This window comes from Nocardia sp. NPDC050717 (genome assembly GCF_040654275.1).
Taxonomy (GTDB): domain Bacteria; phylum Actinomycetota; class Actinomycetes; order Mycobacteriales; family Mycobacteriaceae; genus Nocardia.
Window position 1 is genome coordinate 171,979 of sequence record NZ_JBFAHR010000008.1, and the last position, 57,671, is coordinate 229,649.

Annotated in this window: 50 protein-coding genes (2 of these 50 only partly in view); 17 read left to right on the forward strand and 33 right to left on the reverse strand. The window is 69.1% G+C overall.

Annotation, left to right across the window (positions count from 1 at the left end):
• Positions 1-285 carry the 3' portion of a MarR family transcriptional regulator gene (locus AB0H56_RS18160; RefSeq protein WP_357164201.1) on the forward strand. Its footprint begins 114 nt before the window's first position, so 285 of the gene's 399 nt are visible here — the last part of the coding sequence; its start codon lies beyond the left edge, outside the window; it ends in the stop codon at positions 283-285.
• Here the strand turns inward: AB0H56_RS18160 and AB0H56_RS18165 are convergent, their stop codons facing one another.
• On the reverse strand, positions 286-1,131 hold the full coding sequence (locus AB0H56_RS18165; protein ID WP_357164204.1) for a helix-turn-helix transcriptional regulator: 846 nt from the start codon (positions 1,129-1,131) through the stop codon (positions 286-288).
• 157 nt (positions 1,132-1,288) lie between these two features.
• A complete protein-coding gene (locus tag AB0H56_RS18170) occupies positions 1,289-1,894 on the reverse strand; it encodes a DUF4282 domain-containing protein (protein ID WP_357164207.1) in 606 nt (201 codons plus the stop codon).
• A gap of 182 nt (positions 1,895-2,076) precedes the next feature.
• On the opposite strand from AB0H56_RS18170, the gene AB0H56_RS18175 reads away from it, so the two are divergent.
• Positions 2,077-2,568, forward strand: a complete 492-nt coding sequence (locus tag AB0H56_RS18175; protein WP_357164210.1) for a hypothetical protein — start codon at positions 2,077-2,079, stop codon at positions 2,566-2,568.
• 122 nt (positions 2,569-2,690) lie between these two features.
• Here the strand turns inward: AB0H56_RS18175 and AB0H56_RS18180 are convergent, their stop codons facing one another.
• Positions 2,691-3,098, reverse strand: coding sequence for a hypothetical protein (locus AB0H56_RS18180; RefSeq protein WP_357164213.1), 408 nt, complete (start codon positions 3,096-3,098; stop codon positions 2,691-2,693).
• Between the two features lie 77 nt (positions 3,099-3,175).
• Between AB0H56_RS18180 and AB0H56_RS18185 the strand changes: the two genes are divergently transcribed.
• Together AB0H56_RS18185 and AB0H56_RS18190 are read left to right on the forward strand one after the other, a co-directional pair.
• Positions 3,176-5,347, forward strand: coding sequence for a molybdopterin-dependent oxidoreductase (locus AB0H56_RS18185; RefSeq protein WP_357164216.1), 2,172 nt, complete (start codon positions 3,176-3,178; stop codon positions 5,345-5,347).
• A gap of 171 nt (positions 5,348-5,518) precedes the next feature.
• A complete protein-coding gene (locus tag AB0H56_RS18190) occupies positions 5,519-6,148 on the forward strand; it encodes a pyridoxamine 5'-phosphate oxidase family protein (protein WP_357164219.1) in 630 nt (209 codons plus the stop codon).
• Here the strand turns inward: AB0H56_RS18190 and AB0H56_RS18195 are convergent, their stop codons facing one another.
• The gene (locus AB0H56_RS18195) at positions 6,149-6,646 is read right to left on the reverse strand and encodes a GtrA family protein (RefSeq protein ID WP_357164222.1); all 498 of its coding nucleotides are present in this window, start codon (positions 6,644-6,646) and stop codon (positions 6,149-6,151) included.
• A gap of 15 nt (positions 6,647-6,661) precedes the next feature.
• On the opposite strand from AB0H56_RS18195, the gene AB0H56_RS18200 reads away from it, so the two are divergent.
• The 3 genes from AB0H56_RS18200 to AB0H56_RS18210 all read left to right on the forward strand — a co-directional run bounded on the left by AB0H56_RS18200 (position 6,662) and on the right by AB0H56_RS18210 (position 10,982).
• Complete coding sequence (locus tag AB0H56_RS18200; protein ID WP_110038095.1) at positions 6,662-8,086, forward strand: FAD-binding oxidoreductase; 1,425 nt, start codon at positions 6,662-6,664, stop codon at positions 8,084-8,086.
• A complete protein-coding gene (locus AB0H56_RS18205; RefSeq protein ID WP_357164225.1) occupies positions 8,083-8,862 on the forward strand; it encodes a decaprenylphospho-beta-D-erythro-pentofuranosid-2-ulose 2-reductase in 780 nt (259 codons plus the stop codon). Before AB0H56_RS18200 ends, AB0H56_RS18205 begins: the two co-directional genes overlap by 4 nt.
• 149 nt (positions 8,863-9,011) lie before the next feature.
• Positions 9,012-10,982: a galactan 5-O-arabinofuranosyltransferase gene (locus tag AB0H56_RS18210; RefSeq protein WP_357164228.1), complete on the forward strand. Its 1,971-nt coding sequence runs from the start codon at positions 9,012-9,014 to the stop codon at positions 10,980-10,982.
• Positions 10,983-11,060: 78 nt separating this feature from the next.
• Here AB0H56_RS18210 and AB0H56_RS18215 read toward each other — a convergent pair whose 3' ends face one another.
• On the reverse strand, positions 11,061-11,690 hold the full coding sequence (locus tag AB0H56_RS18215; protein ID WP_357164231.1) for a TIGR03086 family metal-binding protein: 630 nt from the start codon (positions 11,688-11,690) through the stop codon (positions 11,061-11,063).
• An 88-nt stretch (positions 11,691-11,778) separates the two neighbouring features.
• Between AB0H56_RS18215 and AB0H56_RS18220 the strand changes: the two genes are divergently transcribed.
• From AB0H56_RS18220 to AB0H56_RS18230, 3 genes are all read left to right on the forward strand, one after another.
• Entirely contained in the window at positions 11,779-12,738 is a 960-nt protein-coding gene (locus tag AB0H56_RS18220; protein WP_357164234.1) for a WYL domain-containing protein, read from the forward strand.
• A 177-nt stretch (positions 12,739-12,915) separates the two neighbouring features.
• Complete coding sequence (locus AB0H56_RS18225) at positions 12,916-13,458, forward strand: hypothetical protein (protein ID WP_357164237.1); 543 nt, start codon at positions 12,916-12,918, stop codon at positions 13,456-13,458.
• Between the two features lie 204 nt (positions 13,459-13,662).
• Positions 13,663-14,175 carry a hypothetical protein gene (locus AB0H56_RS18230; RefSeq protein ID WP_357164240.1) on the forward strand — a complete coding sequence of 171 codons (513 nt, stop codon included), beginning with the start codon at positions 13,663-13,665 and terminating at the stop codon, positions 14,173-14,175.
• On the opposite strand, the gene AB0H56_RS18235 is transcribed toward AB0H56_RS18230, so the two are convergent.
• Positions 14,172-14,435 (reverse strand): hypothetical protein, encoded by a 264-nt coding sequence (locus AB0H56_RS18235; protein ID WP_357164242.1) that lies wholly within the window; start codon positions 14,433-14,435, stop codon positions 14,172-14,174. The genes AB0H56_RS18230 and AB0H56_RS18235 overlap by 4 nt on opposite strands.
• Positions 14,422-14,967, reverse strand: a complete 546-nt coding sequence (locus AB0H56_RS18240; RefSeq protein ID WP_357164245.1) for an RNA polymerase sigma factor — start codon at positions 14,965-14,967, stop codon at positions 14,422-14,424. The genes AB0H56_RS18235 and AB0H56_RS18240 overlap by 14 nt, the downstream gene beginning before the upstream one ends.
• A 190-nt stretch (positions 14,968-15,157) precedes the next feature.
• On the opposite strand from AB0H56_RS18240, the gene AB0H56_RS18245 reads away from it, so the two are divergent.
• Both AB0H56_RS18245 and AB0H56_RS18250 read left to right on the forward strand, forming a co-directional pair.
• Complete coding sequence (locus tag AB0H56_RS18245; RefSeq protein WP_357164248.1) at positions 15,158-18,475, forward strand: arabinosyltransferase domain-containing protein; 3,318 nt, start codon at positions 15,158-15,160, stop codon at positions 18,473-18,475.
• A 152-nt stretch (positions 18,476-18,627) separates the two neighbouring features.
• Positions 18,628-18,789 (forward strand): hypothetical protein, encoded by a 162-nt coding sequence (locus tag AB0H56_RS18250; RefSeq protein WP_167456241.1) that lies wholly within the window; start codon positions 18,628-18,630, stop codon positions 18,787-18,789.
• Positions 18,790-18,862: 73 nt separating this feature from the next.
• On the opposite strand, the gene AB0H56_RS18255 is transcribed toward AB0H56_RS18250, so the two are convergent.
• Positions 18,863-22,147 (reverse strand): arabinosyltransferase domain-containing protein, encoded by a 3,285-nt coding sequence (locus AB0H56_RS18255; RefSeq protein ID WP_357164515.1) that lies wholly within the window; start codon positions 22,145-22,147, stop codon positions 18,863-18,865.
• A 466-nt stretch (positions 22,148-22,613) separates the two neighbouring features.
• Between AB0H56_RS18255 and AB0H56_RS18260 the strand changes: the two genes are divergently transcribed.
• The 3 genes from AB0H56_RS18260 to AB0H56_RS18270 all read left to right on the forward strand — a co-directional run bounded on the left by AB0H56_RS18260 (position 22,614) and on the right by AB0H56_RS18270 (position 24,681).
• A complete protein-coding gene (locus tag AB0H56_RS18260) occupies positions 22,614-23,261 on the forward strand; it encodes a hypothetical protein (protein WP_357164251.1) in 648 nt (215 codons plus the stop codon).
• A gap of 210 nt (positions 23,262-23,471) precedes the next feature.
• Positions 23,472-23,969: a peptidylprolyl isomerase gene (locus AB0H56_RS18265; protein ID WP_357164254.1), complete on the forward strand. Its 498-nt coding sequence runs from the start codon at positions 23,472-23,474 to the stop codon at positions 23,967-23,969.
• Between the two features lie 145 nt (positions 23,970-24,114).
• The gene (locus AB0H56_RS18270; RefSeq protein ID WP_357164257.1) at positions 24,115-24,681 is read left to right on the forward strand and encodes a Uma2 family endonuclease; all 567 of its coding nucleotides are present in this window, start codon (positions 24,115-24,117) and stop codon (positions 24,679-24,681) included.
• Between the two features lie 59 nt (positions 24,682-24,740).
• Here AB0H56_RS18270 and AB0H56_RS18275 read toward each other — a convergent pair whose 3' ends face one another.
• The 23 genes from AB0H56_RS18275 to AB0H56_RS18385 all read right to left on the reverse strand — a co-directional run bounded on the left by AB0H56_RS18275 (position 24,741) and on the right by AB0H56_RS18385 (position 54,908).
• Positions 24,741-26,285 carry an acyl-CoA carboxylase subunit beta gene (locus AB0H56_RS18275; RefSeq protein ID WP_110038082.1) on the reverse strand — a complete coding sequence of 515 codons (1,545 nt, stop codon included), beginning with the start codon at positions 26,283-26,285 and terminating at the stop codon, positions 24,741-24,743.
• On the reverse strand, positions 26,282-31,543 hold the full coding sequence (pks13, locus tag AB0H56_RS18280) for a polyketide synthase Pks13 (protein WP_357164260.1): 5,262 nt from the start codon (positions 31,541-31,543) through the stop codon (positions 26,282-26,284). Before pks13 ends, AB0H56_RS18275 begins: the two co-directional genes overlap by 4 nt.
• Positions 31,544-31,638: 95 nt before the next feature.
• Positions 31,639-33,555 (reverse strand): long-chain-fatty-acid--AMP ligase FadD32, encoded by a 1,917-nt coding sequence (gene fadD32, locus AB0H56_RS18285; protein WP_110038081.1) that lies wholly within the window; start codon positions 33,553-33,555, stop codon positions 31,639-31,641.
• A gap of 211 nt (positions 33,556-33,766) precedes the next feature.
• Positions 33,767-34,786 (reverse strand): LLM class F420-dependent oxidoreductase, encoded by a 1,020-nt coding sequence (locus AB0H56_RS18290; RefSeq protein ID WP_110038304.1) that lies wholly within the window; start codon positions 34,784-34,786, stop codon positions 33,767-33,769.
• 207 nt (positions 34,787-34,993) lie between these two features.
• Entirely contained in the window at positions 34,994-35,980 is a 987-nt protein-coding gene (locus tag AB0H56_RS18295; protein WP_357164264.1) for a cutinase family protein, read from the reverse strand.
• Positions 35,980-36,456 carry a DUF732 domain-containing protein gene (locus AB0H56_RS18300; protein WP_357164267.1) on the reverse strand — a complete coding sequence of 159 codons (477 nt, stop codon included), beginning with the start codon at positions 36,454-36,456 and terminating at the stop codon, positions 35,980-35,982. The genes AB0H56_RS18295 and AB0H56_RS18300 overlap by 1 nt, the downstream gene beginning before the upstream one ends.
• A 126-nt stretch (positions 36,457-36,582) precedes the next feature.
• Complete coding sequence (locus AB0H56_RS18305) at positions 36,583-38,355, reverse strand: alpha/beta hydrolase-fold protein (protein WP_357164518.1); 1,773 nt, start codon at positions 38,353-38,355, stop codon at positions 36,583-36,585.
• Positions 38,356-38,584: 229 nt separating this feature from the next.
• Positions 38,585-39,619 (reverse strand): alpha/beta hydrolase family protein, encoded by a 1,035-nt coding sequence (locus AB0H56_RS18310; RefSeq protein ID WP_244198257.1) that lies wholly within the window; start codon positions 39,617-39,619, stop codon positions 38,585-38,587.
• Between the two features lie 224 nt (positions 39,620-39,843).
• A complete protein-coding gene (locus AB0H56_RS18315) occupies positions 39,844-40,899 on the reverse strand; it encodes an alpha/beta hydrolase family protein (RefSeq protein WP_357164270.1) in 1,056 nt (351 codons plus the stop codon).
• Between the two features lie 376 nt (positions 40,900-41,275).
• The gene (locus AB0H56_RS18320) at positions 41,276-42,346 is read right to left on the reverse strand and encodes an alpha/beta hydrolase family protein (protein WP_167456265.1); all 1,071 of its coding nucleotides are present in this window, start codon (positions 42,344-42,346) and stop codon (positions 41,276-41,278) included.
• A 241-nt stretch (positions 42,347-42,587) separates the two neighbouring features.
• Positions 42,588-44,426, reverse strand: a complete 1,839-nt coding sequence (zomB, locus tag AB0H56_RS18325) for a flagellar motor control protein ZomB (RefSeq protein WP_357164274.1) — start codon at positions 44,424-44,426, stop codon at positions 42,588-42,590.
• Between the two features lie 64 nt (positions 44,427-44,490).
• Positions 44,491-45,423, reverse strand: a complete 933-nt coding sequence (locus AB0H56_RS18330; protein WP_357164277.1) for a decaprenyl-phosphate phosphoribosyltransferase — start codon at positions 45,421-45,423, stop codon at positions 44,491-44,493.
• Between the two features lie 26 nt (positions 45,424-45,449).
• Positions 45,450-45,962 carry a phosphatase PAP2 family protein gene (locus AB0H56_RS18335; RefSeq protein WP_357164521.1) on the reverse strand — a complete coding sequence of 171 codons (513 nt, stop codon included), beginning with the start codon at positions 45,960-45,962 and terminating at the stop codon, positions 45,450-45,452.
• An 89-nt stretch (positions 45,963-46,051) separates the two neighbouring features.
• Positions 46,052-47,986 carry a glycosyltransferase gene (locus tag AB0H56_RS18340; RefSeq protein ID WP_357164280.1) on the reverse strand — a complete coding sequence of 645 codons (1,935 nt, stop codon included), beginning with the start codon at positions 47,984-47,986 and terminating at the stop codon, positions 46,052-46,054.
• Positions 47,983-49,200, reverse strand: a complete 1,218-nt coding sequence (gene glf, locus AB0H56_RS18345) for a UDP-galactopyranose mutase (protein WP_357164283.1) — start codon at positions 49,198-49,200, stop codon at positions 47,983-47,985. The genes AB0H56_RS18340 and glf overlap by 4 nt, the downstream gene beginning before the upstream one ends.
• An 81-nt stretch (positions 49,201-49,281) precedes the next feature.
• The gene (locus AB0H56_RS18350; RefSeq protein ID WP_357164286.1) at positions 49,282-50,022 is read right to left on the reverse strand and encodes a hypothetical protein; all 741 of its coding nucleotides are present in this window, start codon (positions 50,020-50,022) and stop codon (positions 49,282-49,284) included.
• A 270-nt stretch (positions 50,023-50,292) separates the two neighbouring features.
• The gene (locus tag AB0H56_RS18355; protein WP_357164289.1) at positions 50,293-50,922 is read right to left on the reverse strand and encodes a hypothetical protein; all 630 of its coding nucleotides are present in this window, start codon (positions 50,920-50,922) and stop codon (positions 50,293-50,295) included.
• A 40-nt stretch (positions 50,923-50,962) separates the two neighbouring features.
• Positions 50,963-51,640, reverse strand: coding sequence for a hypothetical protein (locus AB0H56_RS18360; RefSeq protein ID WP_357164292.1), 678 nt, complete (start codon positions 51,638-51,640; stop codon positions 50,963-50,965).
• A gap of 52 nt (positions 51,641-51,692) precedes the next feature.
• Entirely contained in the window at positions 51,693-52,229 is a 537-nt protein-coding gene (locus tag AB0H56_RS18365) for a hypothetical protein (protein ID WP_357164295.1), read from the reverse strand.
• Between the two features lie 9 nt (positions 52,230-52,238).
• A complete protein-coding gene (locus AB0H56_RS18370; protein WP_357164298.1) occupies positions 52,239-52,664 on the reverse strand; it encodes a hypothetical protein in 426 nt (141 codons plus the stop codon).
• A 30-nt stretch (positions 52,665-52,694) separates the two neighbouring features.
• Positions 52,695-53,117, reverse strand: coding sequence for a hypothetical protein (locus AB0H56_RS18375; RefSeq protein WP_357164301.1), 423 nt, complete (start codon positions 53,115-53,117; stop codon positions 52,695-52,697).
• Between the two features lie 250 nt (positions 53,118-53,367).
• Positions 53,368-54,126 carry a TipAS antibiotic-recognition domain-containing protein gene (locus tag AB0H56_RS18380; protein ID WP_357164303.1) on the reverse strand — a complete coding sequence of 253 codons (759 nt, stop codon included), beginning with the start codon at positions 54,124-54,126 and terminating at the stop codon, positions 53,368-53,370.
• Between the two features lie 68 nt (positions 54,127-54,194).
• Positions 54,195-54,908 carry an SDR family oxidoreductase gene (locus tag AB0H56_RS18385; RefSeq protein WP_357164306.1) on the reverse strand — a complete coding sequence of 238 codons (714 nt, stop codon included), beginning with the start codon at positions 54,906-54,908 and terminating at the stop codon, positions 54,195-54,197.
• Positions 54,909-55,014: 106 nt separating this feature from the next.
• On the opposite strand from AB0H56_RS18385, the gene AB0H56_RS18390 reads away from it, so the two are divergent.
• A complete protein-coding gene (locus AB0H56_RS18390; RefSeq protein ID WP_357164309.1) occupies positions 55,015-55,641 on the forward strand; it encodes a helix-turn-helix domain-containing protein in 627 nt (208 codons plus the stop codon).
• Between the two features lie 12 nt (positions 55,642-55,653).
• Here AB0H56_RS18390 and AB0H56_RS18395 read toward each other — a convergent pair whose 3' ends face one another.
• Positions 55,654-56,592 (reverse strand): EamA family transporter, encoded by a 939-nt coding sequence (locus tag AB0H56_RS18395; RefSeq protein WP_357164312.1) that lies wholly within the window; start codon positions 56,590-56,592, stop codon positions 55,654-55,656.
• Positions 56,593-56,694: 102 nt separating this feature from the next.
• Here AB0H56_RS18395 and AB0H56_RS18400 point away from each other — a divergent pair, with 102 nt between their 5' ends.
• Complete coding sequence (locus AB0H56_RS18400) at positions 56,695-57,195, forward strand: MarR family transcriptional regulator (protein ID WP_357164315.1); 501 nt, start codon at positions 56,695-56,697, stop codon at positions 57,193-57,195.
• 93 nt (positions 57,196-57,288) lie between these two features.
• Here AB0H56_RS18400 and AB0H56_RS18405 read toward each other — a convergent pair whose 3' ends face one another.
• A protein-coding gene (locus AB0H56_RS18405) for a SpoIID/LytB domain-containing protein (RefSeq protein WP_357164318.1) crosses the window boundary here: on the reverse strand, positions 57,289-57,671 show its 3' end. 1,123 nt of this gene lie beyond the right edge of the window; only the last 383 of its 1,506 coding nucleotides appear in the window; its start codon lies beyond the right edge, outside the window — the gene reads right to left on this strand; it ends in the stop codon at positions 57,289-57,291.

A 57,671-nucleotide genomic window follows, 5' to 3' on the forward strand; every position in this document is an offset into this window, starting at 1 on the left:
CTTCAGCACCAGCACCGCATCGGCCTCAGCGAGTTCGAGACCCTCGATCGCCTGGTCGACGCGGACTGCGAGAAGTACCGGATGACCGAACTGGCCGGCGACATCTACCTGAGCCAGAGCGCGCTCTCCCGCGCGGTCGCCCGGCTGGAACGCGACGGGTTGGTCGAGCGCACCATGTGCACCGCCGACCGCCGCGCCATCTTCGTCCGGCTGACAGAAAAGGGCAGGGCGGTCTACGACAACGCCCTGCCCACGCACCGCTCGGTGCTCGCCGATTCCTGGTAGTTACAGCACCCCGGCCGCGGCCGCGCAGATGTCGGTGAACGCGGTGCGATACCGCTCGTGTTCGGCGGGCTTGTCCAGGTACGCCGACCCGGCGAAGGTCTCGGCGTAGACCACCGACGGCTCCGGCCGGTCGAGCGAGCCGTCGACGCCGAAGTCCAGGATCACGAACCGGCCCGACTCCAGCCCGGCGTGATAGCCGGTGTCGGCCGGCGCCACCTGGATCCGCACCGAGTCGAGATCGGCGAGTTCGCGCAGGTGGGCACGCTGGCCCGCCAGCACCCGATCGTCACCGATGCGCCTGGTCAGCACCGCCTCGGCGAGCACCACGTGCAGGCGCAGCGGCGCATCCGCGCGGGTGAGCAGCGCCTGCCTGGCCGCGCGGACCGCGAGCCTGCGGTCGAGCTCGGCCTCGGTGAGCCCGGGGACGGTCTGCTCGAGCAGTGCCCTGGCGTAGTCCTCGGTCTGCAGTAGCGCGGGGACGAGGCCGTCCTCGTAGATCGACAGCGCCGTGGCCGCCTCCTCGAGGCCGATGTAGACCTCGAAGCCCTCCGGGATCACGTCGCCGTAGCTCGTCCACCAGCCCCTGGCCTTGGTCTCGCGCGCGAGTGCGGCCAGCGGCTCGACCAGGTCGGCCGGCGCGCCGTACACCTTGCACATCGCTTCGACGTCGAGGCTGCGCAGCGAGGTCTGCCCCGTCTCGATCCGCCAGATCTTCGCTTCCGACCACTCCAGTTGCGCCGCCGCGGTCCGCGTCGTCATCCGCGCCTGATTACGCAGGTCACGTAAGTGCCTGCCCAGCTGCCTGCGCGGCATCGTCGATCCGGTGACGCCCTGTGGTGAAGCCATACTTCCCCCCTGTATCCAACTCCGGTCTCCCCCATACCTTTTCGGGAGACCGCCCTACTCAGCCGACCCACTCGTCGGATCTGCGTACGGATTGTTTCACAATGAATCGGACATTGCGCACCACATAGACACTTCCGGCACACCACGAGCTACGGCGCTACTTCTTCCGCCTGAACCGCCAGAACTGCACAGCACGAACATCTTCGGAGAGCTGGTTCACCGGTTCCGCAACATCGGACAGCGCCTGGAACAGGCCGTCGGCCAGCTCGCTGATGTGCTCGACCCGGCCCGCCAGCCTGGCCGCGTTGTCGGCGAATTCGAGCATCAGCCGCACCGAGGCGGCGATGGTGAGCCCGAGCGGGACCGCGACCAGGGCCGCCAGGACACCGAGCAGCGCGGAGGCCTTCCACATCAGCACCGTGAGCGCGACCGGGACCCCGATCCCGAAGGAGACGACGCCGAGGATGTAGGCCAGCGGCAGCAGCGTCCTGGTCGCGGGCCTGCGGAATTGCACGTCGAGCAGGGACCGCAGGACCTCGGCGGCCCACTGCTTGGCCGAACCGCTGCTGCGGAACGGGTCGTCGAATCCGGCGTCGCGCGGAATGTCTGAATAGTCCGCGTTGTTGTCCCCGTCGGCGTGCTGGTCCCCCCGTGGGGCCGGACGCTTGGCATCGGCCTCTTTCCAAGAGAGCCAGCGCGATTCGGCTTCGAACTCCTCGGGTTCCCCGTCCGGAGACGGGGTGGATCCCGGTGCTTCGCTCATGGCCCGAATCCTGCCCGGTTTCGGGCCACACGCCAACCCCGACCACATCACAGCCTGCGATAGCGAAGGTTGCGTAAATGAGACGTAGCAAACAGTCGCGATTATTTTTCGGCGACGGCGTAACGAGTCGGCCGCCCCCGGGCGATACGACCCATGAACGCAGGAACGAAGCTCTTCGGGGAATGGAGAACACAGTGCGCACGACGTTTCCGACCACAACCACGGCCGCCGAGAAGGGTGCCGCCGCGCAGGAGTACACCGCGCGGGGTTGGACGGTTGCCGAAACGGCCAACGGCCTGTGCCTGATCACCGACGACGCCGTCTCGGCCATCGAGGTCACCGGTGAGCTGGCGGGCGAGGTGCGCCGCTTCCTGCGCGCCAACAACCTCTCCGGCCCCGTGATCGAGATCCCGGGCGCGGAGCGGCGCGAGATCCACCTGGTCACCGGCGTCCGCAAGGCTGCCATGGCGATCGAGGCCATGCGTGAGGCCGGCGTCGTCGTGCACACCGACGGTGCCAGCATCCCGCTGCCGCCCACCCAGCTCGCCGCGGGCAGCGCCTCCTGGGGCGTCGCGCCCTCCGAGGCCCGCTGGGTCCCGCCGGTCGTCGCCCTCGGTGCCGCCGTGCGCGCCGCCGCGAGCCGCAAGCGCGCCGCGCTGACCCTGGCCAGCTAGGCACCAACAGCCCCGTCACCCGCGAGAGCGACGCCCCCCGACGTCGCCATCGCGGGTTTTCGGCGTTTCCGGCACCGGAGCGTCCCAGGGCCGGTCAGTCGGTGACCGACCGGCCCGCGGCGCTACTTCAGGCCGAGCGCGGCGCTGCCCGCGTCCAGCAGCTCCTGGATCGGGTTGCCCGCCGCGGCGCCGACGGTGACCTTCGTGTCCAGCAGTTCGACGGCTGGGGTGTTCACGCTGCAGCTCTCCCCCTCGCCGACGTAGAGGTGGACCCGCACCCGGTGATCGCCCGCCTCGATGTTCGCGAGCACCGCCGAGGGCTTGTCCTTGGACAAGATCGCGCCCTGCAGCTTCTCGTCCACCATCACCGTGCCGGACCAGCAGGCGTCGTCGGTGTTGGTGATCGTGACGGTGATGTCGTCGGCGCCGCCCACCGCGTCGGCGGAACGCGCGGCGGACGCGGTGCCCGCGAAGAACGTGAGCGCGACGGTGGCGAGCGCGGTGGCCCCGGTGGCGAGTTTGAGGTTCATTCCCCGATCCTATTTAGCGCGGCGAAGCTTTCGGCGTTTTTCGCCCAGCGCGCGGGCGACAGCGCGAGGATGGGGGCATGGCTCCGCGATCGCTGCTGCGCACCTGCCCGCTGTGTGAGGCCGTCTGCGGTCTCTCGCTCACCCTCGACGACGACAACCGGGTGCTCAGCGTCCGCGGCGACCGCGACGACCCGTTCAGCAAGGGCTTCCTGTGCCCGAAGGGCGCCAGCTTCGGCAAACTCGACGACGATCCCGACCTGGTCACCACCCCGCTGATCCGCGACGGCGCCGAGTTCCGGCCCGCGAGCTGGGACGAGGCCTTCGACCTGATCGCGACCAGGTTCGCCGAGGTCGCCGCGGCGCACGGCAACGGCGCCACCGCGATCTACCTGGGCAATCCCAACGCGCACACCGTCGCGGGCGCGCTCTACCTGCCCGCCCTGATCCGCGCGCTGAGCACCAAGCACATCTACTCGGCGAGCACCGCCGACCAGATGCCCAAGCAGGTCGCGGCCGGGCTCATGTTCGGCGACCCGCTGACCGTGCCGGTCCCCGACCTGGACCGCACCGACTTCCTGCTGATGCTCGGCGCCAATCCGCTCGAATCCAACGGCTCGCTGTGCACCGCGCCGGACTTCCCCGGCCGGTTGAAGGCACTGCGCGCCCGGGGCGGCAAGCTGGTCGTCGTCGACCCGCGCGCGACCAGGACCGCCGCGCTGGCCGATGAGCACCTGTTCATCCGGCCCGGCACCGATGCCTACCTGCTGTTCGCCATCGTCCACACGCTTTTCGCCGAGGAACTGACCGACGTGCGCGTCGAGGTCGACGGGCTCGACGAACTGCGCGCCGCCGCCGAGGAGTTCAGCCCGGAGGCCGTGGTCGAGCGCACCGGCATCCCCGCCGACACCGTCCGCGCCCTCGCGCGCGAGCTGGCCGCGGCCCCCACCGCCGCCGTCTACGCCCGCATCGGCACCTGCACCGCCGAGTTCGGCACGCTCACGCAGTGGCTCGTCGACGCGATCAACGCGCTGACCGGCAACCTCGACCGGCCCGGCGGCGCCATGTTCGCCACCGCCGCGGCGGGCGGCATTCCGCGGACCCGGCCCTTCCGGCCCGGCCGCTGGACCAGCCGGGTGCGTGCGCTGCCCGAGGTGATGGGCGAACTGCCCGTCGCCACGCTCGCCGACGAGATCGAGACGCCGGGGCCGGGCCAGATCAAGGCGCTGGTCACCGTCGCGGGCAATCCGGTGCTCTCCGCGCCCAGCGGCGCGCGCCTCGACGGCGGCCTGGCCGGCCTCGACTTCATGGTGAGCGTCGACCGCTATGTGAACGAGACGACGCGGCACGCGTCGGTGATCCTGCCGCCGCCGCGCTCGGTGCAGTCGCCGCACTTCGACTTCGCGCTGCTGCAGTTCGCGGTGCGCAACTACGCGCGCTACTCGCCGCCGCTGGTGCCGCTCGACGGGCGCCCGTCCGAGTCGGCCGTCATCGCGCGCTTGGCGGCCGCCGTCAGCGGGCAGCCGCACGCGGGCACCGGCGCGCAGAGCCCGATCGCGATGGTGGACGAGCTCGTGATCGCCGGCATGCTGCACAAGGCGGGGATGAGCGATCGGCGCGACGAGCTGGACGGCGCCGACACCACCGAACAGCGCATCGACCTGATGCTCAAGCTCGGGCCCTACGGCGCGTGGAACGGCGGTGAGCTGAGCCTGCGCACGCTGCTCGACAACCCGCACGGCATCGACCTAGGCCCGCTCCAGCCGCGGCTGCCGGGCAATCTGCGCACGGCGTCGAAGCATGTCGACCTCGCGCCGGAGCAGCTGCTCGCCGATGTTCCTCGGCTGCGCGCCGGTCTCGGGACGACGGCGCCGGAGCTGGTGTTGATCGGTCGCAGGCAGCTGCGGTCCAACAACAGCTGGATGCACAACATCGCAGGCCTCGTCGGCGGCTCCAACCGCTGCACGCTGCAGATCCACCCGGACGACGCGAGCAGGCTCGGCCTCGGCGAGCTGGCGAAGATCAGCTCGGCGGCCGGAACATTGACGGTGCCGATCGAACAGACGCCGACGATCATGCCCGGGGTGGTGAGCCTGCCGCACGGCTGGGGCCACGGCGCGAGCACCACCCAGACGGTTGCCAGCGCGCACGCTGGAGTGAACGCCAATGCGCTGACCGATGATTCGGTGGTCGACGCGATCTCGGGCACCGCGGTGTTCAACGGGGTGCCGGTGACGGTGGTTCCCGCCTGATCGGTCCACCCCTGGAAACCGCTGCGCAAACCGGGTTTTCATCCCATTCGCAACAATGGACACGCCCCACGACTCGTGGTTCTCCCCTAGACTGGGCGAGATCGCGGTCATAAGCGGGGGTTTCGAGCGACTGATCCGCATCACCCGGTTCGGCTAGCAGAGGGAGCCCCGATGCCCGGAAGACACGTCGGCAGCGACGGAGAACACGAACTCCAAGAGACGTTGGGCACCGAGGAAAGGGCCGAACGCTTCTACGACGACCAGGTGATCGACTACCTGAACCCCGCGATGGTCGAATTCGTCGCGCGGATGGACATGGCCTTCATCTCCACCGCCGACGCGCACGGCGAGTGCGACGCCAGCTTCCGCGCCGGCACCCCGGGGTTTCTGCACGTGATCGACGAACGCACGATTGCGTACCCCGAATATCGAGGTAACGGCGTGATGGCCAGCCTCGGCAACATCCTCGAGAATCCGCACGTCGGCATCCTGATGATCGACTTCGTGCGCGACCTGATCGGGCTGCACGTCAACGGAAAGGCACGCATGGTTGCCGACAGTGAGCTGCGCGAGACCGTCGACGATCTGCCTCCCGCCGAACGCGGCAGGAGCTCGCAGGTGTGGGTGGTCGTCGACGTGGAAGAGGCCTACATCCACTGCCGCAAGCACATTCCGCAGATGGTCCCGGTGGCAAGGGACCGCCGCGAGTGGGGCACCGACAACGTCAGGGCCAAGGGTGGCGACTACTTCGGCGTCAAGGCGGGCAAGCAGCCAGCGCCCGCCGCGGCGAAGGCCAGCTGACTACTTGATCTTGAAGATCACCGCGCGCTGGACGACGAAGTTGATGACGGTGGCGGTGCCTTGCGCGACGACGAACGCCAGCGGCTGCCGCCACCATTCTTCGGGCAGCGCGAAGTACAGCGCCGCGTTGATGCCGATCTGCACGGCGAAGGTCACCGCGTAGAGCACGACGACGGCGACGAAGCGGGCCCGGCTCGGCTCGGCCTTGAACGTCCAGCGCCGGTTGATCAGGTACGCGGTGGTGGTTCCGCAGACGAACCCGACCGCCTTGGCCAGGCTCACCGGCAGCCCGATCAGGTTCAGCAGCAGGCTGTAGATGCCGTAGTCGACGACCGCGGAAAGACCGCCGGTCAGCGTGAACCGCACGATCTGCGTCTTCAGGTCTACGTCGGTGCCACCCGGCTCGTCGACCAGGGGAATCTCGGCGGGAAGCGGCAGATGCGGTTGGGCTGACACGTGAGGAAGACTACGAGACCGGCCGCGTGTCCCGCCATGCATGTAGCCTCTTAGCCGATGTCCGAGAACATTACGACCCCCGCTGAGCAGGGCGCGTTCGCCACGCGGACCCGCACGCTCACCGGATGGGGTCGCACCGCACCCACCTCCGCCGAAGTGCTCTCGACCAGCGATCCCGAGTTGATCGTCCAGGCCGTGCGCATGGTCGCCGAGGACAACGACAGCAAGCCGGCGCACCTGCGACGCGGCGTGATCCCGCGTGGGCTCGGCCGCTCCTACGGTGACAACTCGCAGAACGCGGGCGGCCTTGTCATCGACATGCCCGCGCTGAACAAGATCCACCGGATCGACTCCGCGAGCAGGCTCGTCGACGTCGACGGCGGTGTGAACCTGGACCAGCTGATGAAGGCCGCGCTGCCGTTCGGGCTGTGGGTCCCGGTGCTGCCCGGCACCCGCCAGGTGACCATCGGCGGCGCCATCGGCTCCGATATCCACGGCAAGAACCACCACAGCGCGGGCAGCTTCGGCAACCACGTGCGCTCGATGGACCTGCTCACCGCCGACGGCGAGGTCCGCCACATCACCGCCGAGTCCGACCCCGAGCTGTTCTGGGCGACCATCGGCGGCTGCGGCCTGACCGGCATCATCCTGCGCGCCACCATCGAGATGACGCCGACCGAGACGGCGTACTTCATCGCCGACGGCGACGTCACCACGACGCTGGACGAGACCATCGCCTTCCACAGCGACGGCTCCGAGGACAAGTACGAGTACAGCTCGGCCTGGTTCGACGCCATCGCCCCGCTGCCCAAGCTGGGCCGCGCCGCCATCTCGCGCGGCAACCTGGCCAAGCTCGACCAGCTGCCCAAGAAGCTGCAGAAGGACCCACTGCGGTTCAACGGCAAGACCTTCTTCACGCTGCCGGACGTGTTCCCCAACGGCCTGGCCAACAAGTACACCTTCGGCCCGATCGGCGAGGTCTGGTACCGCAAGTCGGGCACCTACCGCGGCAAGGTCCAGAATCTGACGCAGTTCTACCACCCGCTCGACATGCTCGGCGAGTGGAACCGCGGCTACGGCTCCAACGGCTTCCTGCAGTACCAGTTCGTGGTGCCGCCGGAGTCGGTCGAGGAGTTCAAGCGGATCATCATCGACATCCAGGGCTCCGGGTTCTACTCGTTCCTGAACGTGTTCAAGCTGTTCGGCCCGGGTAATCAGGCTCCGTTGAGCTTCCCGATGGAGGGCTGGAACATCTGCGTCGATTTCCCGATCTCGCGCGGGCTCAACGAGTTCGTCACCGATCTGGACCGGCGCGTGCTCGAGTTCGGCGGGCGGCTCTACACCGCGAAGGACTCGCGCACCTCGGCCGAGACCTTCCACAAGATGTACCCGCGGATCGACGAGTGGATCAAGGTCCGCCGCAGCGTCGATCCCACCGGCGTGTTCATGTCCGATATGGCCAGGAGGCTGGAGCTCCAGTGATCAACGCAGTTGGCAACCCGCAGACCATTCTGCTGTTCGGCGGCACGTCCGAGATCGGGCTGGCGATCTGCGCCGAGTACCTGGCCAAGAGCCCGGCCCGGATCGTGATGGCGAACCTGCCCGGCGATCCGCTGCTCGAGGGCGCCGTCACCAAGCTGAAGGCCGCGGGCGCGACCCAGGTCGACGTGATCGACTTCGACGCGCTCGACACCGAGTCGCACCCGAAGGTCGTCGACGCCGCGTTCGCCGCCGGTGACATCGACGTCGCGATCGTGGCGTTCGGCGTGCTCGGCGATGCCGAAGAGCTGTGGCAGAACCAGCGCAAGGCGGTCATGACCGTCGGGATCAACTACACCGCCGGTGTGTCGGTGGGCGTGCTGGTCGGCGAGAAGTTCAAGGCGCAGGGGCACGGCCGGTTCATCGTCATGTCCTCGGTGGCCGGCGAGCGGGTGCGTCGCTCCAACTTCGTCTACGGCTCCACCAAGGCCGGGCTGGACGGGTTCTTCCTCGGCCTCGGCGAGGCGCTGCGGCCGCACGGTCCGCGCGTCACCGTGGTGCGGCCGATGCAGGTGCGCACCTCGGCGACCAAGGCGCACTGGGAGGCCACCGGTTCCAAGGAGGCCCCGCTCACGGTCGATCCCGAGGACGTGGCCCGGCTGGCCGTCGCCGCCTCCGAGAAGGGCACCGAGATCGTCTGGGCGCCCGGTGAGGCCCGCTTCCTGATGTCGGCGCTGCGGCACGTGCCGCGCCCGATCTTCCGCAAGCTGCCGATCTGATCGGCTGTCTGTCCTGAACTGCCGCATCGTCCACGGATGGTGCGGCAGTTCTCGTTCGGGTCCGGCATCGGCGGCACCGACGCGGCGGGCCGGCTCCACTAGGCTGGCCCGGACCGTGGAGCTGAGTGGAGCCGGAGGATTGCGCGCCGATGACGACCAACGATGACGTGCGGGCGGGGCGCAGGATCTGGTCGGGGGTCGCCGAGGGCGTGGCGGCGGCGCTCGTGGCGCTCGTCGTGGCCGTGGTCGGCCTGTACGCCTTTTCCGCGGTGCAGTGGCCGGCGTTCAACTCCTCCAACGTGACTCGCGCGCTGACGACCGTCGGCCAGGTCGTCGCGGTGGCCCTGCTGGTGGTCTCGGCGCTGCTGATCCGGCTGCGCAAGTGGCCGGTGGTTGCGAAACTCGCCTCCTGGGTGGGTATTTCGAGCTTCGTCACCGTCACGCTCGGGATGCCGCTGGCGGCGACGAAGCTGTATCTGTTCGGCGTCTCGGTGGACCAGGAGTTCCGCACCGAGTACCTGACCCGGCTCACCGACAGCGCCGCGCTGCGCGACATGACCTACGTGGATCTGCCGCCGTTCTATCCTGCCGGGTGGTTCTGGATCGGCGGGCGCGTCGGCGACCTGCTCGGCATGGCGGGCTGGGAAGTGTTCAAGCCCTACGCGATCGGGATGCTCGCGGTCGCCGCCGTGGTGGCGCTGGTGCTGTGGGCGCAGTTGGTGCGCGCGGATCTGGCCGTCGGCGCCGCGGCCGCGGTGACGGCGATGACGCTGGCCTACGCCTCCCCCGAGGCATACGGCGCGGTGCTCGTCGTGTTCATCCCGCCGGTGCTGGTGCTGGCCTGGGGCGCGCTGCACCGGTCGAGCGGCGGCTGGGGCGCGGTGCTCGGCACCGGGCTGTTCCTCGGCGTCGCCGCCTGCTTCTACACGCTCTACCTGGCGATCGCGGCGTTCACCGTGGTGCTGATGGCGGTGGTCGCCGCCGGTGCGGCGGTGTACCAGCGGCGCGCCGAGCAGCGGCCGCGCCTCGGCGGGGCCCGCGCGGTCGCCGGTCCAGCACCGTGGCGGGCGGCGATCTCACCGCTGGTGAAGCTGGTCGCGATCGGCGCGATCGCCGGTGTGCTCGCGCTGGTGGTGTGGGCGCCGTATGTGCTCGAGCAGCTGTCGGGGCCGAAGTTGCCCTCCGGCAACGCTTTCCACTATCTGCCGCAGTCGGGCGCCGAGCTGGCGTTCCCGATGCTGGAGTTCTCCCTGCGCGGTGCGCTGTGCCTGCTCGGCGTGATCTGGCTGGTGGTGCGGGCCGGGTCGTCGCGGCGGGCGCAGGCGCTGGGGATCGGCGTGGTCGCCATCTACCTGTGGACGCTGCTGTCGATGGCGGCCACCGCGGCGGGCACCACGCTGCTGTCGTTCCGCCTCGAACCCGTGCTGCTGGCCGTGCTCGCGGCCGCGGGCGTCTTCGGCTTCGTCGAGGGCGCGGGGATGATCTACCGCGTGCTCGACGAGTCGACGCCGGTGCGCACGGTCTCCATGGTGCTGGCCGTGCTCGGCGCGCTGGCCTTCGCCCAGCACATCCCGACGGTGCTCACCCACGAGATCGACACCGCCTACACCGACACCGTGCCCACCGAGACACCCACCGCCGACGGCACTTTCGGTGAGCGCGCCGACAAGCGCAAGCCCTCGGCGGTGGCCTACTACCACGAGGTCGACCAAGCGATCCTGGCGCAGACCGGCCGACCCCGCGACGAATCCGTCGTCCTGACCGCCGACACCAGCTTCCTGTCGTTCTACCCGTATTTCGGCTTCCAGGCGCTCACCTCGCACTACGCGAACCCGCTCTCGGACTTCAAGGCCCGCGCCGACACGATCGCGGCCTGGAGCAAGCTCGACTCCCCGAGCGCCCTGCTCGCCGCCATGGACAACTCCCCCTGGCGTGCCCCCGACGCCTTCCTCTTCCGCCGCGACACCGACACCTACACCCTGCGCCTGGCCGAGGACGTCTACCCCAACGACCCCAACGTCAAGCGCTACACCGTCGCCTTCCCCCAGTCCCTCTTCGCCGACCCCGCCTTCACCACCACCGACATCGGCCCCTTCACCCTGGTGACGGTCCGCCGCTGAGGTCAACCGCGCCGGTCGCCCGCAGGCGCGGCGCGGCTACAGGTTCCGCCTGGGCCATGCCGGCCCAGCAGACCTCGGTCAGACGGTCGTGCGGCCGAGGTAGTGCAGCAGTTCGTCGACCGGGCTCGCGGCGGTGCCGGTGACGACCGGCGCGTAGGCGCCCCACTGGCGCAGCGGCTCGACCAGCTCCGCATCGACGCCGGACCCGGGAGCCGGGTGGACGGTCCTGGCCGCGGTCAGCAGGTGGGTGGCCAACTCGTCGGTCAGCGGCGACGGCTGACCGGTGGCGACAGCGATGTCCCAAGCGTGGACGGCGGCATCGAGCGCGGCCATGCCTGCCGCGATCGGCGTGGGCAGGTCGCCGTGCGGGAGCGGGGTCGGCACGGTCGCGGTGTCGTCGGCGACGGTCGCCCATGCCGCGGCGGTCTCCGCCAACGCCCCGCCGACCAATTCGGCAGCGGAACCGTCGATGATGCCCGACGGGGCGAACGGGTTGTCCGCGGGACCGGTGCCGACACCGAGCGCGGCGGCGTAGGCGAGCTGATCGCCCGCGGCATGCTGCACGACCTGCGCGACCGTCCATTCCGAGCAGGGCGTCGCCAGTTCCCACTGATCCGCTCGCACGCCGGCGACCACGTCGGCCAGCGCCGCGTAGGAGTCGGCGACCACAGTGCGCCAGGTGTTCTGCAGGGCGGAGATGCTGTTCATGATGGTGCCTTTCGATTCGGTGATGACTCCAGCCTAGGAACCCATTAGGCTCGTTTTCTTCCTAATTGCGAACGGTCGAACACACGAGGTGACATTGGCCGCGACGACACCGCGCGTCCTGCGCCTGCTGGCCCTGCTCCAGGACCGCTCCTACACCGGCCGTGAGCTCGCCGAGCGCCTCGACGTCACCGAACGCACTGTCCGCCAGGACATCTCGCGCCTGCGCGACCTCGGCTACCCCGTGCACGCCGAGCGAGGCGCCGTGGGTGGCTATCGGCTCGGGCGGGGCGCGACGATGCCACCGCTGCTGCTCGACGACGACGAAGCGGTGGCCGTCGCCCTGTCCATCGCGGTGGCCGCCGACGGCTCGCTCGCCGTCTCCGACCTCGGCGAGCCGCTCGCCAGAGCACTGCGCAAGATCGCCCAGATCCTGCCGAAACGCCTGCAGCGCAAGGTGTCCGCCCTGCACGACACCACCGAGATCGGTCCGGCCACCACCGGCTCCCGCGAGCCGGACGCGCCCGTGCCGGTCGCCGTGCTCACCGCGCTGGCCGACGCCGTCCGCCGCACCACGGCGGTCACCGTCGACGACGGTGTCGAGCTGGAGCCCTATCGGCTGATCAATTGGCAGCGCCGCTGGTATCTGGTCGCCTACCGCATGAGTTCGCACACGTGGGAAGCCCTGCCGGTCGCCCGCATCACCCGCGCGGAACCCGGCAGCCGGGTGTTCGCGCCGCGCCGCCTGCCCGACGACGACCTGGTCGCCTTCGTCATGCGCCACATCGCCACCACCGGGTGGCGGGTACACGCGCGGGTTCGGGTGCTCGCGCCCGCCGAGACCGTGATCGCCCGGATCAACCCCGCCGTCGGCGTGGTCGAACCGGTGGACGACGCGAGCTGCGTCCTGCACACCGGCGCCGACGCCATGGAGACGATCGCGATCTACCTGAGCATGCTGATGATGGACTTCCGGGTCGACGGCCCGCCGGAGCTGGTGGCCCATCTGCGCACGCTGGCCCGCCGGTACACCGAATCGGTCGCGCGCTGAGCGCACACGGATCGTGTCCGATCCGTGGCTGATCGGGGTGTTGTGGGCGGGCGACGGCACTACACTGACGGGTGCGACATGGTCGGCGCCGGTGGGTGCGAGCTCGCGGCGGATGGCGTTGGAAACTTCGATCCCGCATGTCACGGGTCCCGGCGACCCGCTGTCGGAGGAGGACTCATGTCCGATCCGTTGCACACGAGAGTGTGTCTCACCGGCCTGCACTGCAGCTGCCCGAGCATCAGCTTCTTCGTGGTTCCCGAGCCGCTGGTGCGCGGCGGGCAGGTGCTGCATCTGCTGGAGCAGGCGCCCGTCGCCGGACGAAAACCCGAACCAGCGCCCGATGACGAGCTGATCGACCTGATCGAAGCCGTCCGCACGCCGCTGAGCACCCGCGGCCTCGCCCACCTCGAGCGCGTCCCGTTCGCGGGCCCGCGCCACGACCCGACGGCCGCGCGCGCGATCCTGCACGACCATCTGATCGAGGAGCCGGCGCCGATGGGCCTTGACGTGGACGATCCGGACGAACTGCGCAGGCTGGAAACGTTGCCGGAGCATCCCCTCGGCCCGCGCCGCATCGACGATTTCCAGGCGCATTCGGTGCGGATGGCGATGCTGGCGGTGTATCGGCACTTCGGGATCGATCAGCGCATTCCGCTCGTCTATCACGGTTTCGCCGACCCGATCGACGGCTGGTTCGCCCTGCGCGCCTCGGCCGCCTGAACAACCACGTCAGCGGGTGTTGTGTTACTCGACACCCGGTAGCTACTGGTGTGCGGGCGTGCGATGGACAACAATATGTCCGGTCAGTGTCAACAAACCGCACGGTTCGTGTCGCGGGGCGAGTACGCTGCGAAATGTTGCAAGTTCGGCCGACCGAAAGCAGTTTTGGTAAGTGCTGATCGGTACGGATGCAGAGGTATAGCTATGACGCTCAGCAGACCGGAGCGGATCGATCTCCTGCTGACACGACCCCACCGTCAGGATCGTGAACCAGCCCCCCGCGAACAGCTGAACTCGATCGGTCAGATCGAGCAGACAGTCGTCGACGCCGCCATCGCGATGCTGGCCCCCGGCCAGAAGTTCGCCCTGCTGTGGTCGCTGCAGGTCGGCGGCAACACGGTGGCCGGGGTGCAGGTGAAGGAGCGCGACGGGACCGTCACCAATCTGGTGCCGCCGACCGAGGTGCTCGAGTACCTGACCGACCACAAGCGGCTGTCCTACGACCCCGCCGTCGGCGCCTGGCTGAGCGCGGAGATCTTCATCGCCGGGCCCACCCGCTACAAGGCGACCTTCTCCACCACCACCGTGGCGGATTGGATGCCGGAGATCTCGGTCGACGAGCTGCGCGCCGAGTTCGTCGCCTACCCGCGGCCCGCCGCCGAGATCCCCGACTGGGCCAAGACCCAGCTCGACTGGACGACCAGGATGACCGGCTAGCGGCCTGCCACCGTCAACGTACAACGATCACCCTCGCAGGAGCGCTGGAGCCGCCCCCGCGAGATGGTCTGCATCAACCCGATCACCCAGCAGGTCGGGCAGCCACGCAACGCCACCAGCCCGACCGGCAACAGTGCCAGGCTGACCGGCCCGAGCGCCGGGATCAGCGCGAGCGCCCCGATCAGGGCGCCGAAGCCCACCGCGCCGCGCAGCAGATGCGCGGGCAGCGAGCTGCTCGCGAATTCGTCAGCTCCGCTCATCGTGTTCCTTTCGCAGACTCTGCCGCACCGTGGCACGGGCCCGGTGCAGCCGGGATTTCATCGCCGCGACGCTGAGGCCGAGCGCGTCGGCCACCATCGGCCCGCTGTAGCCCTGCACGTCGCGCATGATCAGCACCTGCCGCTGGTCGAGCGGCAGCGCGGCCACCGCCGCGGCGACCCGGCCCGCCTCCAGTCGCCGCAACACCTCGTCCTCGGCCGAGGCGACCACGGCCGCCTCGTCGGCGGGCCGGTCGCGCCACCGCAGCCGGGCACGGCGCAGGCACTCGTTGCGCACGATGCGGAACATCCACGAGGCCAGCGCGCCGGAGGCCCGCAGCATCCCGATCTTGCGGTACAGGATGATCATGGCCTCCTGGGCCGCGTCCTCGGCGTCCTCCGGGGTGGCGCACAGCGATCGGGCGAACCGCCGGATGTTCGGGTGCGAACCCGAGACCAGCGCGGCGATCGAGTCGAGGTCGCCGCGCTGGGCGGCCACGATCAACGGCTCGTCCGGCCAGCGCGACTCAGTCACGCCCGGCTCGTCGACGTTTCAGCACGACCAAGCAGGTACACAGGAGCATCAGGGCGACGACGATACCGATTCCGATGAGCACGACAACCTCCATATCCCGTCCCGACGTGCGCCGGGACAGGTATGAGAGGCGCGGGTCGCCGGAAAGGATTCAGCCCACGTCGGCGAATCTGCTTTAGCATCAACCCCCGTGCTGCGATCCGACCGAGCGTTCACCCGATACCGCCTGATCGCCCTCGTCTGTGGGCTGCTCGGGTTCGTGCTTGCCCTGCTGACGCCGCTGCTGCCGGTGCGCCAGGACCGCGCGAGCCTGGATTGGCCGCAGGCGGGCGCGACGAGCGTCGAGGCGCCGCTCGTGTCGTATGTGCCGCAGCAGCTCGACGCCAGGCTGCCGTGCACGATGCTGCGCGGGCTGCCCGAGACCGGGACCACCACGGTGGTCAGCACCATCCCGGTCGCCTCGGGGCAGAGCGCGAAGGGGCTCACCGTCACGGTGCGTGACGGAGTGCTCGGCGTGCAGGCCAGGGACGTGCCGATGCTGTCGGCGCCGCTGGCCGAGATCGGGACCTGCGAGGCGGTCACGATCACCTCCACCATCGGGGCGACGACCGTCGAATTCCTCGGTGTCACCCGCCAGGACGGCAGCCCGTTCCGCAACACGGTGACGGTGGACAAGCGGCCGCAGATCGTCGGCGTCTTCACCGACCTCGACGAGGCGGCGCTGGCCGGCGCGCGGGTGCACGCCGACATCGACTCGCGGTTCACCTCCACCCCGACGACGCTGAAGCTGGTCGCGATGATCGTCGCCGCGGTCGCCACCGTCATCGCGCTGATCGCGCTGCACCTGCTCGATCTCAGCGACGGCCGCCGGGCCCGCCGCTTCCTGCCGAGGCACTGGTGGCGGATCACCCCGACCGACGTGGTGGTGGTCGCGACGCTGCTGGGCTGGCACGTCATCGGCGCCAACACCTCCGACGACGGCTACATCCTGAACATGGCCCGCGCGTCGGGTCCCTCGGGCTACATGGCCAACTACTACCGCTGGTTCGGCGTGCCGGAGGCGCCGTTCGGCTGGTCCTACGAGCTGCTCGCCTGGATGACGAAGATCTCCGACGCCAGCCCCTGGATGCGCCTGCCCGCGCTGCTCGCCGGGCTCGTCTGCTGGGCGCTGATCAGCCGGGAGGTGCTGCCCCGCCTCGGCGCCCGTGTGCGCCGCGACAAGGTGGCGCTGTGGACCGGCGGCCTGGTGTTCCTCGCCTTCTGGCTCCCCTACGACAACGGCCTGCGCCCTGAACCGCTGATCGCCGCGGGCGCGCTGCTCACCTGGTGCCTGATCGAGCGCGCCATCGCCACCGCCCGGCTGCTGCCCGCGGCGCTGGCGATCCTCGTCGCCGCGTTCTCGCTGGCCGCCGGTCCGACCGGCCTGATCTGCATCGCGGCCCTGATCGCGGGCGCGCGCCCGGTGCTGGTGCTGATCATCAAGCGGGCCCAGGGCCTGCTGCCGCGCCGGATCGCCGCCGACGCGGGCGAGTCGGCGGCCCCCGCTGGCGCCTCGACCAGCGTGGCCGACGCCGCTGATCAGCGGATCTCGCTCGGCGCCAAGATCTTCCGCTACGCCGCGCTGCTCGCCCCCGGCATCGCCGCTGGCACGATCGTGCTGATCGTGGTCTTCGCCGACCAGACACTGGCCACCGTCATGGAGGCCACCCGCGTGCGCACCCTGGTCGGCCCGAACGTCGCCTGGTTCGACGAGCGCACCCGCTGGGACTCGCTGTTCATGCTCTCCCCCGACGGCTCGCTGGCGCGGCGCTTCGGCGTGCTGGTGATGCTGCTGTGCCTGCTCGTGTGCATCCTGCAGGTGCTGCGCAAGGGCCGCATCCCGGGCACCTCGCGCGGCCCCTCGGTGCGCATCCTCGGCATCGTGTTCGGCGCGCTGCTGCTGATGATGTGGACGCCGACCAAGTGGACCCACCACTTCGGCGTCTACGCCGGGCTGGCCGGATCACTGGCCGCCCTGGCCGCGGTGGCGGTGGGTGCCAACAGCATCCGCGCACCACGCAACCGCGCCCTGTTCGCGGCGGCGGTGCTGTTCCTGCTCGCGCTCACCTTCACCGGTTCCAACGGCTGGTGGTACGTCTCCAGCTTCGGCGTGCCGTTCTGGGACAAGGCGCCGCTGGTGGCGGGCAAGGGCATCTCGACGATATTCCTCGGCCTCGCCGTGCTCGCGTTGCTGGTCGCGCTGTACTTCCATCTGCGTTCGCCGTTCCGCGCGCAGCCGAGACCCTCGCGGTTCGATCGCTTCGCCACCATGCCGCTGACGATCGCGGCGGCGCTGCTCGTGCTGTTCGAGGTGGCCTCGATGGCCAAGGGCGCCCTCACCCAGTACCCCGCGTACTCCATCGCGAAGTCGAACATCGAGTCGCTGCGCGGCGACACCTGCGGCCTCGCCAATGACGTCCTGGTGGAGACGAACACGGCCGACTCGCTGCTCACCCCCTACACCGGCGCCCCCGCCGACGGGCTGAGCGCCGAATCCACCGGCTTCACCCCCAACGGGGTGGCCGCCGACCTCACCGCCGACGCCGACGAGACCGTGGTCGGCGGCGCGAACTCGGTGGACAAGGACTCCGCGAACAAGACCACCAACACCACCGGCGCGGGCACCGGCGGCGGGACGAGCGCCGAGGCCGGGCTCAACGGCAGCACCGTCGCCCTGCCCTTCGGTCTCGATCCGGCCCGCACGCCGGTGCTCGGGTCCTTCCAGGACGACGTGCAGCAGCAGGCGAAGCTCACCTCGCAGTGGTACCGCCTCGACCGCGTCGACGACCCGGCCCGCCCGGCCCTGGTGGTCACGGCGGCGGGTCGCATCCGCTACGTCGACAACGACGGTGTCGTCCACTACGGCCAGGAACTGCGCGTGGAGTACGGCAAGCGGGCCGCCGACGGCTCGATCGAGGTGACCGGGTCGGTGGCCCCGCTCGACATCGGCCCCTCGCCGTCCTGGCGCAACCTGCGCGTGCCGATGGATCAGCTCCCGGCCGACGTGAACGCGGTGCGCCTGGTCGCCACCGACAACGACATCACCCAGAAGCAGTGGCTCGCGGTGACGCCGCCGCGCCTGCCGAAGCTGGCGTCACTGCAGTCGGTGGTCGGCGAGACCGATCCGGTGCTGCTGGACTGGCACGTCGGCCTGGCGTTCCCGTGCCAGCGCCCGTTCGACCATCACGACGGCGTCGCCGAGGCGCCGCGCTGGCGAATCCTGCCCGACCGGGTCGGCTCCGACGCCTCCAACGCCTGGCAGGACGACATCGGTGGCGGCCCGCTCGGGTGGACAGGACCGCTGCTGAAGGCCGAGACTGTGCCCACCTATCTCGAGCACGATCTCGGCCGGGACTGGGGCTCGCTGGAGCGGTTCACGCCGTACCAGGCGGCGACGCCGGCGGAGATCTCGGTGCGGGTTGTGACCCAGTCCGGCCGGGCGAAGGAACCGTCGATCAGAGCACAGTAGTGACTCGGGCAGCGTAAGGGCAGCGAGCGGGCAGTTGCGCATGCACAACCCGAAAATCCTAGCGGCCGTTGGCGTTTCGCGCGCGTGAATCGCCTGTAAATGTCGTCCCAATGGCCGGACGGGGGCGGGTTTGAGCACGTACGCTGTTGGGTATGACAGGAGCCTTCGATGACATGGATCTGGGAGATCTCGTCGAGCTGCTCAGCGAAGACGAGAAAAAGGAACTACGACCGGCCGTGATGCGGGTGCTGGACAGATTGCCGTCGCAAGAGGTGTTACGCCGCGACCTCAACCGTCGCATGCTCAGCGTTTGACTCCTACCCCCATCAACGGCCGAAGGCGCGGACCACCGAAGTGGTCCGCGCCTTCTACATTCTCAGCGCCCGGTCAGAACACCCGCAGCGGACCGGGGGTCCACAGGCCGGTGCGCGTCGCCGTCCCCGTCTCCAGCTGCGCGGGCTCGGCGCGCAGGTGCTGGTCGTAGCGTTCCAGCGAACCCCAGTCGCGCGCCCAGTCGTCCTTCAGGTACGTCGGGATGGTGACCCGGTTCGCCAGCATCTGGGTGAAGCCGAGCGGGCCGCCGAACTCCTGCGCCTGCCAGGTGTCGGTCGAGGAGATCGCCAGCGGGCGGTCGGGCAGGATGCGGTAGTTCGCCACCTCGGCGACGCCGTTCTTGTGGGCGAACGGACGCTGGCACGGGAACTGCAGGCCCACGGCCCAGTCGAGCAGCACCGGCTGGTCCCGGCCGATGTAGCTGTCGAGGGTGCGCAGCTTCGGCACCCGCGGCGGGGTGAACGCCAGCCACTGGTCGCCGATCAGGATCGGGTCGTTGGCGACGATGCGGACCGCGTTCGCCTCGGCGGGCAGGTCGGCCACCGGCACGCGCAGGTTGCGCCAGGACGGGAACGGGCCGATATCGCGGGGCAGGTAGGTGCCGAGCGTGGTGACGCTGCCGTCCGGCGCCCTGGTGCCGTACTCCACGAGCAGCGACTGGCCGTACTTGTCGGCGCCGGTGTCGTCCTTGGAGGCGATGCGGCCCGCCGCGGAGATCACGACCAGCGGCGAGTCCTCGGAGCGGGCGGGCAGCCCGTACCAGGCCGACTCCAGGTGCGCGGGCTGCTGCACGCCCTCCTGGTAGGAGCCGAGGATCGGGGTCTGCGCGGGATCGAGGCCGAACGGCAGCGCGACGGTCGAGCCGTTCACGCCGCGCGCGCCCTCGCCACCGCCGGTGCCTGCGCTCTCGCCCTCGGCGAAGGCGGCGCCCACCGACTGGTTGCTGGTGTTGCCGGTGCCCGGCTTCACCTCGACCGCGTCGGCCGAGAGGTCACCCGGCACGCCGTTCGGCGTGAAGCCCACCGCGCCGGTGCCCGCGAGCGGGTCGTTCGTATCGGTGAACGGGCGGGCCGGGTCGACGATCGGTTCGAGCCTGCCGCCGTTCGGGTCGGACTCCACGAGCACGTCGTTGGCCAGGCCGCACGCGTTGCCGCCGATGGCGTCGGTGTTGGAGCGGGCCAGCGAGTACGCCGGGTACTGCTGGGTGGCGCCCTTGACCAGCGAGAGCACCTCGAACGCCACCATCAGCCCGACCACGACGGTCAGCGGGATGGCCGCGAACTTGCGGATCCGCCTGCCGCGCTCGGTCTTCGCCGACGGCACCGGCTTCACGTAGTCCTCGCGCAGCGCGTACCAGCCGACCAGCGCCAATGCCAGGCCGAACAGGATCAGCATCACGGTGTTGGAGTTGATGCCGCGCAGCGAGATGGTCTTGTCGAACCACGGCACGCCGTAGCTGGAGACGTACCAGTACCCGTTGATGCCGGAGAACGACAGCGCGAGCACGAACAGCAGTCCGGCCAGGAAGATGGCCCGGTTCTTGCGCGAGCGCAGCGCGCTCTGCGAGACGACCACGGCCGTCACCGCGGCCAGCGAACCCGCGATGCCCGCGTACGCGCCGAAGTGGTGGGTCCACTTCGTCGGGTTGAACATCATGAAGAAGATCGTCCCGAAGACGATGCCCATCAGCCGCCAGGTCGGGCCGGAGGCGACGCCGGGCACCTGGCGGCGGCGCAGCAGCACCAGCAGCGTGGTGAACAGGCACAGCAGCATCACCAGGAAGGCGAAGCGGCGGGCCAGCGAGCCGTCGACGGTCTCGACGAACATGTAGTAGTAGCGCAGGTAGTCCTCGTACCAGGCCAGGTTCGGCCCGGTCGCCTGCCGCACGCGGTTGGCCTCCTGGATCCCGGCGAAGGTCTGGTCGCCGTAGACCACCACGAGCACGAGCAGACCCGCCGAGGCGATCGGCGCCAGCAGCGGGATCGTGCCGAACTGGCGATGCCTGCGCACGACGATCCGCACGAGCGGCCGGATACCGGCCAGCAGCGCGGCCACACACATCAGTCCGGTCGGCGCCGCGGCCAGCGTGAAGGCCGCGATCAGCACCGCGATGCCCGCGGGCAGCAGTCGGCCGGTCGCGATGGCGCGCTCGATGGAGACCCAGGTGAGCAGTGCGCCGAGCGCGACGATCGGCTCCGAGCGCAGGCCGTTGTCGAACGGCAGCCAGAAGGCCAGGAAGACGAGGCCACCGGTCCACAGGGCCACCTGCGAGCGCTTGACCGCGTTGCCGAGGCGGGGCACCACCTCGCGGCTGATGACCATCCAGCACAGGATCGCGCAGATCAGCGCGGGCACGCGCACCCACGGGCTGGCCGTGGAGATCTCGGCGAACACCTGGATGACGTAGTAGTACCAGCCGAACGGCGCCTCGGGGACGCCGTACCAGCGGAAGTAGTTGGCCATGTAGCCGGCGTCCGGGGCCACGCGCACCATCGACAGGATGTAGCCGTCGTCGGAGGTGTTGGCGCCGACGAAATGCCAGGCCAGCAGGGTGCCGATGACAGCGCCGTCGGCCCAGGTGGGCTTCAGCCAGTTCTTCGGCAGGAAGCGGCGGTGCCCGCGACCGTCACTGCCGTCGAGCTTGGCCAGCGCGCCGAGGGCGATGAGGGTGCACAGCACCGCCGCGACGATCGCGATCAGCTTGCTCAGCGACGGGCTGGAGGAGAAGCGCGAGTCGATCGTCGAGGTGAGCGAAAGCCCCTGCGGGACCGCGCCCTTCAGATCGGAGAAGACGCCGACGATCTGCGGCCGCAGGTCACCGGCCAGCTGTCCCTGCACCGGGACCAGCACCGTCTCGACCGCGCCGGGCTGACCGGGGATCGGCCGCTCGATCTCCTTGGTCATGCCCTCGAACGAGGCCGTGGTGCGGTCGCGGTCGGAGCTGATGACGATCGAGGTGCACTGGTCCATCGCGGCCCGGTCGGCCGAGGCCACCACCGCGTTGCGGTCGACCACGTCGACCGAGGTGTCGGAGACCCGGACGAACAGCGCCTCCAGCGCGGCCCGGTCGCCCTGCGGCGGCGCGGTGGCCAGCAGCATGCCGCCCTGCTCGGGCAGCGTCGCGACGGCCGAGCACGGGATGGTGGCGTTCAGGTCGATGGGCACCTGCGACATCAGCGGCGCCTGGATGTTGCCGAGCTTGCCGTTCTGCGGCCAGTTCAGCTGCGCGGTCGTCTGGGTGACCGGCAGGAAGGGCGTCGCCACCGCGAACAGGGCGCCGAGAAGTCCGGCGACGAGCGCGATCCATCGCGCGATCCGGAAGTCCTTCTCGGATACCACCGGTTCGGCGGGTGGCTTGGTGAGAACAGCAGTTGCGGCGTCTGGCACGGTTCGCCATGGTATCCGCACCCAGGTCGTTGTGACGGGTCGCACGCCCTGCTGCGCGACGCGCCGCCACCCCCGATGTGAAGTTCAAGCATTTCATTAAGGATGCTTCGCGTGCGCCGGCGTTCCGGCATCATGGCCGTCGGCTATCGATCCAGGTCCGGCGCGGGCCGCGCGCAGGACACAGGAGTTTGTCGATGTTAACAGTGTGCACGATGCATATAGCTAAAAAGCGGGGTAACTGTTACAGACGGTAACAGTCCGGCATTGTAAATGCCGATCACTACCGCGGCGGCCGAAATACGAAGGTTCCCAAATGAAATGGTAGGTGCGAATTGCGCAATGCCGAAAAATGCCTTTCGTACTCTTGAACACGACATCTTCACATCTCGGAGGTGTCGTTTTCACCCAAGGAGTACGCATGTTCAACAGCAACTTCTTCGCCCGCACAGCACTGGCGACCGCCGGGTGTGCGGTCGCCGCGGCGTCGTTCGGTATCGGCCCCGCCGCGGCCCAGGCCTCGACCACGGTCAGCCCGGCCGGCGCCGCCGTGCAGGCCACCAACCAGGGCGTGGTCAAGGCCGTGGCGGGCGGTGTCACCATCACCTGCTCGACCTCGACCGCGACCGGCACCGTGCCCGCCGCACCGGGCAACACCAACCCGAGTGGGCCGGTCACGGTACCGATCAACGCGCCCAGCTTCACCGGCTGCACCACCAGCATGTGGGGCGTGAGCGCCACGGTGACCACCAGTGGCAGCTGGTCCATCACGGGCCAGAACGGGTCGCCGATCTCCGGCTCGATCAACGTGCCGACCGGCGGCATGGTCATCCAGACCAGCGGTCTGGCGTCCTGCAAGGTGGTCGTCGCCCCGACCGGGCCCGCGTCGCTGGCGGGCACCTGGACCAACGGCAACCCGTCGACGGTCCAGGCGACGAATTCCCCCGCACCCATCAAGGTGACCGGCGGATTCGGCTGCCCGACCAGCGCCACCACCGGATCGGTGACCGGCGTGTACAAGGTCACCAACACCACCACCCCGTCGGTGCCGATCACGGTCGGCCCCTGACAATTCCGAGGTGAATTCGGATGACCGGTAACGCGACGACGTCATCTCGAATTGTGTTCGCTGTGCGATGAAAAAGAACCCGCGTGCGTCTCGCACTCGCACGCGGGTTCCCTCACATCCTAGGCAATATTCGCGCCGGGTGCCGACCAGCGGCGCCCGGCCGCGGACCCCGGTCTCTTCCAGGGCACGCGCATCCCTAGACTCGACCTCATGACCAAGGTGAATCTCGTGACCAATTACGGACCGATCGTGCTGGAGTTGGACGACCAGGCCGCGCCGAACACGGTCGCCAACTTCGTCAACTACGTGAACGCGGGTCACTACAACGGGACCGTGTTCCACCGCGTCATCCCCAACTTCATGATCCAGGGCGGCGGCTTCGAGCCCGGCCTGAAGCAGAAGCCGACCCAGGCGCCCATCCAGAACGAGGCCACCAACGGCCTGAAGAACGACAAGTACACCGTCGCGATGGCCCGCACCAACGACCCGCACTCGGCCACCGCCCAGTTCTTCATCAACGTCTCGGACAACGCCTTCCTCAACCACACCGCCCCCCAGGGCCAGGGCTGGGGCTACGCCGTCTTCGGCAAGGTCTCCGAGGGCACCGAGGTCGTCGACAAGATCGCCGCCGTCTCCACCGGCAACGCGGGCCCCCACCAGGACGTCCCGGTCGACGACGTCGTCATCGAATCCGCCTCGATCGCCTGACCTTTCGACGCCACCGCCGAGCCGCCACCCGACCCGGTGGCGGCTCGTCGCATGCACGCGTCTCGCCGGCCTCCAGGCCGACAGCCCCCGAGTACACTGAATCGGCGGGATCGGACCCGCTCAGAGGCGTCCGAGAGGAGCGTGCGTGACTGCCGAGACAGCGCCCCCTGCGTGGATGCATGAGCAGATCACGGCGGAGGTCTACGACTCCTGGTCCGAGGAACAGTGCGCGGGTATCGAAATCGTCGACGGGATGGTGGTAGTGAGCCCGAGCGCCTCCAAGCGCCACCACCGGCTGGCCCGAGTTCTGGCGAACGCGCTGGACAGTGCCGGGGGCACCGACTGGAACGCCGACACCGACTTCGACATCCGGCTCCAGGATGTACCGCTGACGAACCGCCGCCCCGATGTCGTGGTGTACCGGGCGGACACGATCGATCTCTCGCCCACCAGGCCCGAGCACGTCCTGATGGTCGTCGAGGTCGTCTCCCCTGGCTCGGAAACCACCGACCGGATCGTGAAGCTGGATCAGTACGCCAAGGCGGGTATCGCGTTCTTCTGGCGGGTCGAGCAGGCCGCGACCGGTGTGCCGCTCGTCTATACCTACATCCTCGACCCCGCCACCAGGACCTACCGCACCGGCGACATGTTCACCGGCATCATCAAGGTGCCGGTCCCGTTCTCGGTAGAAGTGGACCTCGGCGAGGTATAGCCGCGAAGATGCGAGAAGGGCCGCCTCGGGGAATCGAGGCGGCCCTTCTCGTCGGGTGTCTACAGCGGCAGGACGTGGTGCTTGCGCGGGTTGCGCTGGATCTTCTTGTCCTGGAGCAGTTTCAGGGCGCGGCGGATTTCCAGGCGGGTGGTGGCCGGTTCGATGACCGCGTCGATGAAGCCGCGTTCCGCGGCCACCCAGGGGGTGGCCACGTTGGCGTTGTAGAAATCGATGAGGTTCTGGCGGACGGCCGCGCGCTGGTCTTCCGGGGCCGCGGCGATCTGGGCTGCGCCGAGCAGGCCGATGGCGCTCTCGGCGCCCATGACCGCGATGCGGGCGGTGGGCCAGGCGAGGTTGATGTCGGCGCCGAGCTGCTTGGAGCCCATCACCGCGTAGCCGCCGCCGTAGGACTTGCGGACCACCAGGGTGATCTTCGGGACCGAGGCCTCCACGTAGGAGAACAGGAAGCGGCCGCCGCGCTTGATCACGCCGACCTTCTCCTGCTCCACACCCGGCAGGAAGCCGGGGGTGTCGACGACGAAGATCAGCGGGATCTCGAACGCGTCGCACAGGCGCACGAAATGCGAGGCCTTGTCCGAGGCGCGGGCATCGAGGGCGCCTGCCGAGGCCATCGGCTGGTTCGCGACCACGCCGACGCTCTGCCCGTCGACCCGGGCGAAACCGGTGATGATGTTCGGCCCGGTGTCGCCGCTGATCTCCTTGAACTCGCCGTCGTCGAAGATGCGCAGCAGGATGTCGTACATGTCGTAGCCGGCGTTGTCCGAATCCGGCATGAACGTGTTGAGTTCCCGGTCGGAATCGGTGATCTCGGGCTCCAGGCCCGGGTTCACCACCGGCGGCAGTTCCTGGCAGCTGGTGGGCATGTAGCCGAGGTATTCGCGCACCCACTGGAACGCGGACTCCTCGTCCTTGGCCACATGGTGGATGTTGCCGTAGTCGGCCTGGGTGCGGGCGCCACCGAGCTCCTCGAGGCTCACGTCCTCGCCGGTGACCTCCTTGATCACCTTCGGCCCGGTGACGAACATGTGCGCCGACTCGGTGGCCACCACGATGTCGGTGCAGATCGGCTGGTACACCGCGCCACCGGCGCAGTTGCCCAGGATCACCGACACCAGCGGCACCATGCCCGACAGCGGCTCCATATTGGTCGCCATCCACGCGTACCAGGCCAGCGAGCTGACCGCCTCCTGCACGCGCGCGCCGCCGGAATCGTTGATGCCGACCAGCGGAATGCCGACCTTGGCGGCGTACTGCATGATGCCGCACAGCTTGCGGCCGAACGCCTCGCCGACCGAGCCGCCGTACACGGTCTGATCGTGGGAGAACACCGCCACCGGCCGGCCCTCGACCAGGCCGTGGCCGACCACGACACCATCGCCGTACAGCGCGTTCGCGTCACCGGACTTGCGGACCAGCGCGCCGATCTCGACGAACGTGCCCGGGTCCATCAGCATGTTGATCCGGTCGCGGGCACTCGGAATGCCCTTACGCGCCCGCTTCTCGATCCCCTTGGCGCCAGTCGGCTCTTTGGCGAGCTCGAGCCGCTCGTTCAGATCGGCAAGCTTTTCGGCGGTCGTGCTCACTTACGTACTTCTCCCTTTGCGGAAATCGCGGCCAGTTTGGCGGCGAGGTCGGCACCGATCTGGCCGATCCGCGGTTCGTCGACGATCTGCAGGTGGTCGCCCGGGATGTGGACGACCTCCAGGTTCTTCACGTACTCATCCCAGCCACCGTTGGGCTTGCGATGGGCGAATCGGGGTTCGAGTTCGATCGCACCGTCGTGGTACCGGTCGGCCAGGTACAGCACGACGTCGCCGTCGTACTCGCGCGGCCGAACCTGCTGGAGCGCGCGGTTCTCGATCCACGAGGTCCGCTGGTGTTCCAGCACACCGCCGGGGATCTTCGCTCCGGACAGCTTGATCAGGTCGCTGATCATGGAGAACTGCTCGGCATCGGAGGCCGCGGCCAGTTCCTCGATCTGCGAACGGTCGAGCTCGGCGGGGACGTTGTAGGTCTTCTTGGCGAAGGCCTGGTAGCGCTCGAGGCGGCGGACGCGCTCCTCGGGGCTGTTGTCCTCGTCCTCGACGGTCATCGCGAGGTCGATCAGGCCGACGTAGCGCACATCGGCCCCTTCCTCACGCAGCAGCTGACCGACCTGCATGGCCAGCACCGCGCCCAGCGACCAGCCGTACAGCACGTACGGGCCGTCACCCTGGATCTTGCGCAGCTCCGGCAGGTACTCCCTGGCACGTTCCTCGATGGAGCCGTCGACTCGCTCGATGCCGTACATCGGGGTGTCGGCGGGCAGGCGCTTGAGCAGCGGCTCGTAGACGAGGGTGTTGCCACCGGCCGGGTGGAACACGAAAACCGGAGTGGCGGTGGAGCCTTCGGCACGAGCACGCAGCGGGCGGACGAAGCCGTCCACGTCGGCCCCGCTGTCCTGCAAGGTGCGCACGACCTCGGACAGCTGCTCGATGGTCTCGCAGTCGAGCACATCGTCGACGGTGACCTCGGCCTTGACCCGTTCGGTGAGGCGCGCCGCCATCTTCTCGGCGACATCCTCTTCCAGGATCGGGAGCGTGTTGAAGATGCCGCCGGGCGACGTGCCCGTGACGACCGCCCAGGTGGCGTAGGCCAGGCGCTCGGCCGCGTCACGTGGCGGAACGTTCTCCTCGTCGCCGGCCGGCGCGGAGTAGTCGACGTCCACTGCCGCCTGCGTCGCGTCCGGTGCCGGAGCGACGGCCGGGGTCACGGCTTCAGCGGGCGGCGCGGCCTGCGGCTCGTCGGCCGAAACAGCCTCAGCCGCAGCGACATCCTGCTTGTCAGCGGCCGCGTCCGGCAGTTCCGCGCCTGCGGCCTTGGCCGCCGCCAGCGGATCATCGCCCGCCGCGATCGCCGCGCGCGCCGCCTCGACGAAGTTCGCGTCGACGCCGATCTCCACGTCCTCGCCTGCCGCCTTGGCCGCGGCCTGCTTCTCCGCCATCGCCGCGATCTCGTCGCGGTGCTCGATCGCGTAGCGCAGCACCTTCGACACCTCGTTGAGGCTGGCGTCGCGGACCGCGGAGATCTGCAGCTGCGGGATGTCGAATTCGTATTCGACGCGGTTCTTGATGCGCATGGCCATCAGCGAGTCGAGACCGAGTTCCATCAGCGGGATCTCCATGGGGAGGTCCTCGACGGCGTAACCCATCGACTCGGCGACGATCACGCACAGCCGCTGCTCGACGGTCTCGGTGCCGTTGGGATCCCAGCGATCGCTGGTGGCCACGGCGACCTCGGCGGCGGTGGGCTCGACGGCGGCCGGTTCGGCCACGGCGGCAACGGGTTCGGGCAGCGCGGCACCGGAGGTGACGACCGCGTCGAACAGCAGCGTGAAGCCGCCCGCGTTCTTGGCGTGCACCTGCACCGACGCACCACCGAGGTGCGGGGTGAGGGTGGTGGTCAGGGTGCCGGTGGTCGGCAGCGCGGCGTGCGGGTGCGAGACCGACACGGCGACATCCGAGAGCACCTGCGCGGCGGCGGCCTGCACCAGCGCGGTGAGGTCGCTGACCGCACCGGCCTGTACCTCCCAGGCGTGGCGGCCGTCGGGCATCGCGACGTGCGCGCCCGGCGCCTTGGTGTTGCCGCCACCGGCCGACATCGCGACCTTGGGCCAGTACTCCTTGCGCACGAACGCGGTTCGCGGCACGTCGGCGTAATCGCCTTCGGGCAGCAGCGAACTCAGGTTCACGGCGTGGCCGTGCACGTAGAGCTGGGCGAGCGCGCCGATGACACCGGCGGACTCGTCCTCCTTGCGCTTGAGCGTCGGGATGAGCTGCGCGTCGTGCACGCCCGCCGCGAAGGTGGTGCCCAGGACCTGCATCAGGGCAACGGAATTGGGGGCGAGCTCCAGGAAGGTGGTGTGCCCGGAGTCGACGGCTGCCTTGACCGCGTTGGTGAAGTACACGCTGCCGCGCATGTTCTTCACCCAGTAGGGCTCGTCGTGCACCGGATCGGAGCCGGGCTTGAAGTACAGGCCCTCGTGCACGGTGGAGTACAGGCCGGTCGTGAGCGAGGTGGGCTCGATGCCTGCCAGTTCCGCGGCCAGCTCGCCGAGCAGCGGGTCCATCTGCGAGGTGTGGCCCGCACCGCGGGTGGGCAGGATGCGGGCGAACTTGCCCATGCCCTCCACCTCGGCGACGATCTGCTCGACCTGCTCGCGCGGCCCGCCGATGACGGTGTTGGTCGGCGCGGCGTACACCGCGCACTCCACGTCGGGGAAGCGCTCCAGCAGCTGGGCCACGTCGTGGGCGCTGAGCTCGACGAGCGCCATGTTGCGCACGTCGTCCTCGGTGATCATCTGCTCGCCCTCGCCCATCAGGCGCGAGCGGGCGCAGATCACGCGCACCGCGTCCTCGATCGTCAGGCCGCCCGCGATGTACGCGCCGGCGACCTCACCCATCGAATGACCGACCACGGCAGCGGGTTCCGCGCCGTGCGCGCGCAGCAGCGCGGCCAGGCCGAGCTGGATGGTGAAGATGCCGACCTGGCAGGTGCCGACGTCGTAGTCCTGCTCGTCGTCGAGGAACATCTCGCGGATCGAGTAGCCCGCCTCGTCCTGCACCAGCTCGTCGACCGCGTCGACGGTCTCGCGGAAGATCCGGTTCTCGCCGTAGAGCTGCTTGGCCATCTTGCGGTGCTGCGAACCGAAACCGGACAGCACCCAGACGGGCGCGTTGGACGCGGGCGAGTCGGCGGTGAACACACCGGCGCCGGGCTTGCCCTCGGCGATGGCGCGCAGACCGGCGACGGCCTCCTCGTGGGTCTTGGCCAGCACCACGCCGCGCGAACGCTGGTGGCTGCGCTTGGCCAGCGACCGGGCCACATCGGCCAGCGGCACGTCCTTGCCCGGGCCTTCCAGCCAATCGGCCAGGTCCGCGGCGGCGCGCTTGCGGCGCGAGGGCAGGTAGGCGGACACGGCCAGGATCACCGGCAGCGGCTCGGCGCGCTCGCCGTCCCACTCCGGCAGCGGCTCGGCGGCGGCCTCGGTGATGGCGGTGGCCTCGGCGACCACATCGGTGGTCTCCTCGTCCCCGATCTCCGCGGCGGCGACCTGCTCCGGCGTCACGTCCGCGACGGCGGACGCGCCCGGCACGTACTCCTGCAGCACCACGTGCGCGTTGGTGCCACCGAAGCCGAAGCCGGAGATACCGACGGTCGCCACGCCGCTGTAGCGGGGGAACTCGGTCGGCTCGTCGACGACCTTGAGGTTGGCCTGCTCGAACGGGATGTACGGGCTCGGGCCCGCGTAGTTGATGTTCGGCGGGATCACGTTGTGCTGGAACGACATCAGCACCTTCGCCAGGCTCGGCACGCCCGCGCCGGACTCCAGGTGACCGAAGTTGGTCTTCACCGAGCCGAGCAGGGCGGGCTTGTCGGCCTCGCGACCGCGACCGACCACGCGGGCCAGCGCCTCGGCCTCGATCGGATCGCCGATCGGGGTGCCGGTGCCGTGCGCCTCGATGTAGTCGACCGTGGAGGGGGCGATGCCCGCGTCGCGGTAGGCCCGGCGCAGGACGTCGGCCTGGGCCTCCGGGTTCGGCGCGAGCAGGCCGTTGGAGCGCCCGTCGCTGTTGACCGCGGTGCCCTTGATGACGCCGTAGATGTGGTCGCCGTCGCGCTCGGCGTCGACGAGCCGCTTGAGCACGACCAGGCCGGCGCCCTCGGAGCGGACCATGCCGTCGGCGTCCTTGGAGAAGGCCTTGATGCGGCCGTCCTCGGAGGTGCCCGGGGCGAAACCGAGTGTCGTCATCGGCATCAGCAGCATGTTCACGCCGCCGGCCAGCGCCACGTCGGCCTCGCCGTCACGCAGGGCGCGCACCGCCTGGTGCACGGCGACCAGCGTGGACGAGCACGCGGTGTCGACCGTGACCGACGGGCCGCGGAAGTCGTAGAAGTAGGACACCCGGTTGGCGATGATGCCGTTGGAGCTGCCCATGATCGCGTAGCCCTCGGCCGAGGCGGGCACATTCGGATCGGCGTTGCCGAGCGCGAGCGCGGCCAGCATCTGGAAATCGCTGGTCGAGGAGCCGATGAACATGCCGACCGGCGAACCCTTGAGGTCGCTCGCCGGGATCCGGGCGTGCTCGAGCGCCTCCCAGGTGAGCTCCATCATCAGCCGCTGCTGCGGGTCGATGCGCTCGGCCTCGAGCGGCGAGGTGGCGAAGAAGTCGGCATCGAAGCCCTTGACGACGTCCTGGTCGAGGTAGCCGCCCCTGGTCTTGCCCGCGGCCACGGCGGCGGCGATGGCGGGATCGCCGAGGAACTCGTCCCAGCGCCCCTCCGGCAGCTCCCGGATCGCGTCACCGCGCCCGATGATGAACTCCCAGGTCGACTCGGGCGTGGTGCCCGCGCCGGGCAGCCGGGTCGACAGGCCGACCACGGCGATGTCGTGCGCCTCACCGGGCTGGTAGGCGGCGGCGTAGTCCTCGATCTCCTCGGCGGGCAACTCGGGCTCGCCGTTGACGATGATCTCGGCCAGCGACCCGATCGTCGGATGCTGGTAGATCACCGTCGGCGCGAGGGTGACGCCGGTGTAGTCCTCGATGTCGCCACCGAGGGCGAGGGCGTCGCGCGAGGCCAGCCCGAACTCCTCCATCGGCCGGTCGACGGTAATCGCGTCGATCGACTGGCCGGTCGCGTCGGCGACCCAGCGGCGCAGCCATTCGCGCAGCTCGGCAACCGAAAGATCACCTTCGGAAGCGGAGGTCTCGGGGGTGGGGGTGGGCGTGCCCTCGTTGTCACCAGCGGCGGCCGACTGTTGAAGGCCGTCGCTTGCCTGGGGGAGGTCGTTGTTAACCATTAATCCTCAAGCTACCTGTCTGTGTACAGGGCGCGCCGTGGAATGACGCCCGACGTGTGTGTCACGCCGGGCGTCGCTCGCTACCGGTCGGCCGATTACTCTTCCGGTGCATCGGGGAAAGCCTGCTGGGTGTAACCACCGCGCAGCGTTCCCTCGAGGTAGGCGGCCTTGCAAGCCCGCCGGGCGATCTTGCCGCTGGAGGTGCGCGGGATCGAACCCGCGGGGACCAGCAGGATGTCACGGGCCGTCACGCCGTGGCGCTGCGAGACCGCGGCACGCACCGCGTCGGCGATCGGAGCCGGATCGGCCTTGCCTGCGCCGGGGCCGCGCTCGGCCACGATGACCAGCTGCTCGGACGCGTCGTCGGCGTCGAACTTCAGGCCGGAATGGCTGTCGGCGGTGAACACCTCGGCGGGCAGCTGGTTGGCCGGGACCGCGAAGGCCGCGACGAATCCGGGCCGCAGCGCCTTGGACGCCTCCTGCGCGGAGAACTCCAGGTCCTGCGGGTAGTGGTTGCGCCCGTCGACGATCACCAGGTCCTTGACGCGACCGGTGATGTAGAGCTCGCCGTCGTAGAACACGCCGTAGTCACCGGTGCGCAGCCAGTCGGCGTCGGGCGCGGTGCCCTCGGCGTGGCTGCCCTCGGCCAGCCGCTCGGTGACCTTGTTGCGGAACGCCTTGGTCGACTCGTCGGGGCGTCCCCAGTAGCCGATGCCCATGTTGTTGCCGTGCAGCCAGATCTCGCCGACCCGGCCGTCGGGCAGCTCGCGGCCGCCCTCGGGGCTCTCCACCGACTCCGGATCGATGATGGTGGCCCACTGCGACAGCGCGACGTAACCGCACGCGACCTGCGCGATGGCGTTCTCGTCGGACTGCTCCACGCGCACCATGCGGCCCGCGTTCAGCTCGTGCCGGTCGACGTAGACGACCTTGGCCTCGTCCTCGGCCTTGGTCGCCGAGACGAACAGGGTGGCCTCGGCCATGCCGTAGCAGGGCTTGATCGCGGTCTTGGGCAGGCCGTACGGGGCGAACGCGTCGTTGAACTTCTTCATCGACGAGACGGTCACCGGCTCGGAGCCGTTGATCAGGCCGATCACGTTCGACAGGTCGAGCGACTCGCCCGCCTTCGGCAGACCACGCGCCGCGGCGTGCTCGAACGCGAAGTTCGGCGCCGCCGCGAAGGTGCCCGCGCCGTCGGAGACAGCGGCCAGCTCGTTGATCCAGCGCGAGGGACGGCGCACGAACGCGCTCGGCGACATGATGGTGATGTAGCGACCGCCGACGGCGGGCAGGATCACCGTGAGCAGACCCATGTCGTGGAACAGCGGCAGCCAGGTGACGCCGCGCGAGTTCCAGTCCAGGTTGATCGCCTTGACCATCTGCAGCAGGTTGGTGCCGACCGCGCGGTGGGTGATCTCCACACCGGCGGGCACCCGGGTCGAGCCCGAGGTGTACTGCAGGTAGGCGATGTCGTCGATCGCGGTGTCGGGGCGGACCCAGGAATCACCGAGGGTGTCCGGGATCGCGTCGACGGCGATGATGCGCGGACGCTGCGCGGCGGGCAGCGAACGGAAGAACTGGCGGACACCGGCGGCCGAGGAGGTCGCGGTGAGGATCGCCGACGGCTCGCAGTCACCGAGGACGGCGTGCAGGCGGTCGGTGTGGCCCGGCTCGTCGGGATCGAACAGCGGCACGGCGATGGTGCCCGCGTAGATCGCGGCGAAGAAGGAGATCACGTAGTCCAGGCCCTGCGGGGCGAGGATCGCGACCCGGTCGCCCGGGTTGGTCACCTGCTGCAGGCGAGCGGCTACCGCGCGCAGCCGAACTCCGAACTCCTGCCAGGTCAGCTCATGCACCTCGCCGTCGCGCTCACGCGAGTAGTCGATGTAGCGGTACGCGAGCGTGTTCGCATCGTTACGGGTGTGCTTCTCGACGTGATCGACCAGGGTCCGACCCTCGGGAATCACAATGTTCCCGGTCTCGTCCAGGTAGTCGTCGAAAGTCTCTTCCATTCCTTCTTCTCCTCCGAGGCCCGGACACCGGTGAATTCTCCCAACGCGCTGTGGCGTTGACACCTGTGAGGCCCCGACTCGCTATCGCCACCGGTCGCCGGAACACGCACCACGTGCGTCATGACAACCTGCGGATTTTCGAGCGGTCTGCGCGGTGACCGCTATCGGCTAGATGTTCTCAAACCAGAGTCATGTTACAGAGAACCCCCGCTCAGTCCTCCCGCAGCAGCGGAATGACAGGCGCGAAAGCATCCATCTGGGTGGGGAAGATGCCCACATACGACATCGACGTGAGTTCGCGCACACGCTTGATCTGTTCGGCGATCTCCTCGAAGGTGCCGATCGCGACGTACGGCGAATTCAAGATCTCCTCGACGGAGAGTTCCACGTCGACCTCGAGATTCGGATGCAGGCCGCGGGCGATCGCGTTCAACGCCATCTCCGCGGTCTTCTCCCGGTCGTCGGTGATGACGATCGCGGTGATCGCCCAGTTCAGTTCGATGTCGGCGAAGCGGTCGCCGGCAGCGGCCTTGACGATCTCGACCTTCTCGATCGTCTTCTCGAGCGTGATGCCCGACAGCAGACCCTTACCGTTCTTGGTGGTCTGCGGGACGATCGAGACGATGTCGGCGTGCTTGGCCGCCAGCGCGAGCATCTTCGGGCCGCCGCCACCGGTGCACAGCGGCGGGCGCGGGCCCTGCCGCGGGCGCGGGGTGCCCTTGATCCCCCGCACCTGGTAGTGCTTGCCCTCGAAGTTGCACTCCTGGCCGCGCAGCAGCGTGTCCAGGATGGTCAGCGACTCGTCGAGCTTCTCCAGCCGGACGCCGGGGCGCTCGAACGGGATGCCCGCGTTGTCGAACTCCTCCTTGATCCAGCCCGCGCCGACGCCGACCTCGAGGCGGCCCTTCGACAGCACGTCGATGGTGGCCAGGTCCTTGGCCAGCACGACGGGGTGGCGGAAACCGTTGGCCAGCACGGACGTGCCGAGCCGGATCTTGTCCGTGGCCTGGGTGAGCGCGCCCAGCGCGGCGATCGGGCCGATCTGGTCGCCCAGATGATCGGGCACGAAGAAGGTGTCGTACCCGTATTCCTCGGCCTGCTGCGCGGTCTGGACGAACTTGCGCGCCCCGCCCTCCTGCTTGTTGCCCTCTCCGGCCGCTCCGAAGCGGAACGGACGCAGCGGCGTACCCAGCGCGGTCGTCTCACCGACGGGTGCGGCAGCTTCGGTCATGAACTCATCGCTCCTGGCTGTTGCACGCAGCGCGTGCTTGGCGGTGTACACGGGCCCGCCGCTACTCCGCGGTAGCGGAGGAAGACGGCACGATCATCAGCGCACTTTACAGCGTGCGAGCGAATGGGAGTGCGGATGTCACAGCGAGGCATGAACCATGGCAATCGCACGCCCGCTGTGACTGTGAATACTCCGACTGTCGGCCGCTCAGGAATGTGGCGGATGAGGAGCGTTCTCGATCAGCCCGGCCGCCCAGTTCACCGTCCACTGGGTGGCGGTGGTGCCCTGTCCGTCGACGGTGTTGGTGGCGTAGAGAGCGTGCACCGGGTTGCCCGCCGAGCGGATCAGCGCGCCGAGGCTGCTCAGTGCGTTGGCCGGGTTCAGGGCCTGGCGCGGTGCGTCGCAGATCATGTCGCCGGGGGCGCAGATCGAGTTCACCTTCGGCGCCAGCGTGCCGAAACCGCCGGGCCGCGCGCCGGTCATGCTGATGCCAGGGACGTTGACACCGCGCAGCGCCACCTCGGCGCCCTGACCGGGCGGCGGCGGATCGCCGATCTCGACCGGCTGGCCGGGACCGGTGTCACCGGTGCGGCGGCCGTCGGCGATCACGGTGACGCCGAGGACCTTGTCGGCGGGGACCGGACCGTTGCCCGCGCCGATCTGGGCGGCGACGTCACCGGCGATGACCGCGCCCTGCGAGAAGCCCGCGATGACGTAGGTGGTCAGCGGGCACTGCTTGTGCCGCTGGGCCAGGATGTCGGTGGCGCGCGCCGTGCCCTCGGTGCGGCTGTTGTTGTAGGAGGCCTGGCCGTCCGGCGGAATCGCGATCGGGTTCGAGAACTGGGCCACGTAGGGCACCGTGTAGACCTCGAGCCGGTCGTCGGGGAACTGCTCGCGCAGCGGCCCGCTGACGCTGAGCATCAGCGAGATCGGGTTCGCGTGCGGGTTGTACGGATCATCGGTGCTCGACGACTCCCAGGTGCCCGGAATCGAGAGCAGCATCACATCGGGACAATCGGCCGACTGCGACGTCGGTGGCGGCGGGCCGGGCGGGGTGGGGCCCGGCGGGGTCAACCGCCCCGCCAACAGGTACCAGAGCAGCACGATGACGATGATCGCGAGCACGATCAGCGCCAGCACGGTCAGGCACCCCGCAGGCCAGAGCTTGCGGGAACGTCGCGTCGGCCGGTTCATCAGCAGTAGGTGGAGTTCGCGGCGGCCATGTAGACCTGCGCCGCCCGGTTGACGTCCATGTTGGCGTCACCGAAGGCCGGGTCGGTGCCGGCCATCGCGCCGACGAAGGTGGCGATGTCGGCGTCGCTGGCCCCGGTGGACTTCGCGGAACAGATGTAGCTGGCCGTGGTCAACGCGATCGTCGGATCGGCGGGCTTGATGCCGTTCTTGGCCAGCTCGGCGAGGAAGGCGTCGTCCTTGGCTGAGGTGGGTCCGACCGGCTCGGTGACCTCCGGCGCGGGCTCCGGCAGTTCGGCGGACGTGGTCGGGTCGGCCTCCGAGGGCGGGGTGACGACCGTGGTGCTCGGCTTCGCCGAGGACGTTGCCGCCGCGGCGCTCGACGAGAGCGTCGGCGTCTGCGACGCCGTGGAGTCGTTGTCACCACATGCCGACAACAGGGCGACGGCAGCCAGGGCCGCGACCGATCCGGCAACCATGCCAGGGATCCGATGCAATGTCTTTCCTCGATCGTTCGTCAGGGAAGCGGTCGCAGACCAGGCTAGCCGGACAATCGGCGCCACCGGGTACCGCAGGGCGATGCTCAGAGAGTTCTCAGCCCGGGCTCACACGCCGTGAACTTCGGATTTGCCGCCCTTCACCACGATGAACCCGGTCTGAAAATTCTGCTGAACGCCACCGGGGACCGGGAACTCGTCGCTCACCGGATAGCCGAGCCTGCCGTTCTCGAAGCCCTGCGCGCCCCAGGCGTCGGCCACGGGTCCGTTGCGCACCGCCCAGGTGCCCGACAGCGGGCTCCAGTAGATGCTGCCGCCCTCGAACCGGCTGTACCGGCCGAGATCCTTCAGCGGCGCCTCCTCGGCGACCGGGAAGCCGAGCGGGCTGTTCTCGAAGCCGAGCGCGGCGTACTTGTCCAGGATGAAGCCCTGCACCCGGTGCGCGCCGGTGGCGGGGCTGTAGAACATCGGGCCGTGCTCGAAGGACTGCACCGACCCGTCCCGGCTCGGCGTCTTCGCTTCGGCGGCGACGGGATACCCGGCCGGACCACCCTCGAAGCCCTGCTTGCCCCACGCCTCCAGGAAGGCGCCGCGCACCACCTGCGCGCCCGTCTGCGGCGTCCAGTAGATCGCGCCGCCCTCGAAGGACTGCATGCGGCCGCGGCCGTCGGGCAGCACCCGCTCGCCCTCGGTGGGCATGCCCAGCGGCGAAAGCGGCCCGCCCACACCGGCATACGTGCCGCCGATTCGCCCGGCTACCACCTGGGCGCCGGTCGCCGCTGAATGGAACACCCGGCCGTTGAGGAAGTCCTGCACCACACCCGATCCCACCGGGTACTCGCCGGTCACGCAGTTGCCCAGCCAGTTGGCCGCCTGCGCCACCCCGGCGATGGCCCCGCCGAGGCCGCACGCGGGCGCGCCGGGTTCGGTGCCGAGCGCCGCGGCCGCCTGCGGCCACGACTGCCGCATCTCGAAATCCCAGTAGGGCCAGGTGTGGATGCCGGAGGGGCGGTAGTTCGCCTGCACCGGGATGGCCAGCTTCTCCAGCTTGCCGACGAAGTTCTCCGTCGACATGCGCGCCAGGATCTCCAGCCCGGTCCCCGCCCAGTTGCCGCTCACCAGCGGCACCGGACCGGCCGGGTCGTTGGCGCCGGCCAGGCCGCTGCCGCTGGAGACGTACATGCTGATGCCCTTCAACCGCTCCGCCAGCAGATACGGATCGTGCGCGGCCCATTCCGGGCCGCCGGGCGGGCCCCACATCGCGGCGGAGTCGAAGCCGCCCGCGTCGCGGACCGCGAATTCGATCGCCTGCGGCATCCCGAGCGTGGTGGTGGTGAGCAGGCCCGAATACGACGCCGCGTACTTCACCAGGCCGGGATTGCGGCCCGCGAGGTTCATCGCGGCGGTGCCGCCCATCGAAAGGCCCTGGACGCCACGCACATCCGTGGTGCGCCAGTCGCGTTCGAGCACGGCGGGCAGTTCCTTGGTCAGGAACGTCTCCCACTTGTACAGGTGGCCGTTCGACGGCTCGAGCCAGTCGGCGTAGAAGCTGGACTGGCCGCCGACCGGGAGCACCACGTTCACGTTCTTGTCGCCGTAGAAGACCTCGGCGTCGGCGTCCTTGGTCCAGCCGTTCTCGTCGTCCTGGGCGCGCAGGCCATCGAGCATCAGCAGCATCGGGAACTTGGCGTCGGGCTTGGCGTTCCAGTCGCGGGCCAGCAGCATCTGCACCTGGATCGGGGTGTTCATCGAGGGCGAGAACACCCACAGCGCCACCCGGCGATCGGAGAGCCATTCCACCCGCTGCACGCCCGCGACCCCGGCCTGAGCCTGGGCCTGGGCCGGCACGGCGACGGTCGGCGCCAACAGGGCCGCTGCCATGGCCGCGATGCCGAGGATCCGCCGCATCGGCGCTGAAACACGATGAACCGAGACACGATGTTTCATCACGCGCGACCCTCCTCATCCCCCATCCACGGCCTGCCTCATCGATGGTTGTACCGCAGCACCCACCGATAACCGGGGAAGACACGCGAGAGCCGCGCACAGCAAAAAGACCGGCTCACCCTGCGGGTGAACCGGTCTTGTCAGCGTTGCTGAGCGGAAACTATCAGGCGCCCAGCGCACCGAGGATGTGCGGACGTGCCTTCCACAGCTCGTCTTCCCAGTACTTCCACGAGTGCGTGCCGCTGGCCGGGAAGTCGTAGACGGCGTTGATGCCGAGCGAGTTCAGGCGGTTGCGGAACGAGAAGGTGCTCACCATCGAGATCGCCTCGATGCCCATGGCATTGGCGGTGTTGTAGAGGCCGCCGAGGCCGGCCGGACGGTCGTGCTGACCGGGCAGGCCGTTGGCCGTGGAGATGAACATCGGCAGGCCGCGCAGCTCGGGCGCGAACACCATCGGGTCCATCCGCAGCCACGCCGGGCTCCACGGAGCGGCCATGGAGTCGACGTTGAAGCGGCCCGCGTCGAGCATCATCACGCGGATGGCCTCACGCATGCCGGGGGCGCCCCAGTTGAGCGGGCCCGAGAGCGAGGAGGCGTGCTTGAACTGGTCGCGGTGCAGCGCGGCCAGACGCAGCGCGGCCGGGCCACTCATCGAGAGGCCGAGCACCGCGTTGTTCGTGCGGGAGACGCCGTAGCCCTCGAGGAAGGCGGGCAGCTCCTCGGTCAGGAAGGTCTCCCACTTGTAGGTGGTCTTCTGGCCGTTGGTGTTGGAGGCGGCGGTCCAGTCGGCGTACCAGCTGGACTGGCCACCGACCGGCATCACCAGGGTGACGTTGTCGTTGGCGAACTGCTGCATCGCGTTGGTCTCGAAGGACCAGGCGTTGCGGTCGTCGCGGGCGCGCAGGCCGTCGAGCAGGTAGAGCGCGGCGTTGCCACCGTTGCGCGCCCACTGCACCTGGACCTTGACCGGGCCCATCTTCGACGGAACCATCAGCTCTTCGTAGCCACCGGCCGGGGCCCGCAGCGCCGGCGCCGACACCGGGGCGGCGAACGCCGTCGGGGCCGCCCCCGCGGCGATCGGCAGCACGAGTGCCGCGGCGCCGACAGCTAGAATTCGATGACGCCAACCTCGAGGTGCAATGCCCCGGGACGTGCCCGGCTGGTCACCCTTCGGCGCGGCGGCCTTGCCGAAACGCATGTGAATTCCGCTCTCTTTCTGCTGTTGTGGCGTGCCAGACCCGCCCAGGGACATCGCCCGGATCCCGACAGTCCGGCCGATCAGACAGGTGAAACAACGATCTGGTCACACTTTCGCTCGCTGGAGGATATTCGACCCGCGAATTACTTGCAAGGGCAACAGAACTCGCCTCGGAAAACAAACGTCCGGCGCACGAATGCGCCGGACGTTCGTTGTGGCGTCGACTAGCCGATGTTGTTCGACAAATCCGGGATCATGCGCAGCGCCTCGTCATTCCAGTTGTTCCAGGCGTGGATGCCGTAGGCCGGGTACGAGTAGTGGACGTTGCGCGCACCGAGGGTCGCCATGCGCACCTCGAAGGCGCGGGTGTTGGCCAGCGCGAGCGCCTCCAGCGCCATGCCGTTGACGGTGCCCATGCTCGGCCCGTCGGTATTGGTCGGCAGGCCCGATGCCGCCGCGATCCACAGCCTGGTGTTGTTGCCGACCAGGTTCGGGGCGAAGACGAACGGGTCCATCCGCAGCCACTGCGGGCCCCACGGCGGGGCCATGGAGTCGACGTTGTAGCCACCGGCGTCGAGCATCGCGATGCGGATGGCCTCGCGCATGCCGGGCGCGGAGATGTTCAGGTAGCCCGAGAACGCGCCGGCGAAGGAGAACTGGTCCGGGTGGTAGGCCGACAGCGTGAGCGCCGCGGAGCCGCCCATGGAGAGGCCGAACACGCCGTTGCGGTAGCGGTTGAAGCCGAGGCGGTCGGCCAGGGCGTTGCGCAGGTCGTTGGTGAGGAAGGATTCCCACTGGTAGCGATAGCTCTTGCCGGGCCCGCCGGAGAGCGCGTTGCCCGCGCCGGAGCCGGAGGCGGGCGCGCCGCTGCCGGGAATGCCGAAGAATTCACTCGGCGAGTTCCAGTCGGCGTAGAAGCTCGACATACCGCCGACCGGCATCACCACGTTGATATTCGCCCTGGCGAGCGCGTTCGGGATATCCGTTTCGATCTCCCAGCCGTTGAGATGCTCCGGCGCGCGCATACCGTCGAGCACATAGACGACGCGGTTGGTGTTGCCGTCGGCCGCGCGCAGAATGCGCGACTTGATCGGGCCCATGCCCGAGTCGACCCAGAAGTCGAACGCGGCGGGGTTGAATCCGGCGGTGGCGGGGGCGGCGCCGCCCGCGACGGCGGTTCCGATCGGAACCAGCAGGGCCATCGAGATCCCGGCTGCCAGACGACGCGCCCAGGAACGCGGGGCTGCGGTCTTCACGCGCTTCGGGCGCAGTGTTCGCATTTCGACTAGACCTTTCTCGGCAGACCGACTGCGCAAACCCCGAGCTACACGGTCGGATCCCTCATCGGACGTCGATCACCTCGACGCATGCTCACTCTGTATCAATCGCGGCGAATGCCTACATGTTGCTGGAAAGTGACCCGGAGCACAACTCACGGTGACCTGCCATCGGTGATTCGTCACCGGCCCTCTGTCGGATCGTGACGAAAACGCACGAATGGCCGCCCGGTGCGTTTTGCACCGAACGGCCATTCGCTACCACCACGGTTTCGGCCGCCCCGGCTCCGCGGAGCGAGACGGAACGCCGCAGGCGCAGTATCGCTTCGCGGAGCCGGGGTCACGAGGCCGAAACCCCGCGGCGCCAGCCGCCGATAATTCAGCCGATGTTGGCCGACAGGTCCGGAATCATCCGGTTGACCTCGGTCTCCCAGTTGCGCCAGTTGTGCACGCCGGTGATCGGGAAGTCGAAGTGCGCGTTGCCGCCGCCGAGGGTGGCCATGCGGACCTGGAAGGCCCGGCTGTTGACCATCGCGAGCAGCTCCAGCGGCACGCCCTGGACGATCTCCATCGGGTTGGACACGTCACCGGCGCCCGGGATGCCGCTGGCGGCCGAGACCCACACGCGGGTGCCGTTGCCGACCAGGCGCGGCGCGAACACGAACGGGTCCATCCGCAGCCACTGCGGGCCCCACGGCGGCGCCATCGCGTCGATGTTGAAGCCACCGGCCGACACCATCGCGACGCGCATCGCCTCACGCATGCCCGGCGCCGAGATGTTCAGGTAGCCCGAGAACGACCCGGCGAAGCTGAACTGGTCCGGGTGGTAGGCGGCCAGCGTCAGCGCGGCGGAGCCGCCCATCGACAGGCCGAACACGCCGTTGTTGTTGGGGTTGAAGCCGAGGCGGCTCGACAGCGCGTTGCGCAGGTGCTGGGTGAGGAAGGTTTCCCACTTGTAGGTGTTCTTCTTGCCCGCCACCTGAGCGGGCGCGATCGACGAACCGGTCATCGCCGAACCCGTGGCCGCCGAACCGGTGGAGCTGCCGCCCGAACCGGCGTCGAGGCCGAAGAAGTTGCTGGGCGCGTTCCAGTCGGCGTAGAAGCTGGACTGGCCGCCGACCGGCATCACGACGTTGATGTTGGCCGCGGTGAGCGCGCGGGCGACGTTGGTGTCGATCTCCCAGCCGCTCAGGTCGTCGCGGGCCCGCATGCCGTCGAGCGCGTACACCACGCGGCCGGTGTTACCGTCCGCGGCGCGGAAGATCCGCGACTTGATCGGGCCCATCTCGGAGTCGACCCAGAAGTCGAAACCACTGGGATCGAAGGCCGCCGACGCGGTGCCGGTGGGACCAGCCACCGCCGCACCGATCGGGAGCACTACGGCCAGGGAGAGCAGCACCGATCGCTTGAGCCAGCCGGCTCCCCGGGCTCTGAGACGTCCGCCACGCATTCTGTTTTGGGCCTTTCCTCGTGCGGCTCGCGCGAACCGCGGTTGCAAATGACCGCCGACTTACTACCGGCACACCAGTGCGCCGACGGGCCGTTCCTCTCGATGACCATATCGTGACATCGATAGCCTGGCGTTACCGAAAAGTGATTTAGCGGCGAACGCCACTGAGAAAATCCTGGCCAGAGGTGTAATCACTGGGCCCACGGGGTACTCGTGGGCCCAGTGTGACACAGGGTGCGATTCAGCGCGGCGGCTCGGGGAACGGGTCGACCAAGCCGCACCGCTGGATCTCGTACTTCGGCACCCGGTCGATCCGGTACTTCGCGAAGTTCAGCGCGTTGCGCAGGTTGTGCTTGAACCGGTCGAAGGTGAGCGGGTCGCGCACCGAGATCATCAGCGCCTGGGTCTGCGGGCACGACATCGCCGTGCGCGCCTGGGTGACCCACTCCTCGTCCATGTACCAGGGCATCCACGGGTGGATGTCGACCATGCCCGAGTCGACGACCACCCAGTCCGGGTACAGCGCCTTGTCGTGGCCGATGCGCCCGTCGGCGAGCCGGTCCGAGTGCGCTGCCAGCGGGTAGGCCAGGCCCATCGGATCGATCACGCGCACGTCCAGCGGGACGTTCATACTGGTCATGCCCAGGTTCAGGAAGTACACCGTGTGCCCGGAACCGCCCTCGGGGATCGGCTGCGGCGGCGGATCGAGGTACCACATCGTGAACGACGGCGAGTTCAGCAGCAGGCCGCCGTTGGGGTTGTTCGCGATGTCGCGGACCATCGCCCGCATGCGCGGGTAGTCGAGGTAGTCCTCGGCCAGGATCGGGTGGTCCTTGCCGGTGTTGAGCACGTAGTAGACGCGCTCGTCGACGATGCCCGACGAGCTGATCTTGGTGCCGGTCTTGATCGCGGTGGTGCCCGCCGCGTACACCGACCAGCCCGCGGTGCCGAGCAGCGCGACCAGCACGACCGCGGTCGACCAGTCACGGGGGGTGAACGCCCGCAGCCGGACCGGCACGACGGCCACCGGCAGCAACAGCAGGAACAGCTGGGTCAGCAGCATCCGGCCGTGCATGAAGTCGCCGCCGACGCGGATCGCGTAGACGGTGAGCAGCAGGCCGCTGCCGAGCACCATGACAACGACCGCGCTCGGCGAGCGCAGCCACCCCCTGATCCCCGCCACCGACCAGGTCGGCCGCACCGCGACCCCGCGCGCCACCGCGGTGACGACACCGGCGACCAGCAGCACGAGCAGCGGGATCCACAGGTAGTACGGGCCGACCAGGTCCCAGAAGTACTTCATGCCCTGGCCCCACTTGGCCCCGCCCGCGTCCTTGGCGACCGCGGTGTTCGGGTAGGGCAGGCCGTAGTAGCCCATCCGCCAGATCTGATACGCCACCGGCACGATCCCGGCCACGGCGACGACCAGCGCGCGCAGCGCGATCGGGCCGAACCGGAACGCGGGCATCGGCGCCAGGAAGATCATGCCGAGCGCGAGCACGCCGATGAGCGTGGCCTCGGGCCGGATCAGCGGCGCGAGACCGGCGAGGAAGACGAGCCCGAGCAGGCCGGGCACCCGGACCACGGCCGCCTGGCTCCACCGGATCATCAGCCACCACAGCAGCCCGACCCAGCAGATCACCAGCCCGCTCTCCAGCCCGGAGGTCGCGTAGTCGCGGGCGGGCGGCAGCGCGATGTAGACCAGCGCGCCTGCCGGGATCAGCAGCTGCCCGGTCGTTCCGCCCCACAGCCGGGCGGTGCCGAGCATGGCGAACACCATCGCCAGCAGCGAGACCGTGAGCGCCACACCGAGCACCACGTACTCGAGCCTGGCCTGGGTGAGCCAGCTGAAGAACCAGACGAGGTAGGTCCACGCCGTGCTGGTGTTGGTCTCCACCCGCTCGTCCATGTTGAAGACGGGGCCGTTGCCCGCGAGCAGGTTGCGCACCGTGCGCAGCACGATGAGGCCGTCATCGGCGATCCAGCGCCGCTGCCACGCGCCCACCGCGAACAACACGACGGTGAGCACGATCCCACCGACGAAGGTGGCGCGGGACAGAACAGCCAGACGCGCAGGCACACGCGTCGTCCGCTCGCGTAGCCGCTCGTCTTCGGTTGTCTCCTGCTCCGCTACCACGATCTCGTCAGGTGAGATAGACAGCGACACCTACCGCTCCGATCCAGGCAATAGCGAGGAACTGCAGGATGCGGTCCCCCAGCGCGATCTCTTCGGGTTCACCGGCCTCGCCACCGTCGACGTCGACCGCGTAACGCAGGATTGCGATGGTAAACGGGATCATGGAGATCGAGTACCACTGGGTGTCGCGCAGCTCGTCCTGCTGGAACGCCCAGAGGCCGTAGAAGATGACGACCGCGGTGGCCGCGAGGGTCCAGATGAAGCGCAGGTAGGTCGGCGTGTAGTACTGCAGCGACTTGCGGATCTTGGCGCCGGTCTCCAGCGCGATCTGCAGTTCCGCGTAGCGCTTGCCCGCCGCCATGAACAGCGAACCGAACGCCATGATCAGCAGGAACCACTGCGACAGGGCGATGTCGGCGGCCGCGCCACCGGCGACGGCGCGCAGCAGGAAGCCCGAGGACACGATGCAGATGTCGAGCACGGCCTGGTGCTTGAGGCCGAGGCAGTAGGCCAACTGGATGCCGATGTAGATCGCCATCACCACGGCCAGGTGCCAGGACGCCAGGAACGAACCGGCGATCGAGCCGACCAGCAGCAGCCCGGCCAGCGCGTAAGCCAGGTTGACCGGGACGACGCCGGCCGCGATCGGCCGGAACCGCTTGGTCGGGTGCGCCCGGTCGGCCTCGACATCGAGCGAGTCGTTGACCAGGTAGATACCGGAGGCCGCCATGCAGAACACGACGAACGCGATCGCGACGTGCGCGAGCACACCCGCGTCGCCGACCGCTTCGGGGCCGACGGCCAGCGGCGCGGCGAGCACCAGGACGTTCTTCACCCACTGACGCGGGCGCATGGCCTTGATGACGCCGCCGATCAGGGTCTTCGGCGGGCCCTTCACAACACCTTCGTCGAGGACGGCGGCGGACGGTTCTTCGCTCATCTCAGCCAGGGATCTTTCGGTAGCGGTCACTGTCGGAGTCTCTTCTCGGCGGCTAGCACAGCGGCAGCCGACGCGGCCCCCAATGCGGAACCGGCGAGCACGTCGGAAGGGTAATGCACCCCGAGCACGACCCGGGACAGAAGCATCGGCGGTACGAGCACCGCAGGCAAGGGTAGCCCGGTCAATCTACCGAGCAACACCGCAGCCGCGGTGGTCGACGTGGCGTGCGAGGACGGAAAGCTCAGTTTGCTCGGCGTCGACACGTTGACCTGCACCGCTGGGCTGTTCGGGCGCGGGCGCCGCACGATCCGCTTGATCACGATCGAGGCGGCGTGCGCGCCGACGGCGCCGACCGCGACACCGGCCCACTGCCTGCGGCGCGGCTTGTCGACCAGCCAGCCCGCGGCCGCGATGCCGACCCAGCCCAGCGCGTGCTCACCGAAGTGCGACATGCCGCGCGCGGCCGACACGACCGCCGGGTTGGTGCCGATGGTCGTCTGCACGGTGTTGATGATGCCCACCTCGAGCGGCACCTCGATGTACTCGCCCTCGCCGCACGCGCAGGCGCACTCGCCGCCGCAGCCTTCCTCGGCCAGTTCCAGTTCGGGCAGTTCCGGGTTGATCGCGTTCACTTCTTCTCGGTTCCGTTCTGGCTCAGGCCGAAGGTCTTCTCCCAGGCGGCCGTGCTGGTCAGCTCGGCGTGCGCGGCCCGGTAGCGCTGCTGCATCTCCGGGAAGCGCGCGGTGAGTTCCTTGCGCAGGCGCATCGCTTCCTTGAGCAGCGCCGCCGCCTTGCGCGGGTCACGCTTGCGGTAGACCACGCCGCGCCCGTCCGCGGTCGTCACGGTGACGCCGTCGACCTGGGAGAGCAGGAACCAGCGCGCGTCCAGCGTCGGCACGTTGAGCTGCGGTGTCTCGTGCGCGGCCGGGTCGGCCTTGCGGAAGTTGTGCACCACGCCCTTGGCCAGGCGCGCGACCTTCGCGATCGGATTGCCGGGCTCGCCGGTCGCGCCGACACCGTGATGGTTGGCCAGCGGCAGCTCCGTCGAGGACGGCAGCACCACGGCGTCCGGGTACTCCTTGCGCATCGCGTGGATCTTGCCCAGCGCGCTCGGCAGCAGATCGAACAGGCCCTCCGGCCCGGCCAGGAAGTCGCGGATCGCCTCGTTCTGGATGGCGACCGTCGAGTACTCCAGGCACAGCAGATGCTTGAGGGTGGCCTTGACCGTGTTCACGATCATCGGCTTGCCGTCGCCTGGCAGGTGCAGCGAGGCCACGACCAGGCGGTTGCGCAGGTGGAAGTAGGCCTGCCAGTCGATGGCGTCGTCCTTGTCGGACCAGGCCATGTGCCACACCGCCGCACCCGGCAGGGTGATGGTCGGGTAGCCGGCGTCGCGAGCACGCAGGCCGTATTCGACGTCGTCCCACTTGAGGAACAGCGGCAGCGGCTGCCCGATCTGCTCGGCAACCCGGCGCGGGATCACGCAGGTCCACCAGCCGTTGAAGTCGACGTCGATGCGCCGGTGCAGCAGCTTGGAGTTGTCGCGGTCCTTGAGCGGATACTTCGAGAAGTCGTGGTCGTACTCGACATTCGGCGCCGAGGACCACATGAAGATCCCGCGGTCGACGACCTCGCCCATGCTGTGCAGGTGCGAACGCTCCTGCAGGTTCAGCATCTGCCCGCCGACCAGCAGCGGCGACTTGGCGAAGCGGGAGAAGGCGAGCGCGCGCAGGATCGAGTCGGGCTCGATCTCGATGTCGTCGTCCATGTAGACGATGAACTCGGCGTCGGTCTTCAGCGCCTCGTACATGACCCGGCTGTAACCGCCGGAACCACCGAGGTTGGGCTGATCGTGGATGGCGAGCCGGTTGCCCAGCGGCGCGGCGGCCTCGGTGAAGCCCGGCTCGTCGACGACCTTGCGGTTGCCCTGATCGGCCACGATGACGGCGGCGATGTTGTCCAGGACCAGCGGATCGGAGCCGAGCGCGGCCAGCGTCTTGACCAGGTCGGTCGGCCGGTTGAACGTCGGCATGCCCACCGCGATGCTGCCGGTGCCCGGCGCCTCCTGCGGTGCGTACCAGCCACCGGCCAGCAGGGTGACCGCCGTGTCGGTGGTGATGTCGAACCAGATCCAGCCGCCGTCCTCGAACGGACCCAGATCGGTCTCGAACTCGACCGTCACCGACTCCGCGCCCTGGGCGACGGCGAATTCCTTGCCCTGCACGTGGATTCGCGAACCGTCGGCCTTGGAGCGGTAGACGTCGACGCGACCGTGCCCGGCCAGTTCCAGCCGCAGCACCACCGAGTTCAGCACGCTCCAGCGCCGCCAGTAGCTGGCCGGGAGCGCGTTGAAGTAGGTGCAGAACGACACCTCCGACTCGGCGCCGATGGAGAGCGCGGTCCGGCTGGTGGCATGCGCGCGGCGCGCGTTGGTGGTGGACTCCTCCAGGTAGAGGGTCCGCACGTCGAGCGGCTCGCCCGGCCGCGGCAGGATGATCCGCTGCAGCAGCGAGATGGCGCGGGTCCCGGTCGTCACCTCGTCCAACACCGGCTGCGCGCTCACGCCTCGTCCACCAGCGTCTGGCCCGACTCGAGGTGCGGGCGCAGCACGTTCTCGAACATGCTCAGCGCCGAACCGATCGCCATGTGCATGTCCAGGTACTGGTAGGTGCCGAGGCGGCCACCGAACAGGACCTTCGACTCCGCGGTCTCCTTCTTGGCGAGCTCGCGGTAGGCCAGCAGCTTGGACCGGTCCTCGGGGGTGTTGATCGGGTAGTACGGCTCGTCACCGGTCTGCGCGAAGCGGGAGAACTCGCGCATGATGACCGTCTTGTCGGTCGGGTAGTCGCGCTCGGGGTGGAAGTGGCGCGGCTCGATGATCCGGGTGAAGGGCGCGTCGGCGTCGTTGTAGTTCATCACGCTGGTGCCCTGGAAGTCACCGGTCTCGAGCACCTCGGTCTCGAAATCGATGGTGCGCCAGCCGAGTTCGCCTTCGGCGTAGTCGAAGTAGCGGTCCAGCGGGCCGGTGTAGACGACCGGAGCGTCCGGGCTGGCTGCGCGGATCTCGTCACGCACGTCGAACCAGTCGGTGTTCAGGCGCACGTCGATGAGCTCGGAGGCGGCCATGTTCTCCAGCCACTTCGTGTACCCCTCCTTGGGCAGGCCCTCGTAGGTGTCGTTGAAGTAGCGGTTGTCGAAGGTGTAGCGCACCGGCAGGCGGGTGATGTTGCCCGCGGGCAGTTCCTTCGGGTCGGTCTGCCACTGCTTGGCGGTGTAGTCGCGCACGAACGCCTCGTAGAGCGGGCGGCCGATCAGCGAGATCGCCTTCTCCTCGAGGTTCTGCGCGTCGGCGGTCTGCACCTCGGCGGCCTGCTCGGCGATGAGCGCCTTGGCCTCGTCGGGGGTGAAGTACCGGCCGAAGAACTGCGAGATCAGGCCCAGACCCATCGGGAACTGGTAGGCCTGCCCCTTGTGCAGCGCGAACACCCGGTGCTGGTAGCCGGTGAACTCGGTGAACTGGGTGACGTAGTCCCACACCTTCTTGTTCGAGGTGTGGAACAGGTGCGCGCCGTACTTGTGGATCTCGATACCGGTTTCCGGTTCCGGCTCCGAGTAGGCGTTGCCACCGAGGTGGTAGCGGCGGTCGAGCACCAGCACCCGCTTACCCAGCAGGTTCGCGGCACGCTCGGCGACGGTCAGGCCGAAGAAGCCGGAGCCGACCACGATCAGGTCGTACGGAGAATTGTCGGAGTTACCCGGGGACGATGCGACGGTCACGGGTGCCCAGCGTATCGGAAGACTGTCGATTGTCCCGGCGGAGTCACCGACCAGGCTATGACCTGCGACGATGCCGCGGGGTCAGCGGTAGGGGTGGTGCGGGGGTGTCGCGGGGCCGGGATTGCCGTCGACGTGACCGGCCGGACCGGGGTGCGCGTAGCCGATGGGTGCCGGGCCTGGCCGGTTCTGTCGGCGGCCGGCAAGCAGTGAGATCAGCACGAGCATGAGTACGAGCGCTGCCAGTACCGCCGCCGCCGCTGTGATCCGCACCCCCGGTCGCTCCCCGATGACGACACCGCTGCCCCATCCCACGTCGTGGATGTACATGGTCACCATGATGCTGAACATCGAGTCGCGCCCGAACGCGTTGATCGCGAAATAGACGACCGCCAGTCCCGCTGCCAGCACACGACCTGCGGTCATTCGCCGCCAAAGCAGCACCGCGGCGCCGGCCCATGCCGGAACCGCGACCATGTGGGCCACAGTCATGGCCAGGATCCGACGGGAGTTGTCCGGGTCGCCCGGGCCGAGCAGATCGATTGCCCCGAATCCGACTGTCACCGCGAACACGGCGAATCCGGCCAGCACAACGGCGAGCGCGATCGCCCCCCGATGTGCGAGCACGGACACCCGAACGGAGCTCGTCACCCGTGGTCGGCCTCCTGCATACCCTGCCCCGCGATACCCGGCCGCCGCACTCGGCTGCACGAATTCAGGGACCGAGGGAGCGGACATCTGTCCATCGCGCGCCATCGGCGCCTGCCACCATTCGCCACCGGCGGACGCAACCGGCTTCGGTTCATGACCGGACGGGTGACTCACGCGTGCACCTCCGTGTTCGCACGCCCGCCGACCGAGGGCACAGGCTGTGGCTCCGCGGTCATTGATCGGTCGCTCAGTGCGGCGAGTGCTTGCACCGCGGCGAGGGCCAGGGCGAACGCCATCGTCAGCCGGGGTACCAACATGCCACCGCGTGTGGGTGCCTCGCGGCGCGGAAAACTGTGCAGCGGTGGATACCCCGGCGGCACCGAACCACCGGTCCCAGGCGACTGCCACCACTCCCCTTGACTCATGAATCCCCCGTATCGCGCGTCAGTACGGATAGGGAGCGTACGCGGGCTGACGCGCGGCACGGATCCAGCGGCCGGTGGCGGGGGCTGCGGCGCAGATCAGGATGAGTAGCGGGACGAAGGTTGCGACGACGCTGAGAATCAGCGAGCCCGGTGCGGTCTCGAAGCCCCTCGACGACGCGCGGGCTATCGAGGAACCGGCGCCGAGAATCGTGAAGCTGGACAGCACGATGAGTAGCATCCGCCCAGCGGTTTTGCGTCGGAAGAGCAAGATCGAGCCGAGCAGCCACAGCGACCCGGGAATGCAACCGAACGCGAGCACCCCGAGCATCGGCTCCTCCTCGCCGGTGGATTCACCGAGGATGACAATGGCGGCTATTCCGATGCCGATCAACACGACCAACGCGATCAGCAGTGCGAGTACGGCAGCCGTGATCGCGGTACCGCCGCCCGCGCGTGGTTGGCCGTAACCTGGTGCGGCGTACCCATGTGCATAGGCGGGCGGCGGATACGGCTGAGCCCCATAGGCCGACGCTCCGTAGGCGGGTGCGCCGTAGGCGTAGCCCTGCTGGGCATAGGGATCACCGTAACCCGGCTGCGCATGTCCACCCGCGTACGGGTCGTGGCCCTGCGGGCCGTACGGATATCCCATTCGAATCCCCCTCTTGGTCGACGGCGCGATCGCGTTGCGATCAGTACGGATAGGCCAATTGGCGGCCCGCTCGAATCCACCTTCCAGTGGAGGGCGCGGCAGCCATCACCAAGATCAATAGCGGAATGGACAGCCCGACAATGCCGCCGATCAGCCCGGCAGCAGGTTCCCCGGAACCCGAGGCGCCGATCGCGGTCGCGATTCCGCCGCCGATAACGGCGATGCTGGACAGGACGATGAGGATCACCCGGCCCGCGGTCTTACGACGGAACAGCAGGATCGACCCGAGCAGCCAGAGCAGTCCGACTGCCAATCCGCCGGCCGCGGGGGCGAAATTCGCGGCTGTCGGATTCCGCAGGCTGGTGACCGCGACCATGGCGATCGCCATGCCGCCACAGGTGACCAGCGAGATCAGCAACGCGAGCACCGCGGCGGTGATGGCCGTACCGCCACTGGGTCTCGGCTGCCCGTAACCGTAAGGGGGCGCGCCGTACCCGTAGGGCTGGGCGCCGTAGGGATAGGGCTGGGCCCCGTAATGAGCCTGCGCCGCATAGGGATCAGGCGCATAGCCCTGCTGAGCGTAACCGCCCGCGTAGGGATCAGGCGCATACCCCGGCTGGGCATACCCACCGGCATAGGGATCGGGCGCGTACCCCGGCTGGGCGTACCCACCCGCGTACGGGTCGCCGCCCTGCTGCGGTCCATACGGATAACCCATCGGATCCCCCCTCGTGAAACGTGTCGTGAGCGCAGGCTCGCCGTCGCGGAAACTATACGGTCGGTGAGCCGGGGCGGTCGGTCGTGTACGCGGCCGTCCATGGCAGTGCCGCGGGAAGCAGCACCAGTACACCGAGGGCGAGCGCGGCGAGGGCGGCTGCCCAGCTGTGGTTCACGATCGCCGTCACCGCACCGGGTACCCCGCCGAGGCCGACCGGAATCGAGCGGAGCACCGATTCCGCGGGGAACCAGTGGATGCCGTATTCGGGGTCGTAGTTCACCAGGGTGGCCAGCAGACCGAGCACGCCGAGACCGGCCTGGACGCCCGCGGCGACGATCAGCATCCAGCGTCCGGACTCGTCGCGCCGCCACAGCAGCACGCCGCCGTAACCGAAGGCGAAGGCGGCGACCAGGGCGCCGAGCGTGGCGAACAGCGTCAGCGAGTCGTCGAGCTGGGCGGGATCGCGCAGGAACGAGCGCACCAGGACGACGGCCCCCACCAGGTTCGCGGCAGCGGCCAGCCCGGCGCAGCACACGGTGGTGATCGCCGCCGCCTCACCGATTGTCGACTTCGTTTCCCGCACGACCATCCTCAGAACTTATCCCGTGCCGGGCGAGCGCGTCGTGGTCCAGCGGCGCGTCGGCTCGCTCAGGCTCAGCGCCAGGATGGCCGCGTTGAGCGCCAGCCAGAAATCCAGCGGCCCGAGCCGCCAGCCGTGACTGGCCCCGTTGAGCACGATGACCAGCAGTGTCGCCGCCGCCATCACCGCTGTCACGGTGATCAGTACCCGGCGGCCGAGCATCCGCCGCCGCAGCAACAGCGCCGCCCCGAGCAGATACACCACCCCGAGCCCGCCGACGATCCCCGCGCCCACGTAGTCGAGGTCGATCTCACGCCCGACGACCCGCAGCACCGCCGTCGCCGTGCCGACGACGATCCCGGCCACCCCGACCAGCACCCCCAGCCAGCCCGCGATCAGCGCGGTCACCGCGCGCGAAGGCCGCTCCGGCCGCACCTGCTCCACCACTGTCCCCGCTACTTGTCGACGTCGCCGTCAGTTATACGGCGGAACCGGCGGACGCGGGGTGTTCACCGCGGTGGCCTGGGCGTTCCCGCAGGCTTCGACCCACCGATGGGTTGCCGGCAGCACCGCCGCGACCAGCACGAGCACGCTCCCGAGCAGCAGGCCGACATGCAGGAGGTTCAACCCGGCACTGCGATCGGTGACGATCGGGCCGAGGTTGACGAAGACCCCCAACCCGCTGCCGATGAGCACCATCGTGAGCCCGGCCGCGCGGCGGGCGAGCAGGAGTGCGCCACCGAGGCCGAGCAGCACCGCGAAGACCGCGCCGATGCCCAGCTCGAGCTGGTTCTCCAGCTGCATCGCCGCCCAGTCGACGTCGACCTTCGGATCCCACATCTCTTCGACGACCCGCATTCCGGCGAGCCCCATCTGCACCCAGACCAGCCCGAGCACCCCGCCCAACAGTGCGAGTACCCCCGCGACAACGGCCGGCCCGGGCGGCGCGGAGTGCGCGCGACGGAGCGGAAACCCTTGTGGTGCAGCCTGAATGGACATTGCTTCCCCCGAATCGAGACACGATAGAGCGCCTTGCCGGGCGCCGAGGGGAAGCGTACCCGCGGCACGCGGACGAGAACCGCGCTCGGACACGAACTGTCCGAGCGCGGTCATCACCTCATCGTCCGGCCGCACGACCGCCGATCCCTCAGGCCGACTTCCCCGCGACGTAGGCGCGGAAGGCCTCGAGGATGTACTCGGCGGTGCCGTCGCCGTGGACGTCGTAGTTCTTCCGGAAGCGCGGGTCGGCGACGTACATCTCGCCCAGCCCCACCAGGTACTCGTCGGTGACGGCCCTGCCCTGGGTGCCGTCGCCGAGCCAGGCGCGGTGCCGTTCGACGATGGCCTGGACGGTGTCGCCCTCGACGGGAAGCCCGGCGGCGTGCGCCTTTCCGAAGTCGGCGGCGATGTCGAGCTGGGCCTGCAGGAAGGTCTGCTTTTCGGCCTCGGTGAGCGAGCGCCACCAGCGGTCGCCGCTCTCGTAGGCGTCCTTGCCCCAGCGTTCGGTCACCTCGTCCCTGTACTGAGTGTGGTCGAAGCCGTCGAAAACCTCTGCGGCCATGAGTGGTTCACCTCTTTCGGTCTTGTGCAACGTGGTCGACACCGATTCGATCTGGCGCGCGATCCGATCCTGTTGCTGCCGAAGCAGTTCCAGGTGGGTGCGCAGTGCGCCCGCGGTGTCCTGTTCACCGGCGAGAACCTCGGCGATCACCGGAAGGCCGAGGCCGAGTTCGCGCAGCAGCAGGATGCGCTGCAGGCGGATCAGGGAGTTCTGGTCGTAGTAGCGGTAGCCGTTGGCGCCGATCCGGCTCGGCTCCAGCAGGCCGAGCTGCCCGTAGTGGCGCAGCGTCCGGCTGGTGGTGCCCGCGGCCTTCGCGAGGTCCTGGATGGACCATTCACCCGCCATGACCAGCTCCTTTCTCGTCGGTGAGACCAGTCTGCAAGTTGACGTTACGTCAATGTCAACACCGAACCTCAGAACCCGATCTCCACCTCGACGGTGTCGCGTTCGGTGTACATCCGCCAGTACTCGGCGCCCAGTTCGGCATTGCCGATGCGCGGCAGCACCATCCCGTCAGGGATCAGCTCGGGGTGCGCGTCGACCTGCTCCTGCACCGCGCTGTGCTCGATGAGCGCACCGATCGAGAGCAGCCCCGCGTAGACCCCGGTGCCCACAAGTTCGGCGGCCAGCTGCCGGACATACGCGCGCTGCGCGCCGAGCGCGACGCCCATATTCGCCAGATAGGGCTGCAGATTCTCCTCGGACGCGCCGGACGAGAACAGCAGCGCGCCGCGCCCGCGCGCGACCATGCCGGGCAGCAGTGCGCGGCTGAGCCGGATCGACGAGTACACCTTGAGCGCGAGCGGCTGCTCGAGCGAGGCGACGTCGACCGCGCGGGTGGACTCCACCCGAACCGCGATTCCCGCCGCGGCCGCGTGCACCGCCACCTCGATGGGCCCGAGCTTCTCCTCGACCCGCCCGATCACCTCGGTCAGCTGGGCGGGATCGGTGATGTCGGCCGTGAACGGCTCGGCGTCGATCCCGTCCGCCCGCAAGGCGGCCACCCTTTCGGCGGCCGCCCCAGCGTCGCGGCCGATCGCCGCCACCCGAAAACCCTTGCGCCCGAAGGCTCGCGCGGTGCCCGCGCCGAGCCCCGGCCCATATCCGAAGATCGCGAGTGTGCTCATCCGACTACCCCATCAAGTTGAGTGTTGGTTCAAGTTATCGGCAACCTAGCATTAACTTGAACCATGGCTCAAGATATTTCGGCGGGCCGATTTGTAGGATCGGCGAATGCCCGAGGACAAGCCGTTGCGCAGCGACGCCAGGCGCAACCGCGACGCGCTGGTCACCGCGGCCCGTGCGCTCTTCGAGGAGCGCGGCCTCGACGCGCCGCTCAAGGACATCGCCGCACGGGCGGGCGTCGCGATCGGCACCCTGTACAACCGCTTCCCCACCCGCGACGACCTCATCGCCGCCGCGGTCGACGACCGGGTGGGCGCGGGCACCCGCATCGCCGAAGCGGCCCTGGAGATCGACGACCCGTGGGAGTCGTTCGTCCACCTGGTCGAGGGCATCTGCGCACTGCAGGCGAACGACCGCATCCTCGGCGAACTGGCTCTGCGCAACCCACCCAGCCCGGCGCTGGAACGTGCCCGCGCGCACGGGCACGAACTGATGCGCCGGATCATCACCCGTGCCCAGCGGGCCGGCGTGCTGCGCGCGGACTGGACGCTCGAGGACATCGCCTTCATCACCTGGTCGCACACCAGCGTGCTCGCCGCGACCGCGAGCGTCGCCCCCGACCTGTGGCGGCGCAATCTCGCCCTCATCCTCGACGGCCTGCGCGCGAAAGCCGCGCACCCCCTGCCCGTTCCGGCCCTCACCGAGGACCAGTTGATGCAGGTGATGCGCGGCTGAGGATTGCCCCCGTCAGCGTGCCGCGGCAAGTGGCCGCGCGGCTGCCGGATCAGGCTGGACCGCAACGGTTTCCACACCCGCCCTGGGTGGGATCTGGCCGAGCACGGTGCCCGCGAGGGCGATGGCGAGGCCGAGGACCTGCAGCGGCGTGAGCGCCTGACCGAGCGCGATCCAGCCGATCACCGCCGCCGACATCGGGCTCAGCAGACCGAGGAAGGCCACCGAAGTGGCTGGTACGCGCGAGATTCCGCGGAACCACAGCCAGTAGGCGAGCGCGGTGCCGATGATGCCGAGGTACAGGTACGCGCCGACGGCCCGCGCGTCGAGGGCGGGCGGAGCACCCTCGATCAGCACGGCGAGCGGCAGGATGAACAGGCCGCCCGCGGTGAGCTGCCACCCGGTCATGGCCAACGGGCCGACGCCGTCGGGCCGCCCCCACTTCTTGGTCAGCACCGTGCCCGCCGCCATCGACGCCGCGCCCGCCAGCCCGGCGGCCACCCCGATCAGGTCGAGCTCGACCGTGCCGCGCAGCACCACCAGCGACACCCCGAAGACGCCGATCACCCCTGCGAGCAGCTTGCGCCGGGTGGGCACCTCGGCGAGCAGCACGGCCGCCAGACCGAGCGCGAACATCGGCGCCACCGCGCCGAGCACCCCGGCCACACCGCCGGGCAGCCGGTACGCGGCGACGAACAGCAGTGGGAAGAACGCGCCGATATTGAGCACGCCGAGCACCGCGGCCCGGCCGATCCAGGCGCCGCGCGGCAGCGTCCTGGTGAACGCGAGCAGCAGCAGACCGGCGGGCAGAGCGCGCACCAGCGCGGTGAACAGCGGCCGGTCCGGCGGCAGGAACTCGGTGGTGACCGCGTAGGTGGAGCCCCACACGATGGGGGTGAGGGCCGTGAGTGCGAGGGTGCCCGCGTAGCCGGTCGGGCGGGTCGCGATCGTCATGTTCGCTCCTGATTGATAATCTCAACGTTGAAATATCTACCCGGCGGAGCTGCTCAACGTCAAGTAGATGAACGTTAAGAGTTTCAATCGAGAGGAAATCGCATGCGGGACGCGATCGACCTGATCACCGAGCACTGGGCGCAGCAGCGGCCGGACGTCGACGTCTCACCGATGGCGATCATCGGGCGGATCACCCGCCTTTCCCGCCTGCTCGACCAGGAGCTCAAACGCTTCTTCGCGGCGCACGGGCTGGAATTCTGGGAGTTCGACGTGCTCGCCACGCTGCGCCGCTCCGGCGGCGACTCCGGCCTCACCGCGGGCGCGCTCAACCGCGCCGCCATGGTCACCTCGGGCGCGATCACCAACCGCATCGACCGCCTGGCCGCCAAGAACCTCGTCCGCCGCGCCCCCTGCGCCGACGACCGGCGCTCGGTCTTCGTCCAGCTCACCGACGAGGGGCGCGCCCTGGTCGACGAGCTGCTGCCACTGCACATGGCCAATGAACAACGCCTGCTCGCGTCCCTCGGCACCGACGATCGCGCGCAGCTCGAGGGCCTGCTCCGCGCACTCGCCGTCGGGCTCGACGACACCAAGCTCGACTGAGCACCGATCTCGGAAACCCTTCCGCCAGAACATGTCCGCCGGGTCCGTGCTGAGCGACGAGCTCCGTGCCGGATCGATCGGCGGGTCCCGGCGCTAGCCGACCGGCGCGGGTGCCACCGGAACCTGTTCGGCCGGAATGCTTTCGGCCGGCACCTGGTCGACGGGGAGCTGTCCGACCGGAGCCTGGTCCGCAGGCACCGGCTGCCCCGGCGGCACCTGGGCCTGCCCGCCGTGCGTGCCAGGAGCTTGCTCGCCCGGCGCGGCGGGCCTCGCGCCGCCCGGCGGAACCCCCTGCGGCGCACCAGCTTCGGGGCTGTCCGAATCGGCCGACGCGGACGGTGGCAACTGATCGGCTACGTCCGGAACCAACTGCAGCAGCGTCGAGAAATCGACCACCTGCGCGCCGAGGGTCTTCGTCGCGATGATCACGCCGTTCGTGTACATCCGGTAGGTGCCCGCCCGTTGCGGCAGCAGCA

Coding starts and splice junctions, on each gene's coding strand:
- AB0H56_RS18165 (WP_357164204.1), bottom strand. CDS start 1,131: ATGGCTTCACCACAGGGCGTCACCGGATCGACGATGCCGCGCAGGCAG.
- AB0H56_RS18170 (WP_357164207.1), bottom strand. CDS start 1,894: ATGAGCGAAGCACCGGGATCCACCCCGTCTCCGGACGGGGAACCCGAG.
- AB0H56_RS18175 (WP_357164210.1), top strand. CDS start 2,077: ATGGAGAACACAGTGCGCACGACGTTTCCGACCACAACCACGGCCGCC.
- AB0H56_RS18180 (WP_357164213.1), bottom strand. CDS start 3,098: ATGAACCTCAAACTCGCCACCGGGGCCACCGCGCTCGCCACCGTCGCG.
- AB0H56_RS18185 (WP_357164216.1), top strand. CDS start 3,176: ATGGCTCCGCGATCGCTGCTGCGCACCTGCCCGCTGTGTGAGGCCGTC.
- AB0H56_RS18190 (WP_357164219.1), top strand. CDS start 5,519: ATGCCCGGAAGACACGTCGGCAGCGACGGAGAACACGAACTCCAAGAG.
- AB0H56_RS18195 (WP_357164222.1), bottom strand. CDS start 6,646: ATGCATGGCGGGACACGCGGCCGGTCTCGTAGTCTTCCTCACGTGTCA.
- AB0H56_RS18200 (WP_110038095.1), top strand. CDS start 6,662: ATGTCCGAGAACATTACGACCCCCGCTGAGCAGGGCGCGTTCGCCACG.
- AB0H56_RS18210 (WP_357164228.1), top strand. CDS start 9,012: ATGACGACCAACGATGACGTGCGGGCGGGGCGCAGGATCTGGTCGGGG.
- AB0H56_RS18215 (WP_357164231.1), bottom strand. CDS start 11,690: ATGAACAGCATCTCCGCCCTGCAGAACACCTGGCGCACTGTGGTCGCC.
- AB0H56_RS18225 (WP_357164237.1), top strand. CDS start 12,916: ATGTCCGATCCGTTGCACACGAGAGTGTGTCTCACCGGCCTGCACTGC.
- AB0H56_RS18230 (WP_357164240.1), top strand. CDS start 13,663: ATGACGCTCAGCAGACCGGAGCGGATCGATCTCCTGCTGACACGACCC.
- AB0H56_RS18235 (WP_357164242.1), bottom strand. CDS start 14,435: ATGAGCGGAGCTGACGAATTCGCGAGCAGCTCGCTGCCCGCGCATCTG.
- AB0H56_RS18250 (WP_167456241.1), top strand. CDS start 18,628: ATGACAGGAGCCTTCGATGACATGGATCTGGGAGATCTCGTCGAGCTG.
- AB0H56_RS18260 (WP_357164251.1), top strand. CDS start 22,614: ATGTTCAACAGCAACTTCTTCGCCCGCACAGCACTGGCGACCGCCGGG.
- AB0H56_RS18265 (WP_357164254.1), top strand. CDS start 23,472: ATGACCAAGGTGAATCTCGTGACCAATTACGGACCGATCGTGCTGGAG.
- pks13 (WP_357164260.1), bottom strand. CDS start 31,543: ATGGTTAACAACGACCTCCCCCAGGCAAGCGACGGCCTTCAACAGTCG.
- fadD32 (WP_110038081.1), bottom strand. CDS start 33,555: ATGGAAGAGACTTTCGACGACTACCTGGACGAGACCGGGAACATTGTG.
- AB0H56_RS18290 (WP_110038304.1), bottom strand. CDS start 34,786: ATGACCGAAGCTGCCGCACCCGTCGGTGAGACGACCGCGCTGGGTACG.
- AB0H56_RS18295 (WP_357164264.1), bottom strand. CDS start 35,980: ATGAACCGGCCGACGCGACGTTCCCGCAAGCTCTGGCCTGCGGGGTGC.
- AB0H56_RS18300 (WP_357164267.1), bottom strand. CDS start 36,456: ATGGTTGCCGGATCGGTCGCGGCCCTGGCTGCCGTCGCCCTGTTGTCG.
- AB0H56_RS18305 (WP_357164518.1), bottom strand. CDS start 38,355: ATGGCAGCGGCCCTGTTGGCGCCGACCGTCGCCGTGCCGGCCCAGGCC.
- AB0H56_RS18310 (WP_244198257.1), bottom strand. CDS start 39,619: ATGCGTTTCGGCAAGGCCGCCGCGCCGAAGGGTGACCAGCCGGGCACG.
- AB0H56_RS18315 (WP_357164270.1), bottom strand. CDS start 40,899: ATGCGAACACTGCGCCCGAAGCGCGTGAAGACCGCAGCCCCGCGTTCC.
- AB0H56_RS18320 (WP_167456265.1), bottom strand. CDS start 42,346: ATGCGTGGCGGACGTCTCAGAGCCCGGGGAGCCGGCTGGCTCAAGCGA.
- AB0H56_RS18330 (WP_357164277.1), bottom strand. CDS start 45,423: ATGAGCGAAGAACCGTCCGCCGCCGTCCTCGACGAAGGTGTTGTGAAG.
- AB0H56_RS18355 (WP_357164289.1), bottom strand. CDS start 50,922: ATGGGATATCCGTACGGCCCGCAGGGCCACGACCCGTACGCGGGTGGA.
- AB0H56_RS18360 (WP_357164292.1), bottom strand. CDS start 51,640: ATGGGTTATCCGTATGGACCGCAGCAGGGCGGCGACCCGTACGCGGGT.
- AB0H56_RS18365 (WP_357164295.1), bottom strand. CDS start 52,229: ATGGTCGTGCGGGAAACGAAGTCGACAATCGGTGAGGCGGCGGCGATC.
- AB0H56_RS18380 (WP_357164303.1), bottom strand. CDS start 54,126: ATGGCGGGTGAATGGTCCATCCAGGACCTCGCGAAGGCCGCGGGCACC.
- AB0H56_RS18385 (WP_357164306.1), bottom strand. CDS start 54,908: ATGAGCACACTCGCGATCTTCGGATATGGGCCGGGGCTCGGCGCGGGC.
- AB0H56_RS18390 (WP_357164309.1), top strand. CDS start 55,015: ATGCCCGAGGACAAGCCGTTGCGCAGCGACGCCAGGCGCAACCGCGAC.
- AB0H56_RS18395 (WP_357164312.1), bottom strand. CDS start 56,592: ATGACGATCGCGACCCGCCCGACCGGCTACGCGGGCACCCTCGCACTC.
- AB0H56_RS18400 (WP_357164315.1), top strand. CDS start 56,695: ATGCGGGACGCGATCGACCTGATCACCGAGCACTGGGCGCAGCAGCGG.